Source organism: Actinoplanes sp. G11-F43, assembly GCF_050589265.1.
GTDB lineage: Bacteria > Actinomycetota > Actinomycetes > Mycobacteriales > Micromonosporaceae > Actinoplanes.
Genome location: NZ_JBNZCE010000052.1, coordinates 1 through 55,270, shown reverse-complemented (window position 1 = coordinate 55,270; position 55,270 = coordinate 1). Strand labels below are relative to the sequence as shown.

Below are 55,270 nucleotides of genomic sequence, written 5' to 3'. Positions count from 1 at the left end.
ACCAACTCCGGGACCTCGATCTCCGGACGCGGTTCCGCAGTCGAGGCGGGCGCCGGGGTGGGGTCGGCGGCGAGGGCTGGTGGGGCGTGGAGTCCGGCGCCGAGGACAGTAGCTGCCAGCACCGATATCAGGGCAGCACGAAGCCGCGTCTTGAGTGTCACGACCGGTATCCGTTCAGCAGGCGGAGGCGCTCCGGGGCCGCGGCGGCCCCGGAGCGTTGAAGTCGGGGTGGGTCAGGCGGGGGTCTTGGACCAGGCCTGCTCGGCGGCCACCGCCTTGGTGTACAGGTCCGCCCAGTAGGCGGCCTGCTTACCGGCGGTGGTGGTGTCAGTGGCCCACTGGCCGCCGATGTCACCGGAGGCGCCGAGGATGGGCTTCCAGTTGGCACTGTCGGCAGCGGCCGCGGCGGCGGCGACCTGGCGCCACACCTCGGCCTGCGCCAGGGCGGTCCGCTCGGCGTCCTGCCACGCCACCCGGGCCGGGCCGGCGTTCCGGGCGATGCCGCCCCACGCACGGGCGGCGGCGGCACGGGCCTGTGCCTGGGCTTCACCGGCGGTCTCCCGGGCCTTCCGCTCGGCCTCCTCGGCGGCGAGGGTCAGGCGCACGACCTCACGGCGCCAGGCCGCGTCCCGGACGGCGATCGCGGTGCGATGGGCCCGCACGTCGAGACCGGCCGAGTACGCCCAGCTGTGGCTGAAGAACTCCACCAGATCGCTGTCACTCGCGCCGTCGCGCAGCGCCCATGCCGCGGCGAGACGCACCTGGGCGCCGGGGTCGCCGTCACGCAAGCGGGTCACGTAGAGCCGGTCGGCCGCGACCAGTGCGGCGGCCTGTTCGCCGATCTCGTCACGGTCCCGCCGGTCGCGTTCCTTGGCCGCGGCGTACCCGGTGGCGACGAACTCCTCCTGCTCCTCGGGCGAGCCGTACAGCACGTTCACCGCCGCCGCGCAAACCTCGGGTGAATACTCCGGGACGCAGGTGTCGACCACGTACTTGACGAAGTCGTTATTACGTGCCGAACCATCCGCCGCCAGTAACTCTGCGTATTCCCATTCCGATTCGAAAAACCGCAGAATCCCCGCCGCCACATCCGTCTCGAGCAGGGCGGTCCATGCCGTGGAACGCACCATGGCGCGTTCGTCGTACTGGGCGAGCCAGAGCACGAAATCGTACTCAGCGTCATTGACGGCCGCGACGGAAACCCCGGGCGGGCTGGCTACCGCCGGTGCCGCCATCGATGTCACGGCCCCCAGAGCCAACATCGCCGCAGCTAGAGCGCGTGCGTACATGCAAGATCCCCCGTGGAACTCAAAATTCGACCATCACCGCAGGTGGTGCGCCATCCATTTGGACCAATGGGCTCGCACCGCCGACATTGAACCACATGATCGTCGAATCGAACGCCGAGGGTTTTCGCCGGGAAACCCTGAGTGACAATTGACCTTGCGGGTTCATCGATCGCATGGATAGCATCCGGCCGACCGCGACGCATCCGGCATACGGGGACGCCGGCCACGCCCAGGCGTGGACGCGACGCGCAGTGAATCACGGGGTTCCATTTGCGCACATCATCAGCTCCCACCCGCACGGCGCCGATACCGCCGGACCAACCACGCCGGTATCGCTGACCCCCCGGGGGATCCGACTTCTTCCCGCACCACACACAGCCATCCGGCACGCCCACCGCGGGCCCGCGACGGCTGTCGATCTCGCGTGCCCGGCAGACGACGTCTCGCTGCCGGCCGCACGACCGTTCCCAGAATCAGAAGGGCCTACGTGAACATCATCACGCGTACCAGGCTGACCGGCCTGGCCGGTGCCGCCACCGCGGTCGTGCTGGCCGCTACCTCGCTCCCGGCTCCGGCATACGCCGCCGAGACGCCCGCGACGCTGGCGGAGAAGGCCGCGGCGCTCCGGGCGCTCGGCCTCGAACCGACCCCGGTCATGACCGCGTACAAGGACTGCGATCTGACCATCGCCATCTGGAACGCGCTGGACGGCCAGGAGTTCCGCGGCGAGGTCCGTACCGCCGCGGTCACCGCCTACTCAGACCCGGTCTCGCTGGGCGGTGACGCCAGCAAGTGCACCCTGTTCATCCGCACCGACGTCTTCGCGGCCAAGCAGCGCGACGTCGCCATCCAGGTCGCGGCCGAGGAACAGGACCGGCTCGAACGTGAGCTGAAGCAGAAGGCGGCGCTCACCATCGGTCTCACCGTCGGCACCGACGACCTCGGTCTGACCGTACGCAACTTCGTGGATCTGATCCGCAAGAGCGACAAAGCCGGAACGCGGGTGAAGGCGGGCGCCCAGACCGCCTACGACGGTTCCGACGCCGACCAGCTCGCCTTCCTCGGTGACGGCATCGTGACCGCGCATGAGGCCGACCGGGAGGAGCAGATCCGGATCGAGACGGAGAACGACGAGGCGCTCCGGATCAAGCTGATCGAGGAGGCGGCCCGCAAGCGCGCGCTGGCCGTCCTGCTGATCGCGGCCACCGACGGCATGCTCGCCGCCAGCGACCGTGACTTCATCACGTACATCTGGGAGAACGCCGTGGTGGACAGCGAGGTCCGCGGCGCCGCGGAGAGCGCCGTCCTCAGCCGTGAGCCCGCCGTCTGGAACGCCTTCATCCACACCGGCATCCACGAGGCCCGCGAGACCGACCGGCAGATCGCCTTCCGCAAGAAGTACGAGGCGGACGTCGCCAAGGCCGAGAAGGTCCGCGCCGACGCCACCGCCGCCGGTCAGCACGTGCTCGCCGTCGCCGCCCGCAAGGCCCTCGCCGGCACCGCCACCGAGCTGGACAGGTTCGTCCGGGTCGGCCAGTTCGATCTCGACCTGGTCACCGGGTTCGAGAGCGGAGAGGTGCCGCTCTCCGCGAACCACACCGCGGCGTGGACCAACGCGATCCAGGGCGTCAACGCCTGCCCGATCGCCGAGACCAAGAGCCTGGCCACCCGGGTCACCGCCGCCACCACGGCGGCCACCACGGCCGCCGCCGCCGTGCGGGTCGCCGAGGCCCTGGTCGCCACCGCGACCACTCCCGCCGAGAAGGCCTCCGCAGCGGTACGGCTCGTCCAGGCCAAGGCCCGGCTCGCCACCGCCAACACCGAGAAGTCCGAGGCGACCGCGGCAGCCGCCGCCTGCGCCGCCAAGAAGCCGGAGCACTCGGTCGTCGCCAACGAGCGGGCGCACGCCGGGACCAGCGCGATCCGCTACTACGGCGTCGACCAGAACACCACCCGGTCGCACGCGTACTTCACCGGGATCAAGCTGACCCGGATCACGGTCAAGCCGACCACCAAGCTGACCTACTGGGTCTACCCCCAGTCGAACACCACGGTCAGCCACGTCGTCGCGGCCAACAGCACCTGTGTCGCGGTCGACCTGTCGTTCAGCAACGGTGCGACGCTGCGTGACTCCGGGGCGGTCGACCAGAAGGGCAACCGGGCGCACCCGGCCCACCAGTGCGGCAAGCTCACGCCGGAGACCTGGAACAAGGTCGAGGTGAACCTGGGCACCCGGTTCAACGGCCAGGCCATCACCGCGCTGCAGATCGGCTACGACCAGGCGGCCAACACCGGCTCGTACCGCGGCTACTTCGACGACATCTCCATCACCGACTGATGGCCCAGCACGGAGAGACGACGATGTTCACCCGCACCCTCATGGGCGCCGCGACCGTGGTCGCGCTGACCGTGTCGCCGGCGCCGGCCCCGGCCGTCGCCGCCGTCGCGACGGCGACTCTCGCGGAGAAGGCCGCGGCCCTCAACACCCTCGGCATCCCGCCGGAACCGAAGTACACCGGCCAGAAGGACTGCGACCTCACCATCTCCATCTGGGAGGCGCTCAAGGGCCAGACCAACCGCGCGGAGGTACGTGCCGCGGCGGTCAATGCCTTCGCCAGCCAGGTGGTCCTGCAGCAGGGTGACAGCACCCCGTGCACGCTGTTCATCCGCACCGAGGTGTTCGCGGCCAAGCAGCGCGACGTCGCCATCCAGGTCGCGGCCGAGGAACAGGACCGGCTCGACCGTGAGCTGAAGCAGAAGGCCGCCCTCACCATCGGTCTCACGGTCGGCACCGACCAACTCGGCATGGCCCTCAAGGAGTTCGTCACCGAGCTGCGCAACAGTGGCCGGGCCGGCAACCGGGTCAAGGCCGCCGCGGACACCGCCAACAACGGCACCGACGGCGACCGCCGCGCGTTCCTCGGCAACGGCATCGTGACCGCGCACGAGGCCGACCGGGAGGAGCAGATCCGGATCGAGACGGAGAACGACGAGGCGCTCCGGCTCAAGCTGATCGAGGAAGCCGCCCGGAAACGCGCGCTGGCCGTCCTGCTGGTCGCCGCCACCGACGGCATGCTCGCCGCCAGTGACCGCGACTTCATCACCTACCTGTGGGAGAACGCGCCGGCGGACAGCGCGGTCAAGACCGGTGCCGAGCGAGCCGTTCTCAGCCGTGAGCCCGCCGACTGGAACGCCTACATCCACACCGGCATCCACGAGGCGCGGGAGAACGACCGCCTGCTGGCGCTGCGCAAGAAGTTCGAAGCCGACGTAGCGACCGCCGAGCAGACCCTGCGCCAGGCGACCGCGGACAAGTTCCACCTGCTCGCGGTGGCGGCCCGGAAGGCTCTCGCCGGCACCCCCGAGCAGCTGGCCGAGTTCGTCCGGGTGGGCCGGTACGACCTCGACCTGGTCACCGGATTCGAGGACGGCGAGGTCCCCCTGGAGTGGACCGACAGCCCGGCGTGGACCGGCGCGTTCAGCAATGTCAACGACTGCGAGTCGAGCTACGAGAAGCAGGAGCTGGCCGCCCGGGACAAGGCGCTCACCACGGCCCGCACCCTCCTCGCCAACACGCAGGCGCAGCTCAAGGCGGAGCAGGCGAAGCCCCGGCCGAGCCCCGCCGTGATCGAGAAGCTGAAGCAGGGCATCGCCTCGGCCCAGGTCCAGATCAGCATGGCCACCGAGGAGAAGGCGTACTGGCAGGCCGAACTGAACAAGTGCATGGCGACCAAACCGGTGGCGCGGATCAACACCGACTGGGCGAACACCGGCAAGCGGACTGTCAGCATCCACGGCTACGACCACAGCGCCACCCAGTCGTACGCCTACTTCCGCGCGCTTCCGCTCAACCGGGTCACCGTGAAGCCGACCACGACGCTGAGCTACTGGGTATTCCCCGACAACGATGCGATGAGCACCTGCACCGCTGTCGACCTGGTCTTCAGCGACGGCCGTAACCTGCGGGACTCCGGTGCGGTCGACCAGAACGGCAACCGGGCCCACCCCGCGCACCAGTGCGGCAAGCTGAAGATCCACACCTGGAACAAGGTCACCGTCAACCTCGGCGGCCTGTTCGACGGCCGGGCGATCACCACCCTGGTGCTGGCGTACGACCAGCCCGCCAAGACCGGCTTCTTCCAGGCCCGCTTCGACGACATCAGCATCACCGACTGACAGCGGTACGCCGGTGGCGCGGCTGCGGCCGTGTCACCGGCGTAAACCGTGTCCGCGTGTCGGGAGGCCGGTTCACGACGCCGGAACCTGGTGATGGCACCATGCGCCGGTGAGTTTCGACCTTGTGGTGTGGGCCATGGCCCCCTCGGCCGAACCGGCGACGGTCCGGGCCGCCAACGAGCGCTGCGCCAACGGTGTGCACCCGCAGCAGCCCGCCGACCCCCGCGTCGTCGCCTTCTACGACGCCCTGACCAGTCACTACCCCGACCGTGGCCCACGGCTGGCGGAGGCCCCGTCGCCCTGGGCGAACGTGCCGCTGCACGCCGAGTCGGACCACATCCACATGAAACTCGACGAGAACTGTGCCGACGTGGTGCTGGAGCTCATCGAGAAGTATGCCGCCCAGTTCCACCTCGACCTGCTCGATCTGCAGGACGGCTCGGTGTACCGGGCCTTCTAGGTCCGCAGGTCGACCACCGCGGCGCGGGACGAGCCGATCTCGGCGGCCACCGTCGCCAGCAGGTCCGGCTCGACCGCCGAGTCCACGGTCAGAGTCATCAGCGCCTCTCCCCCGGCCGCCCGGCGCGCGACCTGCATGGCGGCGATGTTGACTCCGGCACGGCCCAGGGTGGTGCCGATCCGGCCGACCACTCCGGGACGGTCGGTGTAGCGGAGGAACAGCAGCACCCCGTCCGGTGTCAGGTCCAGGTCGAAGTCGTCCACCCCGACCAGTTTGGCCGGCCGTCCGGCCACGCTCACGGACCGCCCGTCCGGCAGCGCCCCACGGATCCGCAGGGTGTCGTCACCGGGCACGGTGTCCACGGTGACGCCCCGTTCGGCCGCCAGGCGGGGCGCGTTCACGAACGTCACCGGTTCGCTGACCACCGGGGTGAACAGCCCTTTCAGGACGGCCAGTTCGAGGATTCCGGTGTCTTCGCCGGCCACTTCCATGGTGACCCGTTCGGCCAGGTGCCCGGCGACGGCGGTGAGCACCCGGCCCAGTTTCTCGGCCACCGGCAGCAGGCGGCGGACGCCCTCGTCGAGTGGTCCACCGGCCCGGACGTTGACCGCGTCCGGCACGAACTCGCCGCGTAACGCCAGCCCGACACTGCGCGCCACGGCCAGGCCCGCCTTGTCCTGCGCCTCCACCGTCGAGGCGCCCAGATGCGGGGTGACCACCACGTTGTCCAGGGCGAACAGTGGCGATTCGGTGAGCGGTTCGGTCGCGAAGACGTCCAGTCCGGCGCCGGCCACCCGGCCCTCGGTCAGCGCGTCGGCGAGCGCCCGTTCGTCGATCAGCCCGCCCCGGGCGGCGTTGACGATGTGCACCGTGGGTCTGACCAGCCCGAGTTCCTTCTCCCCGATCAAACCCATGGTCTCGGCCGTACGCGGGAGGTGCACCGAGATGAAGTCGCTCTCCCGCAGCAGGTCGTCGAGGCTGGTCAGCCGGACCCCCAGCTGGGCCGCGCGGGCCGGCTGGACGTACGGGTCGTAGGCGATCAGATGTACGCCGAAGGCGGCCATCCGCTGGGCGAACAGCACACCGATCCGGCCCAGCCCGATCACGCCGACGGTCTTGCCCTGCACTTCGACGCCGGTGTACGCGGACCGTCGCCAGGCACCGCCTTTGAGTGCGGCGCTGGCCGACGCGGTGTGCCGGGCCACCGCCAGCAGCAGGGCCACCGCCTGTTCGGCCGCGGAGACGATGTTGCTGGTGGGCGCGTTGACGACCAGGACGCCGCGGGCGGTGGCGGCGGGGATGTCGACGTTGTCGAGGCCGACGCCGGCGCGGGCGACGACCCGGAGCCGGCCGGCGTGGGAGAGGGCCTCGGCGTCGATCCGGGTGGCGCTGCGAATGATCACCGCATGCGAATCGGGCAGCGCCCCGAGGAGCGCTGCCCGATTCGTACCGTCGATGACTCTTACCTCGAAGTCCTCAGCCAGCACTTCCAGCGCGGCTGCTGCCAGTTCCTCGGTGACGAGCACTACTGGACTCATAGACTTCGATATTAGAGACCTTCCCTATGAATCAGGCGGTCTCGGTGATGGGCCGGTCCACCCAGCTCATCATGCCGCGCAGCTTCGCACCGGTGATCTCGATCGGGTGCTTGGCGGCCTCCTCGCGGAACTTCTTGAGCTCCGGCGCGCCGGCGTCGTCGTCGGCGATCAGGTGGCGGGTGAACTCGCCGGACTGGATGTCGGCGAGGATCTTCTTCATCTCCTCCTTGACCGACGCGTTGATCACGCGCGGGCCGGAGACGTAGTCACCGAACTCGGCGGTGTCCGAGACGCTGTAGCGCTGGCGGGCGATGCCACCCTCGTACATCAGGTCGACGATCAGCTTGAGCTCGTGCAGGCACTCGAAGTAGGCGATCTCGGGGGCGTAGCCCGCCTCGGTCAGCACCTCGAAGCCGGTCTGCACAAGCGCGGACGCGCCACCGCAGAGGACGGCCTGCTCACCGAAGAGGTCGGTCTCGGTCTCCTCCTTGAAGGTGGTCTTGATGACACCGGCGCGGGTGCCACCGATCGCCTTCGCGTAGGAGAGCGCCAGCGCCTGGCCCTCGCCGGTCGGGTCCTGCTCGATCGCGATCAGGGCCGGGACGCCCTTGCCGTCCACGTACTGGCGGCGGACCAGGTGGCCCGGGCCCTTCGGGGCGACCATGGCGATGGTGACGTCGGCCGGCGGCTTGATCAGCTCGAAGCGGATGTTCAGGCCGTGGCCGAAGAAGAGCGCCTTGCCCGCGGACAGGTTCGGCTCGATCGACTCGGCGTAGATCTTGCGCTGTGCGGTGTCCGGCGCCAGCACCATGATCACGTCGGCCCAGGCGGACGCCTCGGCCGGGGTCTTCACGGTGAGGCCCTGCTCCTCGGCCTTCGGACGGCTCTTCGAGCCCTCCTGCAGGCCCACCACGACCTCGACACCCGAGTCACGCAGCGACAGCGAGTGCGCGTGGCCCTGGCTGCCGTAGCCGATCACGGCGACCTTCTTGCCCTGGATGATCGACAGGTCGGCGTCGCCGTCGTAGAAAACTTCCGCGGTCATTCTTTTTTCTTCTTTCTGTGGGAGAGCTCAGGCGGCGCGGAGCGCTGGGCCGGTGGTGATGGAACGGGACCCGCGGCCGATGGCCACGAGGCCCGACTGGACCATCTCCTTGATGCCGTACGGCTCCAGGTCGCGCAGCAACGCATCCAGTTTGTCGGGATTACCGGTGGCCTCGATCGTCAGGGTGTCCGGTGCGACGTCGATCACCCGCGCCCGGAACAGCTCGACGGTCTCGAGCACCTGGCCGCGCTGCGCCCGATCGGCACGCACCTTGACCAGCAGGAGCTCGCGCTGGACCGACTGGGCCGGGTCCAGCTCCACGATCTTCAGGACGTTGACCAGCTTGTTGAGCTGCTTGGTGACCTGTTCCAACGGGGACTTCTCCGCGTTGACGACGATCGTGATGCGGCTGACGTCCGGGTTCTCCGTCTCGCCGACCGCAAGGGAGTCGATGTTGAAACTGCGCCGGGAGAACAGTCCGCTGACCCGGGCGAGCACGCCGGGCTTGTTCTCGACCAGCACGGAAAGGGTGTGTTGGTGGGTCACAGGAGGCCGTCCTCGTCGAAGCTCGGGCGCACGTCCCGGGCGAACATGATCTCGTCGTTGCTGGTGCCGGCCGCGACCATGGGCCACACCATGGCGTCCTTGCCGACCGTGAAGTCGATGACCACCGGCGCGTCGTTGATCTCCATGGCCTGCTTGATGACCTTGTCGACGTCGTCCTTCGACTCGCAGCGCAGGCCGACGCAGCCGAGCGCCTCGGCCAGCTTCACGAAGTCCGGGATCCGGTGCTTGTGCGTGCCCAGCTCGGTGTTGGAGTACCGGCCGTCGTAGAACAGGGTCTGCCACTGCCGGACCATGCCCAGGTTGCCGTTGTTGATCACAGCCACCTTGATCGGGATGCCCTCCAGCGCACAGGTGGCCAGCTCCTGGTTGGTCATCTGGAAGCAGCCGTCGCCGTCGATCGCCCAGACCGTGGTGTCCGGCTGCGCGACCTTGGCGCCCATCGCGGCCGGGACCGCGTACCCCATGGTTCCGGCGCCACCGGAGTTGAGCCAGGTGCCCGGCTTCTCGTACTTGATGAACTGGGACGCCCACATCTGGTGCTGGCCGACCCCGGCGCAGTAGATCGCGTCCGGGCCGACGATCTCGCCGAGCCGCTCGATCACGTACTGCGGGGCCAGGGTGCCGTCGGTCGGCTCCTCGTAGCCCAGCGGGTACCGCTCCCGGATGTCGTTCAGCGTCGACCACCAGGCGGCGTACTGCTCGGTGCCGCCGGCGCCGGACGACACCGCCGCGATCAGCTCGTCGATCACGTGCCGGGCGTCGCCGACGATCGGGACGTCGGCGTGCCGGTTCTTGCCGATCTCGGCCGGGTCGATGTCGGCGTGCACCACCTTGGCGTCCGGCGCGAACGAGTCCAGCTTGCCGGTGACCCGGTCGTCGAACCGCGCGCCCAGGGTGACCAGCAGGTCCGCCTTCTGCAGGGCGTAGACCGCGGGGACCGTGCCGTGCATGCCGGGCATGCCCAGGTGCTGCGGGTGCGAGTCGGGGAACGCGCCGATGCCCATCAGGGTGGTGACCACCGGGATGCCGGTCAGCTCGGCCAGCTTGCGCAGCCCGTCGGTGGCGCCGGCCTTGTGCACGCCGCCGCCCACGTACAGCACCGGGCGCCTGGCCGCGGCGATCAGCCGGGCCGCCTCGCGGATCTGCTTGCCGTGCGGGTGCAGGGTCGGGCGGTACCCGGGCAGGTCCAGCGTCGGCGGCCACTGGAAGGTGGTCTGCGACTGCAGCACGTCCTTGGGGATGTCCACCAGGACCGGGCCGGGCCGGCCGGTGATCGACAGGTGGAACGCCTCGGCCAGGATCCGCGGCAGCTCCTCGGCGTTCTGCACCAGGAAGTTGTGCTTGGTGATCGGCAGGGTGATGCCCTGGATGTCCGCCTCCTGGAAGGCGTCCGTGCCGATGAACGAACGGCCGACCTGCCCGGTGATCGCGACGATCGGGACCGAGTCCATGTACGCGTCGGCGATCGGGGTGACCAGGTTGGTGGCGCCCGGTCCACTGGTCGCGATGCAGACGCCGACCCGGCCGGTGGCCTGCGCGTAGCCGGTCGCGGCGTGCCCGGCGCCCTGCTCGTGGCGGACCAGGATGTGCCGGACCTTGGAGTCGAACAGCGGGTCGTACGCCGGGAGGATCGCCCCGCCCGGGATGCCGAACGCGACCTCCACCCCGAGTGCCTCGAGCGACCGGACGAGCGCGCCGGCACCGGTGGTGGCTACCGGGGCCACGGTGGCGGGCGCGGAGTTCACGGCAGCCGCGACGGTGGCCGGAGTGGCTCGATGGGCGAGGGTTTCAGGAGTGGGTCTAGTCATGGCAAGTCAGACCTTTTCGGTAAGCGGTCCCGGCACTTGAGCAACAAAAAAGGCCCACGTGCGGAAGCACGGGACCTAGCGCACCCTCCCTCGGTCGGGGAGTGGTGCGCTCAGATAAGTACTCGGGACGCGAAGCACATGCGGCTAACCTTGCCCCATCTCACGGCCTGAGTCAACTGATCCCACATTTTGATCACGCGTTACCGCGGCGAAATCCGGATCGCTCGGCAACAACGCCCTGACCTGCCGCATTCCGGGTCCGAGGCGGACCACCTGACTGCGCGCCGGCGCGTCACTCCGTGGAGTGGTGCGCGGCTCCGGAGCCGGTCGCGGGGACGGCCGCGAGGACAGCAGCCGCGACTCGAAATGCTCGGCCGGCACCCCCCAGCCGAACAGCGAGCCCTGACCGAGGCGGCAGCCCGCCTCCTCGACCACCTCCCGCTGGGCCGGCGTGCCGATCCCCTCGGCCAGCACCTCCAGGCCGAGCCGGTGCCCCAGCCGGACCACCACGTCAACGAGCGGGGCGGCCGTCCCGGTCCGCGACTCCGGCTCGGCCACCAGCGCGTGATCGATCTTCAGGATGTCGACCGGCAGGGTCCGCAGCTGGGTCAGCGACGAATAGCCGGCGCCGAAGTCGTCCAGCGCGATCCGCACCCCGGTCGCGCGCACCTCGGCCAGCCGGCGGACCAGCTCCTCCATGTCCGTCGCCACCGCGTGCTCGGTCACTTCAAGGACCAGGCGTTGCGGTGGTACGCCGTACTCCTCCAGCACATCGGCGACCCGGCCGGCGTAATCCGCGTCGTGCAGCTCCTTGGGCGACAGGTTCACCGACAGCCAGACGTCGTGCCCCTTGGCCCGCCACTCGGCCAGCTGCCGGCAGGACTCCTCCAGCACCCAGGCGCCGATCCGGTTGATCAGCCCGGACTCCTCGGCCACCGGGATGAACTCCAGCGGCGCGACCTTGCCCAGCTCCGGATGTGTCCAGCGGAGCAGCGCCTCGGCGCCCACCGGCCGCATCGACGGCAGCGCCACCACCGGCTGGAACACCAGGTGCAGCTGGCCCCGGTCGATGGCGTGCCGCAGCTCGCCGGTCAGGATGCCGCGGCGGCGCAGCAGCTCGTCGTACTTCGCCTGGTACTTCTCCACCCGGTTCTTGCCGCGCTGCTTCGCGTACCGCAGGGCCAGGTCGGCGTCGTGCAGCAGGGCGCCGGTGGCGGCCACCCCGAGACTCGCGGAGAGGAAGATCGAACCACCATCGACCTCGTACGGCTCACCGAGCACCGCGAGCAGCCGGTGCGCCGCCAGCACGGCCTCGTCCGCGTCGCCGCGCATCAGCACCGCGAACTCGTCGCCACCCAGCCGGGCCGCCACGTCCCCGGCCAGCAGGTTGCGCCGCAGCCGGGCGCCCACCTCGGCCAGCACCGCGTCACCGACGTCGTGCCCGCGCAGGTCGTTGACGCTCTTGAAGCCGTCCAGGTCGATGCCGATCAGCGCGGTCCGCTCCACCGAGGAGCGCAGCGCCTCCTGCAGGCCCCGCCGGTTGGCCAGGCCGGTCAGCGGATCGGTGTGCGCCAGCTCCCGGAAGTGCGCCTCGCTCTCCCGCAGCCGCAGGGTGTAGCTGCGCACGTCCTCCAGCGCCAGGTACTGCCGGGCCACCACGGCCAGGCACTCCACCGCGGCGCCGAGATAGCCGAGCACGTCGAGCGACCCGCCCTGGACGATGTGGTAGCCCAGCGCGGCGATCACCGCCAGCATGGGGACCACCGAATACGCCGGGCCGCGCTCCAGGACGTCGCCGGAGACCATCACCGGCCGGTCGGCGGCCCGCACCGCCCAGGCCACCAGGACCAGCCCGCCGGTCAACAGCAGGCCGCTGACCAGGGTGAACCCGTCGTTGTCCCGGCAGATCCCGATGGCCAGCAGGTTCGCCGCGGCGGCCACCACGGTCACCCCGGCCGCCACCCGGACGGTGTGCCGCCGCGGCCGGTGGGCGTGCAGGCCCATCACCGCGGTCAGGCCCAGCGCGATCACCAGCAGCACGGCCGGCAGCAGGATGGCCAGGCAGCGGTCCGGGGTGGCGTCGCCGAGGATCCGGGTCGGCCGGCTGATCAGCACCCAGCCGACGAACCAGAGTGAGGCCGCGATCACCAGACCGTCCAGCACGTGCCGGACCGCGGCGCCGGGGCTGCGCGCCGAACCGGGCAGCGCCACCGTGCCGGCCAGCAGGATCAGCGTGCCCAGGCCGGTGCCGACGGCGACCGCGGTGGCCAGCGCCTTGTGGTGCCCCTCGGTCGCGGTGTGCCCGCTGATCAGGGCGGTGACCAGGCCGGCCAGCGCGGCGGCGGTGACGATCGCGCCGCCCAGGGCGAGCAGCAGGTGGGCCCGGCGGGCGGCGCCGGTGTGCCGGCGGCCGGACCGGCCCAGGTAGGCGACCGCCGGTACGGCCACGAACAGGCCCGCGAGGCCGGCCAGATCCATACCGGACGGTGAATGCACGAACACACTCTGCCGGATCTTCGGCATTTACGACACCCCATGTGTCCCGAGCTGTGGACGTCCGGGGCGGTGGACGGCCTGCGCAGTGGCACTATGGGTGACATGCCTGAGCTGCGCTCCCGGACCTCTACACACGGTCGGACGATGGCCGGCGCGCGCGCCCTATGGCGCGCCACCGGCATGACCGACTCCGACTTCGGCAAGCCGATCGTCGCCATCGCCAACAGCTACACCCAGTTCGTACCGGGGCATGTGCACCTCAAGGACCTCGGAGGCCTGGTCGCCGACTCGATCGCCGAGGCCGGTGGGGTCGGGCGCGAGTTCAACACGATCGCCGTCGACGACGGCATCGCGATGGGCCACGGCGGCATGCTCTACTCGCTGCCCAGCCGCGAGCTGATCGCCGACGCGGTGGAATACATGGTGAACGCGCACTGCGCCGACGCCCTGGTCTGTATCTCGAACTGCGACAAGATCACCCCCGGCATGCTGATCGCCGCGCTGCGGCTCAACATCCCGACCGTGTTCGTCTCCGGCGGCCCGATGGAGGCCGGCAAGACGATCGCCATCGAGGGCATCGTCCACGAGAAGCTGGACCTGGTCGACGCGATGAGCGCCGCCGCCAACGACAACGTCACCGACCAGCAGCTGGACACCATCGAGCGGTCCGCCTGCCCGACCTGCGGCTCCTGCTCCGGCATGTTCACCGCCAACTCGATGAACTGCCTGACCGAGGCGATCGGCCTGTCGCTGCCCGGCAACGGCTCGACCCTGGCCACCCACGCCTCCCGCAAGGACCTCTTCATCGAGGCCGGCCGGCTGATCGTGCAGATCGCCAAGGAGTACTACGACAACGACGACGAGTCGGTGCTGCCGCGCTCCATCGCCGGCCGGGACGCCTTCGAGAACGCGGTGGCCCTGGACGTGGCGATGGGCGGCTCGACCAACACGATCCTGCACCTGCTGGCCGCGGCCCGCGAGGCCGAGCTGGACTTCAGCGTCTCCGACATCGACGCCATCTCGCGGCGGGTGCCCTGCCTGTCGAAGGTCGCGCCGAACAGCCCGAAATACCACATGGAGGACGTGCACCGGGCCGGCGGCATCCCCGCCCTGCTCGGTGAGCTGCACCGCGGCGGTGTCCTGAAGACCGGCGTGCGGGCGATCCACTCCCCCGATCTGACCTCCTGGCTCGACAAGTGGGACATCCGGGCCGCGTCGCCGTCCGCCGAGGCGCTGGAGTTGTTCCACGCCGCGCCCGGCGGGGTGCGCACCACCGAGGCGTTCTCGACGCGGAACCGCTGGGCCACGCTCGACACCGACGCCGAGGGCGGCTGCATCCGGTCGGTGGAGCACGCGTACACCGTCGATGGTGGTCTGGCCATCCTCTTCGGCAACCTGGCCCCGGACGGCTGCGTGGTCAAGACCGCCGGTGTCGACGAGTCGATCTGGAAGTTCACCGGCCCGGCCCGGGTCTACGAGTCCCAGGACGACGCGGTCACCGGCATCCTCGGCAAGGAGGTCGTCGAGGGCGACGTGGTGATCATCCGGTACGAGGGGCCCCGTGGTGGCCCCGGCATGCAGGAGATGCTCTACCCGACGTCGTTCCTGAAGGGCCGCGGGCTGGGCAAGGCGTGCGCGCTGATCACCGACGGCCGGTTCTCCGGTGGCACGTCCGGCCTGTCCATCGGGCACGTCTCCCCGGAGGCGGCCGGCGGCGGCCTGATCGCGCTGGTGGAGACCGGTGACGAGATCACCATCGACATCCCCGGCCGGAGCATCACGCTCAACGTCCACGACGACGTGCTGGCCCAGCGCCGGCACGAGCAGGAGCGGCGGCCCAAGCCGTACACGCCGGTGGACCGTCAGCGCCCGGTGTCGGCCGCGCTGCGCGCCTACGCCTCGATGGCGACGGCCGCCAGCGACGGCGCGTACCGCCGCGTCCCCGAGTAACCGCCCACTTCGTGTGCCGCGTTGCGGTCCGACCCGCACCACAACGCGGCACACACCGGGAAACGCCCTCCCGCGTGCCGCACAACGGTCCGAATCGCGCCGTAGCTCGGCACGCGCGCGGCGCGGCGTACCGGCAAGCGGGTGTGGAAACGGCCCGCCTGCCGGGAGTGGCGGGCGGACCGTGACCGGAATCCATCTGCTATTTGAGCGCGCCCTCCATGATCCCGCGGACCAGCTGGCGACCGCCGAGCAGCAGCAGGATCACCAGCGGGACGGTGGCCACGAAGGCACCGGCCAGGACCCGGCGGTAGACCACGTAGTTGCCGCTGGCCAGGTCGGACAGGGCGACCATCGAGGTCGGGAAGTCGGTGCCGTTCAGCGTGATCAGCGGCCACTGGAAGTCGTTCCAGGTGGCCACGAAGGTGAGCAGGCCGAGGACGGCGAGGGCCGGGCGGATCGCCGGGACCACCACGGTCCAGTAGATCCGCAGGGTGAGGGCGCCGTCGATCCGGGCCGCCTCGATCAGCTCGTCGGGGATGGCGTGCGCGATGAACTGGCGCATGTAGAAGACGCCGAACGCGCTGACCAGGCCGGGGGCGATGACCGCGAGGAGCTGTCCGTTCCAGCCCAGCTTGCCCATCAGGATGTAGAGGGCGACGACGCCGAGCTGGTTGGGCACGGTCAACGTCAGGATGACGATGAACATCAGGACGTTGTTGCCCTTGAACCGCAGCTTGGCGAAGGCGAACCCGGCCAGCGAGCAGAAGAACAGTGTCGCCGCGGTGACCGTGACGGCCACGATCAGGCTGTTGATCAGCGACGCGGTGAAGTAGACGTCCTGCATGCCGAAGACCTCGGAGAGGTTCGTCATCAGGTTCGAGCCGGGGATCACCGACGGCGGCGAGCTCATCACGGCCTCGTCGGTGCTCGTCGCGATGACGAACATCCAGTAGACCGGGAACGCCGACACCAGCAGGATCGCGGTCAGCCCGAGGTACGACTTCCACGTGCCGGGAGTGTCCTGGGGCGCGCGGCTCAACAGGCGGGTGCTCACTTTCCGCCTCCCAGGCGCCGGGTGGCGAGCGCGTTGACGGCGGCCACGATCAGGATGATCAGGAACAGCGCCCAGCTCATGGCGGCCGCGTATCCGAGGTTGAGGTCACGCCAGCCGACCTTGTAGATGAGCTGCGCGATGGTGCGGTACTGGTGGTCGTATCCGCCGTTGGCCAGGGCCGGGTTCTCGTCGAACAGCATCGGCTCGCTGAACAGCTGGAGCCCGCCGATGGTGGAGAGGATGACGGTGAACAGCACCACCGGCTGGATCATCGGCACTGTGATCCGCCACAGCTGCTTCCACGGGCCGGCGCCGTCGACCGCGGCGGCCTCGTAGACGTCCTTCGGGATGGCCTGCATCGCGGACAGGTAGAGCAGCGCGTTGTAGCCGATCCACTTCCAGTTGACCATGGTGGCGATGGCGATCCAGCTGCTCCAGGTCGAGGCCCGCCAGTCCAGCGGCTGCTCCTGACCGAATCCGACCAGGGAGAGGAGCCAGTTGGCCATGCCGTAGTCGCGGCTGAAGAAGATCGCGAAGACCAGGGTGGAGGCGGCGACCGGGGTGACGTACGGCAGCAGGATGCCGATCCGCCAGAAGGTCGCGCCGCGCAGTTTGCGGTTCAGCAGGTTGGCGATGATCAGGGCGATCAGCAGCTGCGGCACGGTGGAGAGGATGAAGATGCCGAACGTGTTGATCAGAGCGTCCCAGAAGTCGGAGTCGCTCAGCAGCTTGGTGAAGTTGTCCGCCCCGGCCCAGCCGGTGAGCGTCGGTTCGTCTAGCCGCCAGTTACGCAGCGCCACGATGCCGTTGAAGATGATCGGAAACAGCCCGAAGATCGCGAAGAGCACGAAGAACGGCGCGATCAGCAGGTAGGGCACGGTCTTGGTGTCGAAACGGTAGAGCCAGAACTTCGCGCGGTTCGGCGGCGCGTGCTTCGGCTCCTCGGTGCGCGCGACGCGTACGTCGGTGAGGGCCACGGGACTAACTCCTAAGAAGGGCCGGACGGCGGGACGGCCAGAGTGCGCCGCCCCGCCGCTTTTTCGGGATGGGTCAGGAGCTCGCGGCCTTCTCGGCCTCCTTGACGGCCTCGGCCCAGGCCTCAGCGGACTTCAACTTGCCCTGGCCGACGCGGTTGATCACGTTCTCCACGGCGACGCGGGTCGGGCCGTTCTTCTTGCCGAGGTACTGCGGCTGCAGGTTGGCAGCGCCGGCGGCGAAGATCTGCCCGGTCGGGGCGTTGGTGAAGAAGTCCTTCTTGTAGTCCAGAACGGCCGGGTCCTTGTACAGGTCGGGCTGCGACGGCAGGTTGCCGACCGTCTTGAAGACCTCGATCTGCTGCTCGGGCTGGATCAGCCACTCGACGAACTTGTACGCGGCGTCCACGTTCTTGCCCTGGCTGGGGATGGTCCACCAGGAGCCGCCCCAGTTGCCGCCGCCGCCGGGCACCGCGGCGATGTCCCACTTGCCCTTCTGGTCGGGCGCGGTGGTCTGGATGTGGCCGAGCATCCACGCCGGGCAGGCGAGCACGGCGAACTGGTCCTTCTTGAAGCCCTGGTCCCAGTTCGGCTGGAAGCTGGCCAGGTTGGCGGAGATGCCGGCGTCGATCGCCTTCATCGCCACATCGAAGCCGGCCTTCGGGCCGCCGTCCATCTGGAGCTGTTCCTGCTCGTTGTAGAAGCCGACCGGGGCCTGCGAGAGGACCGGGTTGAACAGGTTGGTGGCCGAGTCGACGAACTTCTTGCCGGTCTTCGAGGTGTACGTCTTACCGGTCTCGATGAACTGGTCCCAGGTCGTCCAGAGCTTGGAGACCTCGTCGCGCTCGGTGGGCAGGCCGGCTTCCTTGAACAGGTCGGTGCGGTAGCACATGGCCAGACCGCCGACGTCGGTGCCGAGACCGATCTGCTTGCCGTCGGGGGACTGCGAGGCCTTCCACTTCCAGGGCAGGTACTTCGCCTCGAGCGAGGCGGCGCCCTTCTCGGACAGGTTCACGAACTGGTCGGCCTGGCTGCGGAACTGGACGATGAAGCCCTCGTCGACCGCCGAGATGTCCGGCGCGCCGGAGCCGGCGACCAGCTTCTTCTGCAGGTCCTCGTGCTGGGCGTTGTACTCGCCCGAGTTCAGGACGATCTTGACACCGGGGTTGGCCGCCTCGTACTTGGCCTTGAGCGCGTCCAGGCCCATGTCACCCCAGAAGTTGACCTTCAGGGTGACGTCGCCGGCGGCGCCGCCGGAGTCCTTGTTGCCCTCCAGGGCCTGGCCACTGCAACCGGTGATCGCCAGGGCGGCGACCAGCCCGGCGGCGCCCACGCGCAGGGCGCGACGTCGCGAGAAATCCATGTCATTTCCTCCGCAAGGAGATCCACATCACTGAACCGGGTAAGTTGGGGGAACCGTAAGCCTGGCTTTCAGCCATGTCAATAGGAGGTTACGGGCGCGCTCCCATCCCTACTCAAGGCGGATTAAACGGACAGTGGGTTTACATGTCTCGATGTGTGCCGTAACACTTAACCGATCAAGCTTTGTTAAGGCGCCCAGGGAGTGCGACCAGCCCGCACCCCGGGACCGATAAGCTCGGCGTCAGTGGGGACAGAGGAGATCGAGTGAAGCGGCCCACGATCGCCGACATCGCACGGCGGGCGGGCGTGTCCAAGGGCGCCGTGTCCTACGCGCTCAACGGCCAGCCAGGTGTCTCCGAGGCGACCCGGAAACGGATCCTGTCCATCGCCCAGGAGATCGGGTTCAACGCCAACAGCGCGGCCCGCGCGCTGTCCGGCGCCCGCGCCCGTGCCGTCGGCCTGACCCTCTGCCGGCCTGCCCGGATCCTCGGCATCGAGCCCTGGTTCATGGGCCTGATCAGCGGTTTCGAGGCCGAGCTGGGCGCCGAGTCGTATGCGCTGACCCTTCAGGTGGTGGCCACCCCCGAGCAGGAGGTGGAGGTCTACCGCCGCTGGTGGGGCGAGCGCCGGATCGACGGGGTGATCGTCACCGACATCCGTGAGGACGACATCCGGATCCCGGTCCTGCAGCAGCTCCAGCTGCCCGCCGTGGTGATCGGCGGCCCCGGTGACACCGGGCCGATCGCGCAGATCTGGTCCGACGACGCCGGCGCGATCACCGAGGCGGTGCGCTACCTGGTCGCCCTCGGCCACCACCGGATCGCCCGGGTCAGCGGCGTCGCCGACCTGCTGCACACGCAGAACCGGACGAAGGCCTTCGAGGCGGTCTGCGCCGCGCTCGGGCTGGACCACGCCCTCACCATCCCGGCCGACTACACCGGCGAGGAGGGCAGCCGGGCCACCCGGCGCCTGCTGATCGGCGGCGACCGGCCCACCGCGATCATCTACGACAACGACGTGATGGCGGTCGCCGGGCTGGCCGTGGCCCAGGAGATGGGGCTGTCCGTCCCCGGTGACCTGTCCATCGTGGCCTGGGACGACTCGCCACTGTGCAGCCTGGTGCACCCGCCGCTCACCGCCCTCAGCCGGGACATCTCCGCCTACGGCGCGCAGGCCGCCCGGGAGCTGCTGGCCGCCATCGACGGCAAGCGGGTGGGCAACGTGGAGGCCGGCCGGGCGCATCTCACCCCGCGCGGCAGCACCGCGCCACCCCGTCAGGACCTGTGACTCTCCAGGTACGCCTCGACCCGCTCGGCCGGCCCCGGACGGCCCAGCCCGAACCCCTGCCCGAACCGGCAGCCGGACCGCAGCGCCGCCTCGGCCTGCCCGGCCGTCTCCAGCCCCTTGGCCACCACGTCCAGGCCCAGCCGGCGGCCCAGACTGACCACCACCTCGACCACCGAGGTGTTCCCGGCCAGCGACGGGCTCAGCTTCAGCATGTCCACCGGCAGCCGGCGCAGATGCGACAGTGAGGTCTGCCCGGCGCCGAAGTCGTCCAGCGCCGCCCGCACCCCGAGCCGGCGCAGCCCGGCCAGCGCGGCCACGATGGCCGGCACGTCCTCGGCGATCCACGTCTCGGCCACCTCGACGACCAGCCGTTCCGGGTCCAGCCCGTGCTTGTCCAGGATGGCCGTGACCCGCTCCGGGAACCGGGCGGTGAGCAGCTCCCGCGGCCCCACGTTCACCGACAGCCAGACCTCCTCGCCGGCCCAGCCGGCCAGGGTGCGGCAGGCCTCGTCGAGCACCCACTCGTCCAGCGCGGCGGTGAGGCCGATCGCCGCCGCGATCGGCAGGATCTCGGCCGGCATGATCGTGCCCAGGCCCGGATGCCGCCAGCGCAGCAGCGCCTCCACCCCGGCCGGCCGGCCGTCGGCCAGCGCCGTCACCGGCTGGAAGACCAGGTCCAGCTCGCCCCGGTCGGCGGCGCCGAGCAGCTGCTGTTCCAGCTCCATCCGGCGGTGCAGCTGGATCTCGACGTCCGGGTCGTACCACTCGACCCGGTCCCGGCCCAGCTGACGGGCCCGCTGCCGGGCCAGGTCGGCGAACCGCAGCACCTCGTCGGAGTCGGCGGCCCCGGCCAGTTCCGCCAGACCCACGCTGGTGTGCAGGTCGACCGTCGCGCCGGGCAGTGAGTACGGCTCACCGAGGGCCGTCACGATCCGGCTGGCCAGGGCGTACGCCGGAACCGCCGACTCACCGGTGAGCACCGCGAACTCGTCGCCGCCGAGCCGGCCGGCCACATCCCGTTCGCCGACCAGGGTGCGCAGCCGCCGGGCCACCTCGATCAGCACCGCGTCGCCGACCTCCCGGCCCCGGCTGTCGTTGATCTCGGCCAGCCCGTGCAGGTCGATCACCAGCAGGGTGCCGCGCTGACCGGCCCGGCGGCGCCAGGAGAGCAGATCCCGCATCAGCGCCCGCCGGTTCGCCAGCCCGGTCAGCTGATCCAGGAAGGAGAGCCGGTGCAGCGTGCGCTCCAGGTGGCGCCGCTCGCCGACGTCCCGCACGTGCACCACGAGCGCCGCCACCTCGGGCACCCCACGCTGGTCCGCGATCGTCGACTCGGTCTCCCGCCAGAGCCGGGCACCGTCCCGCAACCGGGCGCTGAGCAGCACCGGCGGGCCACCCTCCGGCTCACCGGCCAGCACCGCGCCGATCACCGCCTGGGCGTCCGCGGCGTCCTCCGGATGGATCAGCTCCCGGAACTGGCGGCCCAGCACCTCCTCGTCCCGCAACCCGAACAGCCGGGCCGCCGCCGGGGACTGCCAGCGCACGGTGAGCCGCTCGTCCAGCACCAGGGTCAGATCGGTGGCGCCGGCCACCAGCGACCGGAAGTGCGCCTCGGCGACCCGCAGCCGGCCGGCGTACCGGCGGATGTCCCGGACCACCAGCAGCTCCCGGGTGACCAGCACACTGACCATCAGCAGACCGAAGATGACCGCCTCGGTGCCGAACTCCCGGACGGTCAGCAGATGCCACACCGCGGCGATCACCCCGACCGCGGCCGGAACCGCCAGCAGCGGATAGCTGGCCAGGTACTGATCCGGGTGGCGGGGCTCCGGCACCGGCGGCGGCAGATCCCGGCGGGAGCCGGCGGCGGCCGCGGCGGCCAGACCGGCCACCACACCGAGGCCGGCCGGCATCGTGAGCGGACCGGGCGGGGCCAGGACCAGGGCGGTCAGCGACAGCATGGTCAGCACCGTGCCCGCCCCGCACCACAGCGCGGCCGGCGGCCGGGGACGCGCCCGCAGCACCATCACGGTCACCACGGCCACCCCGCCGGCGGCGATCAGCAGGGCCGGCACCAGGCGCGGGCGGTCCGCCGCCGCGGGCATCAGATGGATCGCGAAACCGAGACTGACCCCCAGACCGACACCGTCGTACGCCCGGCGCAGCCGGACCACCCAGCCACGCGCCGCCCCCGGCAGCAACGACGTGCCCAGCACGAAACAGCACGCCACCACGCCCAGCCCGATGGTGAGCCCGGCGATCCGGTGCTCCGGCAGCAGCCACGGGACCAGCCCGGTCAGCCCGGTGGCCAGCGCGCCCAGGCCGATGAAGCCGGCGCCCCGGCAGGCGGCGAAGGAGTGCTCGGCCCGGTGGATCGCCAGCGCGGCCCGGATCAGGACGGCACCCGCGCACAGACCTGCGGTGCCGACCGTCCAGGCCAGCGCGGCCGGGGCGGGCGTCAGGCCCACGGCACCGGTCAACAGCAGCACGGCGATCATCGACGAGTCCTCATGCTTTCGGGATCTCCGGTCAGGGTCCGACGGCACTGGGGATTACTGCACCGGGTCAACGACGGTCCCCGGAACGGGTTACGGTGCGGCGTGTCGGCATCCACGATCTGTCATCGCACGGTGACGGTCAACCGAGGTTCGGGGTGGCACCTCGCTCCCCCCGCGATCAACCACACCGAACCTCGCCCCGCCGGCGTCCGGGGCAGGTGGGAGGATGGGCGGGTGAGCAGTCGTCCCGTCCTCCGCGTCCGCAAGTCCGGCGCCGTCCCGGTCGCCGCGTTGATCGCGCTGGTCGGCGGCGTCCCCCTCGTCGGCTCCGTCCCGGCGCTCAGCCCGATCCTGCTGATCCCGTTCGTCATCATGGTCTGGGCGTGGCGCTCCGGCACCGATGTGTACCGCGATCATCTGCACGTCCGCGCCCTGATCGGCGGCCCCCGGATCCCGTTCAGCCGGATCACCGAGATGGCTCCGGACGCGCGTGGCCGGGTCTCGGCGCTGCTCGACAACGGCAACGTCATCCGGCTCACCGGGGTGACCCGGGACAACCTGCCACTGGTGTTGTCGGCCACCGGCATCCTGGCCGAGGCGCCGGCCGACGGCGACGCCCCGGCGCCGGCCGCTGATCATTGAGCCGGTTCTGTCACAGCGCGCGGCTACCCTGGTCGGCATAGCCGAAGGAGGTGGTCTGGTCGTGCTCTCGCGCAGGAGCCGGTTGGGCGCTGTTCTCACCGTGGCCGCGCTCTCGCTGACCGCGGGGTGCAGCTTCGGTCCGCCCGGCCCCGATCAGGCCGGTTCCCCGCCCAACCTGCCACGGCCGTCCGCCGCGCCGACCGCCGGTGGTGACGACGGGGAGCGCCAGGTGGCGATCACCGTGCTGGCCAAGAATCTCGAGGTGCCGTGGGGGATGGCCTTCCTCCCGGATGGCGCCGCCGTGGTCACCGAGCGTGACACCGGCCGGATCCTGCGGGTCGGGCCCGAGTCGACCGCCAGCGGGCTCAAGGTCACCGAGATGCGGCGGCTCAACGAGGTCCGCGCGTCCGGTGACGGCGGTCTGCTCGGCGTCGCCGTCTCCCCGGACTACAAGACCGATCAAACTCTGTATGTGTATTACTCCACCGAGCGTGACAACCGCATCGGCAAGCTGGCCGGTGACGATCCGCTGGTGCCGATCCTGACCGGGATCCCGCGCTCGGGCCAGTCCAACGGCGGCGCGCTGGCCTTCGGCCCGGACGGTTTTCTGTATGCGGGCACCGGCGACGGCAGCCCGGAGGGCACCCTGGCCCCCGATCCGAAGAATCTGGGCGGCAAGATCCTGCGCCTGACCACGGCGGGCAAGCCGGCGCCGGGCAATCCGGCCAAGTCGGTGGTCTGGTCGTCCGGCCACCGCAACGTCCAGGGCCTGGCCTGGGACCAGTCGAAACGGATGTATGCCACCGACCGCGGCCAGCCACTGAACTCCGAGCTGAACGTGATTCAGAAGGGCAAGAACTACGGCTGGCCGAAAGCCGACGGCAAGGGCACCGACCCCAAGCTGGCCGACCCGATCGTCGCCTGGCCGTCGGACAGCTCCTCGTGCGCCGGGGTCGGCGTGCTGGAGACCATGGTGGCCACCGCGTGTGTGCTCGGCGAGAAACTGCAGCTGCTCAACGTCACCGCCGGTGGCACCGTGCTGGGCAGCCCGCAGGAGCTGCTGGCCGGCGAGTTCGGCCGGCTGCGGGCCCTGGCCACCGCCCCGGACGGCTCGTTCTGGGTGTCCACCTCCAACCAGGAGGATCCCGGCGAGCCCAGCCCGGAGGACGACCGCATCATCCGTCTGGTCTTCTCCGACGGTGGCGCCGGCCGGAGTTGACCGCGATGAGGAGCATCCCCCGGCGTGGCGGGGCCGGTTTTCGACGATCCGCCGTTTCGTTCCGGGCACGATCGGGCAGGTGAGGCCCCGATGATGCGAGAACGACCCCTGTGGCTGCGCCGTCTGAGTTCCGCTGCTGACCTGGCCGGCCGGGTGTTCCGGCACCGGTGGTCCCGCCGTGTCCGGGTGGCGGTCGCCGTCGGCCTGACCGGGATCACCGGCGCGATGATCGGGGTGATGCTGTTCGCCCGCGCCGATCTCAACGTCGGCCCGTTCAGCGCCGAGATGTCGGTGGCGCCGTCGACGGCCGGCGGCACCGAGATCGACATCCCACCGCTCGGGTCCCTGCACCTGGACAGCCATCGTGGGCCGGTCCACCTGCGGGTCGCGCTGGGTTCGCTGGACCAGAGCCGGACCGAGGCGCTGATCGACAACCCGACGGCGATCACCACCGCCGGGGACCGGGCCGCCGAGGAGGTGGTCTCCGGGGTCACCCAGCTGGCGCTGCGGGCGCTCGGCCTGGCCGTGGCCGGCGGGCTGCTGCTGGGCGCGCTGGCCTTCCGTGACATGCGGCGCACCGCGGCGGCCGGGCTCACCGCGCTGGTCGTCACCGGCGGCAGCCTGGGCCTGGCCGCGGGCACCCTGCGACCGGATTCGATCAGTGAGCCGCGATATGAGGGGCTGCTGATCAACGCGCCCGCCGTGGTCGGTGACGCCCGGCGGATCGCCGACAACTACGGCAAGTACGCCGAGCAGCTGCAGGCCATCCTCGGCAACGTGAGCCGGGTCTACTCGACCATCTCGGCCCTGCCCGTCTACGAGCCGGCCGGCAACACCACACGTCTGCTGCACGTCTCCGACCTGCATCTCAACCCGGCGTCCTGGGGCCTGATCCGGACCGTGGTGGAGACCTTCGAGATCGACGCGGTGATCGACACCGGTGACATCGTCGACTGGGGCAGCAGCGCCGAGACCTCCTACGTCGCGTCCATCCCGTCGATCCAGGTGCCGTACATCTACGTCCGCGGCAACCACGACTCGACGGCCATCCAGGCCGCCATCGGCCGGCAGAGCAACGCGATCGTCCTCGACGACGGGCTCACCGAGATCGACGGGCTGACCATCGCCGGGATCGGCGACCCGGCGTTCACCCCGGACAAGAGCGAGACCAACCAGGCCGGCGACAACGCCGGCCCCGAGCTGCACACCGCGGCCGGTGAGAAGCTCGCCCAGACCATCCGCGACGCCGGCAAGCCGGTCGACATCGCCCTGGTGCACGACCCGGCGATGGCGCAGCCGCTGTCCGGGCTGGTGCCGCTGGTCCTGGCCGGGCACCAGCACCGCCGGTCGGTGCAGATGCTGCCAGCGCCCACCCCGGTCGAACCCGGCCCGTCGGCGTCCGCCGCACTCCCGCCGTCCCCGTCGGCCGCCGCGGTGGCCACCCCGCCGATCGCCACCCGCCTGATGGTGGAGGGCTCCACCGGCGGCGCCGGGCTGCGCGGGCTGGAGAAGGAGGAGCCGACCCCGCTCAGCCTGTCGGTGCTCTACTTCGACGAGAACCGGGAACTGAAGGCGTACGACGACATCCGGCTCGGCGGCACCGGCCAGTCCAACGTCGAGATGCAGCGCAAGGTGGTCGGCCTGGAACCGGAGCCGGAACCCGAGCCCACCCCCACCCCGTCGGTCATCGGAGCCTCGTGAGCGTCAGTTCCACCGAACCGGTGTCCAGGCCCTCCGGGTCGACCTCCAGGGTGTAGGTTCCGGCCGACGAGCTGAACGGCAGCGTCACGCTCGGTTTCGCCGAGGTCAGGGCGCCGTCGGCCACCTCCAGGCCGGCCGGGGTGCGCAGCCGCAGGTGGGTCTGTTCGCCGCTGGTCAGGGTGTCCCGGCGTGCGGTCAGCTGGAACTGCTCCCCCTCGACCGCCGGGAACGTGACGTGGGCGCGCTCGCCCGGCCGGGTCAGGGTGAGCCGGACGGGCTCGGCCGGGGTCAGTTCGGCGGTGACCGTACCGACCAGCTGGACGGTCAGTGTGCCGGTGTGCGCGGTGTCCGGGTTGATCTCGACGGTGTGCCGGCCGGCCGCGGTGGTGACGAAGTCCAGGGTGCGGTAGCCGGCCTCGTACCCGACCGCGCCCGCCGTCTCCACCCGGCCGGCGGCGTCCCGGACCTCCAGGTGGGTGTACTCGTCCCGGGGCAGCGAGCCGCGCCGTGCCACCAGGGTCAGCTCCCGGCCGGCCGCGGCCTCGAAGGTCAGGAAGGCCCGCTCGCCCGGCTTGCCGATGGTGACCCGTTTCGACGCGCCGCCCGGTGCGAGCGTGCCGGTCGTCGCGCCGGCCAGGCTCACCAGCACGGTGCCGCGGTCGGCTGCGCGCGGGGTGACCTCGACCGTGTAGGTGCCGGCGGCCGGCGCGGTGAAGTCGACGGTGACGTCGGACCAGGTGGTGATCAGGGTGCCCTCGGCCACCGCCGCACCGTCCCGGCGGATCACCAGGTCGGTGTTGTCGGTCGCGGTCAGCGTCTTCCGGCGGGCCAGCACGGACAGTCGCTGGCCGGCGGCGGCCTCGAAGCGCGCGCTGCCCGGCCCGGCGAGATCGAGCAGGATCCCCGGGCCGCCGACGGTGAGCGGTTTGTCCTTACCGGCCGGCTCCGGATCGCCGGTCCCGGGACCGGCGACGGCTTCGGCCTCCCGCGATCCCGCCGCGGAGGCGGAGACCTCCCGCGATCCCGTCACGGAGGCGGAGACCTCCCGCGATCCCGTCACGGAGGCGGAGACCTCCCGCGATCCCGTCACGGAGGCGGAGGCTTGCGTCGCTCCCGTCGCGGGGTCGGCGGTGCCTCGCTCCGCTGCCGTCGCCGGGGCCGCCGGGGCCAGGAGTGATGCCGTGAACAGGGCGGCGGCTGCCCACCGCCGACTACCGGAATGAGCTGCCATCGTGGCAGGCTATGCCACCGCGCCGGGTAAATAGTGGCAAATCAGAAAATCCACCCACGCCCGCCGGGAGCAGACCGCCGGAAACAGAAGGAAACAGGACGCAGGACGGGCGCGGGGGCGCCGGAATGCCGCAACCGGTCCACGAAAACAGCGGCGCCCGGAGCCGCACGAGCGGGACCGGGCGCCTACCTCGTACCGAAAATGATCAGGCGGCGCCCAACCGGGAGAGGATCAGGTCGCGGACCGTCTTGGCGTCCGCCTGGCCCCGCGTGGTCTTCATGACCGCGCCCACCAGCGCACCCGCCGCCGCCACCTTGCCGTCCCGGATCTTCGCCGCGATGTCCGGGTTGGCCTCGATGGCCTCGTCCACCGCCTTCTGCAGGGCGCCGGTGTCCGAGACGACCTCCAGCCCGCGGGCGGACATCACCGCAGCCGGGTCACCCTCGCCGGCCACCACACCCTCCAGCACCTGACGGGCCAGCTTGTCGTTCAGCTTGCCGTCGTCGACCAGTTTCTGCAGGGCGGCGACCTGGGCCGGGGTGGCACCCACCTCAGTCAGCTCGATGCCCAGCTCATTGGACCGGCGGGCCAGCTCACCCAGCCACCACTTGCGGGCACCCGCCGGGGACGCGCCGGCCGCGATGGTCGCCTCGATCAGCTCGATCGCCCCGGCGTTCGACGCGGACTGCATCTCCACCTCGGAGATGCCCCACTCCTCACGCAGCCGGGCCCGCTTCACGCTCGGCTTCTCCGGCAGCTGCGTCTTCAGCTGCGCCACCCACGCGGTGTCCGGCGCGATCGGCACCAGATCGGGCTCCGGGAAGTAGCGGTAGTCGGTGGCGGTCTCCTTGGACCGGCCCGGCCGGGTGTCGCCGGTGGTCTCCTGGAAGTGCCGGGTCTCCTGGAAGATCCGGGTGCCCTGGTCGAGCAGGGCGGCCTGCCGGATGATCTCGGAGCGGACGGCGCGCTCCACCGACCGGAGCGAGTTCACGTTCTTCGTCTCGGTGCGGGTGCCCCACTCCTCGCCCGGCTTGTTCAGCGAGGTGTTGACGTCGCAGCGCATCGAACCCTGCTCCATCCGGACGTCCGAGACGTCCAGCGAGCGGATGATGTCACGCAGCTCGGCCACATAGGCCTTGGCGATCTCGGGCGCCTTGTCGCCGAGACCCGGCACCGGCTTGGTGACGATCTCGACCAGCGGGATGCCGGCCCGGTTGTAGTCGACCAGCGACTCGGTGGCGCCGTGGATGCGACCGGTGGCCCCGCCCACGTGCAGGGTCTTGCCGGTGTCCTCCTCGATGTGCACCCGCTCGATCTCGACCCGGTACTCCTTGCCGTCCACCACGACATCGACGTAACCGTCGACGCAGAGCGGCTCGTCGTACTGCGAAGTCTGGAAGTTCTTCGGCATGTCCGGATAGAAGTAGTTCTTCCGGGCCATCCGGCACCACTGCGCGATGTCACAGTTCAGCGCCAGGCCGATCCGGATCGTCGCCTCGATGGCCGCGCCGTTCATCACCGGCAGCGCGCCGGGCAGGGCCAGGCACACCGGGCAGACCTGCGTATTCGGCTCGGCGCCGAAATCGGTCTTGCAACCACAGAACATCTTCGTCCTGGTGCCCAGCTCGACGTGCGTCTCCAGGCCGATGACCGGCTCGTAACGGCTGGTGGCGTCTTCGTAGGACGGCAGCGCGATGGTCGTCATGTGCGTGCGGCTCCGGCTTTGGGACGTCGATGCGGACAGAGACCAAGCCTAGTCGCCCGGTCTGACGAAGCGCCGCCGGGTTTGCCCGTGCCGGGGAAGATCTAGGACATGCGCCGTACGACCGCCGTCGCCGCCGTCCTCCTGACCGCCGGATGTACGCCCTCCCCCACCCCGCCGGCCCCGGCACCGTCCGCCACCGTCGACTACGGCGTGTGGGCCGCCGGCCGGTCCACACCGGTCGCCGACCCGCTCTACCCGGAGAAGGGCAACCCCGGCCTGGACGTGCTGCACTACCGGCTCGAACTGGACTGGCAGCCCACCACCAGGGTGCTCACCGGCCTGGCCACCCTGCGGATCCGGCCGGTCACCGACGCCCCGGAGATCAAGCTGGACTTCACCGGGCTCACCGTCGACCGGGTGCTCCTCGACGGCGCCGCGGCCACCGGCGAGGTGACCGGCGGCAAACTGGTGGTGCCCGCCCCGGTCACCGCCGACCGGCCGGTCACCCTCGCGGTCGCCTACCACGGCACCCCGGAGCAGGTGGCGATGCCGTCCCACCGCGGCGACGCCTCCGAGGGCATCGGCATGCGGGCGGGCCGGGACGGCACGCTCTGGACCATGCAGGAGCCGTGGGGCGCGCTCACCTGGTACCCGGTGAACGAACACCCGTCCGACGAGGCGCTCTACGACCTGGCGGTCACCGTGCCACGCGGCTGGACGGCGGCCGCGAGCGGCACACCCGGCCCGGTGGAGGGCGGCACCTACCACTACAGCAGCGCCGATCCGGTGGCCGCCTACGTGACCACCCTCTCCGTCGACAGGTACCGGAGGATCGAGCTGAGCGGGCCGAACGGGCTGCCGATCACCAACTTCGTCCGGGACGAGACCGACGACCGGTACCTTCCGGTGCTCAAGCGCACCCCCGAGTTGCTGAGCTGGCTGGAGAAGCGGCTGGGCCGGTACCCGTACCCCACGGCCGGGGTCTTGATGAACGACTCGGTCTCGGCCATGGAGACCCAGCAGATGCTGAGCATGGGCCGGGGCGCGTTCCGCGAGGCCGACCTGGAGTACTTCGAGGCGGTCCTCATCCACGAGTACGCCCACCAGTGGTTCGGCAACGCGGTCACCCCGTCGACGTGGACCGATCTGTGGCTCAGCGAGGGCTGGGCGACCTACCTCCAATACCTGTACGAGCAGAAGCTGTACGGCTTCGACGACGACTACCTGGAGAGCTACCTGCGCCGCCGGGACGCCGAACTGCGCGAGTCGGTGGGCCCGCCCGGCAGGCCGAAGGCCGGCACCTTCGCCGAGAGCAACGTCTACCTGTGCCCGGCGGCGATGCTCCGCGAGATCCACGAGAGACTGGGCGACGAGAGGTTCTTCGCGCTGGCCACCGCGTGGGCCGCCGACAACCGCGACCGGAGCCAGGACCGGGCCGGTTTCATCTCCTTCGTCAACACCCACACCGGCGAGGACCACACCACCCTGATCAACACCTGGCTGGACTCGCCGACGACCCCGAAGTGACGGGGTCGTCGGCGAGGGTGTCTCAGAGAGCCGGCGGGGTGAAGGTGCCGACGGCGGACTCCAGGGCGGCGGCGACCCGGTACATCCGGTCGTCGGCCATCGTGGGGGCCATCACCTGGAAGCCGACCGGCAGGCCCTCGGAGAGACCGCACGGGACCGAGATGGCCGGGCCGCCGTACAGGTTCGTCGGGATGGTGAACAGGTCGGCCAGGTACATCTGGTACGGGTCCGAGGTGCGCGAACCGAACGGGAACGCGACGAACGGGGTGGTCGGCGAGACCAGCACGTCGACCTTCTCGAACGCGGCCTGGAAGTCCCGGGTGATCAGCGTGCGGACCTTCTGCGCCTGGCCGTAGTAGGCGTCGTAGTAACCCGACGACAGGGCGTAGGTGCCGAGGATGATCCGGCGCTTCACCTCGGGGCCGAAGCCGGCCTCGCGGGTCAGCGACATGACCTCCTCCAGGGAGCGGCTGCCGTCGTCGCCGGTGCGCAGGCCGTACCGGACGCCGTCGAAGCGGGCCAGGTTGGATGAGGCCTCGCTGGGGGCGATCAGGTAGTAGGCGGGCAGCGCGTACTGGAAGTTGGGGCAGGAGATCTCGACGATCTCGGCGCCCAGCTTGACCAGCGCCTCCAGCGACTCCCGGAACGAGGCCAGGACACCGGGCTCGGCGCCGTCGCCGGCGAACTCCTTGACCACGCCCAGCTTGACGCCGGTCAGGTCACCGGTGGCGCCCAGGCGGGCGGCGGCCACCACGTCCGGCACCGGCTGGTTGATCGAGGTGGAGTCGCGCGGGTCGTGGCCGGCGATCACCGCGTGCAGCAGGGCGGTGTCCTCGACGGTCCGGCCGCAGGGGCCGGGGGTGTCCAGCGAGGACGAGAAGGCGATCAGGCCGTACCGGGAGGTGCCGCCGTAGGTCGGCTTGGCGCCGACGGTGCCGGTGACCGCGCCGGGCTGGCGGATCGAACCGCCGGTGTCGGTGCCGATCGCGAGCGGGGCCTCGTAGGCCGCGATCGCCGCCGCCGAGCCACCGCCCGAGCCGCCGGGGATGCGGCCCAGATCCCACGGGTTGTTGGTGGGGCCGTACGCGCTGTACTCGGTGGAGGAGCCCATCGCGAACTCGTCCATGTTGGTCTTGCCGAGGATCGGCATGCCGGCCCGCTTGAGCCGCTCGACGATGGTCGCGTCGTACGGCGGCTTCCAGCCTTCGAGGATCTTCGAGGCGGCCGTGGTGGGCACACCCTTGGTGGTCACCACGTCCTTGACGGCGATCGGCACACCGGCCAGCGGGCCGGTGATCTCGCCCCGGTCGACGGCGGCCGCGGCGTCGAGCGCGCCCTCCCGGTCGACGTGCAGGAAGGCGTGGACGCGTTCGTCCACGGCGGCGATCCGGTCCAGGTGGGCGGTGGCCACCTCGACGGCGGACACCTCCTTCTTGGCGATCAGCCCGGCGAGTGAAGCGGCGGAGAGCCTGGTCAGGTCGCTCACGATCAGTCCTCCTCGTCCAGGATGCGCGGCACCCGGAAACGGCCCTCGTACGCGTCCGGCGCACCGGAGAGCGCGGCGTCCTGGGCCAGGCTCTCGGTGGGGACGTCCTCGCGGTAGACGTTGGTCAACGGCACCGAGTGCGAGGTCGGCGGAATGTCGTCCGCGGCCACCTCACCGACTCGGGCGACCGACTGCAGGATCACGTCGAGCTGACCCGCGAATCGGTCCAGCTCCTCGTCGGTCACGGCGAGCCGCGACAGGCGCGCCAGGTGCGCTACCTCTTCGCGGGAGATGGCGGCCATCCTGCCCCCTCATCACTTGACGTTTTGACTGTGCTTGCAGAGTCTATTTCGCCGCGATTCCCGGGTCGGACCGGGCGGTACCGTCCCAGCCAATCGGCGAGATCGGCGGCCGGCATCGGGCGGGCGTGGAACCATCCCTGCGCGGTGTGACAGCCGGCCGCGGCGAGCAACCGCCAGGTCACCTCGTCCTCCACACCTTCGGCGACGGCCCGCAGGCCGAGGGATTCGGCGAGACCGACCACCGATCGTACGATCGCGGCGTCACCGGCGTCGGTGGCCATGCCCAGCACGAACGACCTGTCGATCTTGACTTCGGTGAGCGGCAGCCGGCGCAGGTGCTGCAGCGACGAGTAGCCGGTGCCGAAGTCGTCGAGGGAGATGGCGACACCCATCCGGTTCAGCCGGGTGGTGGTCTCCAGGACCCGGTGCGGGTCGGCCATCAGCGCGCTCTCGGTGATTTCCAACTGCAACATCTCCGCCGGTACGGCGTACCTCCGCAGCAGTTCACCGACCCGGTCGGCGATGTCACCGGCGTGCAGGTCCCGGGCGCTGACGTTGACCGCGGCCCGCAACGGCCTGCGGTCGTCCCGCCAGCGGGCCAGCTGGGCCACCACCTCCTCCAGCACCCGGGCGGTGAGCAGCCGCATCACCGGGGTCGGCTCGGCGGCCCGGAGCAGTTCCGCCGGCCCGACCATGCCGCGGCGCGGGTGCCGCCAGCGCAGCAGCGCCTCGACACCGACCACCTCGCCGGTCGCGATGGCGATCTGCGGCTGGTAGTAGAGGACTATCCCGTCGCCGGGCGGGTCGTGGCGCAGCGCGTCCCGCAGGTCGGCCACCAGGGTCAGCCGGTCCGGGGTGTGCTCGGCGGCACCCGGCCCGTGCACCGCCATCTGGTCGCCGCGCTGTTTCGCCTCGTACATCGCCGACTCCGCCTCGCGCAGCAGGGTGCTGCCGTCGCGCCGGCCGGACTGGAGTGCTATCCCGATCGAGGCGCTCAGCTCGACCGGGGTGCCGTCCAGCGGGAACGGGCGGCTGAACGCCTCGGCCAGATGTTCGGCGATCCGGCGGGCCGACGCCGGATCCTCCACCCGGGTGGCGAGCACCGCGAACTCGTCACCGCCCAGCCGTACCACCAGGTCGTGGGCCGGCACCACGGCGGTCAGCCGGTCGGCGACCCGGGTCAGCAGCCGGTCGCCGGCCCCGTGCCCGAGGGCGTCGTTGACCGCGCGGAACCGGTCCAGGTCGAGCAGCAGCAGTGCCCGCCGCCGGTCCGGGGCCCGCTCGGCCATCACCGCCTGGAGGGTGCGCCGGTTCGGCAGGCCGGTCAGCGCGTCGAAGCGGGACGCCCGCTCGGACTCGCCCGCCCAGCGGACCATCCGGTGCACGGCGTGCAGGGCGAGCAGGGCCAGCGGCAGCAGGGCCGGGCTGGCTCCGGCGGCCACCAGCACCACCGGGCCGAGCAGCAGCAGGGCCGAGGTGGCCAGCAGGTCGGCGTGCCCGCGCCGGCGCCGGGCCGGGGGCCGGCCGTCGGTGGTCAGACCGCGGACCAGGCCGGCGATCGCGTACCGGGCGACGATCCAGGACACCGCGGCCGCGCAGATCAGGACGGTGTCCCACCAGCCGGGGCCGTCGTCGAGCCGCAGCGACGCGGCACCGGCGACGGCCGCGGCGGCGGCCAGCGCGGCGGTGTGCTGCAGTCCCAGATGGAGGGTACGGCGTAGCGAGTGCCGCAGCCGGACCCCGGCGACCGCCACCGCCACCAGCTGGACCGCGATGGCCGGGGCGGCGCCCCAGGCCAGCGCGATCGCGAAAGTGAAGCTGATCGAGGGCAGGACCACCGCGCTGGCCCGGCGCCCGGGGACCAGGTAGGGCCGGGCGTCGACCAGCACGGCGAGCAGTGCCGTCATCCAGAAGGCGGCGGGCAGGTCACCGCTCAGGGCGCCGCTCAGCCACAGCAGCACGACCGCGGTGACGGCGGCCGGCACGGTGGTGACGATGACGGTGCGCCGGTGACGCGAGCCGGCCGGACATGGGCGAACGGCATCCATGCGACCTCCACGATGGCCTCGATCACCGGTCGCATACACCATAGATCCATATGGGATCTTTTGCCCTAATCCACCTATACGTTGTTGTGAGGCATTGACCCGCTAGACGTGCGATCCGCGACGTTTCACCCGTTCGGGACGGTCTCCGCCACCGCGCGGGCCGCCTCCGGCCCCTCCGCGAGCAGCACCGCGAACCCGGCCTCGTCCAGCACCGGCACCTTCAGCGCCATCGCCTTGTCGTACTTGCTGCCCGGGTTCTCCCCGACCACCACGAAGCCGGTCTTCTTCGACACCGAGCCGCTCACCTTGCCACCCCGGGAGGTGATCTCGGCGGCCGCCCGATCCCGGGTGAACCCGGCCAGGGTGCCGGTCACCACCACGGTCAGGCCGTCCAGCGTGCGCGGGCCGGTCTCCACCCGCTCGTCGGCCATCCGCACCCCGGCCGCCCGCCACTTCGCGACGATCTCCCGGTGCCAGTCGACGGCGAACCACTCCCGCAGGCTCTCCGCGATGATTGGGCCGACCCCGTCCACCTCGGCCAGCGGGTCGATCACCTTGACCTTCCGCTTGACGACCGGAGCCGCCTCCTCCGGCGCCTTCTCTTCCGGCGCCTTTTCTTCCGGCGCCTTTTCTTCGGGCGCCTTTTCTTCCGGCGCCGCCACCTCCGCCGCCGTCGGCGCCTCCGCTTCGTCCGGTTCCTCGGTGACCGCCGGCACCAGCGCCTCGACCTCGGGCAGCGCCGCCGTCCGCGCGACGATCTCCTCGATCGCCTCCATCGTCAGGTACTCCAGGGCGAGCGCCTCCGCCGCCGTCGGCCCGACATGCCGGATCGACAGCGCCCGCAGGATCCGGGCCAGCGGCCGGCCCTTCGCCTCGGCCAGACTGGCCAGCATCTTCTCCGCATTCGCCCCGAGCGTCCCGTCCTTCTTCACGAAGAACGGCGCCCGCAGCAGGTCGTCGGCGGTCAGCGTGAACAGGTCACCCTCGTCGAACAGCACCCCCGAGTCGATCAGCGCACGCGCCGACTTCTCCCCCAGCACGCCGATGTCGAGAACGTTGCGCTGCCCGATGTAGGTCAGCCGCTCCCGCCGCTGCCCCACACAGAACTGCGAATTCGGGCACCGGATGTCGATGTCGCCCTCCTTCGCCGGCGCCAGCGTGGTGCCGCAGTCCGGGCACTCGGTCGGCATCACGAACGCCCGCGCGTCGGCCGGCCGCAGATCCAGCACCGGGCCGAGGATCTCCGGGATCACGTCACCGGCCTTGCGCAACACCACCGTGTCGCCGATCAGCACACCCTTGCGCACCACCTCCTGCGCGTTGTGCAGGGTGGCGAACTCGACCTCCGACCCGGCCACCGTCACCGGCTCCAGCACCGCGTACGGCGTGACCCGGCCGGTCCGCCCGGTGTTCACCGCGATGTCCAGCAGCTTGGTGGTGACCTCCTCCGGCGGGTACTTGAAAGCGATCGCCCAGCGCGGCGCCCGGCTCGTCGAACCCAGCCGCCCCTGAATGGCGACGTCGTCCACCTTCACCACCACACCGTCGATGTCGTGCTCGACGTCGTGCCGGTGCTTCCCGTAATACTCGATGAACTCGACCACCCCGGCCAGGTCGTCGACCAGCCGCCACCGCTCGCTGACCGGCAGCCCCCACGACCGCAACGCGGCATAGGCCTCCGCCTGCGACGCCGGGCTGAACCCCTCGCGCGCGCCCAGCCCGTGCACCACCATGCCCAGCCCGCGCGACGCGGTGACCTGCGCGTCCTTCTGCCGCAGACTGCCCGAGGCGGCGTTGCGGGGGTTCATATACGTCGGTTTGCCCTGCTCCACCAGCATCGCGTTGAGCGCGGCGAACGACTCCGCCGGGAAGTAGATCTCCCCCCGCACCTCGACCAGATCGGGCACGTCGTCACCGGCCAGCCGCTCCGGGATGCCGGCGATGGTCCGCACGTTGGGCGTCACGTCGTCACCGGTGCGCCCGGTGCCCCGGGTCGCGGCCCGGACCAGGACACCCTTCTCGTACGTCAGATTGATCGCCAGCCCGTCGATCTTCAGCTCGCAGAGGAACCGCACCGGACCGCCCGCGTCGCGCACCGCCCGCTCGGTCCAGGCGCCCAGCTCGTCCAGGTTGAACACGTTGTCCAGCGACATCATCCGCTCGAGATGATCGACCTTGGGGAAGTCACCGGAGACGTTGCCGCCCACCATCTGCGTCGGCGACTCGGCCGTCCGCAGCTCGGGGAACTCGGCCTCCAGCGCCTCCAGCTCCCGCAGCAGCAGATCGAACTCGGCGTCCGAGATGATCGGCGCCTCTTCGTCGTAATAGCGGTGCTGGTGCTCGCGGATCTCCTCGGCCAGCTCGGTGTGCCGGGCCGCGGCCCGCAACGCCGGGTCGTCACCCGCAACGGCAGCCCGCAACGCTGGGTCGTCGCCTGCAACAGCAGCCCGCGGCGCCGGGTCATCGCCCGCAACGGCAGCCCGCGGCGCCGGGTCATCGCCCGCGGCGGTGGTCGGGACGGCAGGGGAATTGTCGGGCACCGGAACCTCCGTGTCAGTGAATCCAACTGGCACGTTAGTCCCCACCACCGACAATTTCGGGGACCGGAGCCGCCCTCGGACCGCCGGGCCGGGGCGCCTCAGACCTCGCTGATCCGCCGGCCGGCCTCCGTGCATGCCTTGAGCAAGGCGCGAACGTAGCCGTACGGCGCGCCGGCCAGCCCACACGCCGGGGTGATCACCACCTGCTCGGGCAGCCGCGCGGCCGGGAAGCCGAGCCGCCGCCACAACGTCGACACCCGCTCGGCGATCTGCTTCGCCTCGGGCCGCCCATCGGCCGCCCGGCCCGGCCCGCCCGCGGCCGGGCGCACCGTGGCACCGGCGGCGAACCGGGCCGGTGAGGTCACCACCGGGCGGGTCGGCGCGGCACCCGCGAAGATCCCCAGCCCGGCCTCGATCGCCTCACCCAGCGGGTCCAGATCCTTGATCAGCGAAAGGTCGAAGGCCACCGCGGTCGCCCGCGCGTCCCGGATCACCTGCAACGGCACGCCGGGCGCACAGCAGTGCACGACGACGGGCGTGTCCACCGCCTCGACGATCGTCCGCAGATGGGTGGCGGCGTCCGGGCCGTCAACCTTCCGGTACGCCCCCAGCCCGCTCTCCGTCGGCACCCGCCCAGCCAGCACGGTCGGTAGCGACGGCTCGTCCAGTTGCAGCAGCACGGTCGCGCCGGGCACTCGTTTGCGCACGTCGGCCACGTGCCGCCGGAGTCCTTCGGCGAGCGAGTCGGTCAGGTCCCGGACGGCGCCCTGGTCCCGCAGCATCCGGCCGCCGATCGGCAGGTCCAGGCCGGCGGCCAGGGTCCACGGCCCGGCAGCCTGGATCTTGAGTGGCCCGGAGTAGCCGTCGGCCTGCTCGGTGAGCTGGTCCAGGTCACGTTCCAGCAGGTCGGCGGTGATCCGCATGTCCTTGCCGGGCCGGGAGGCGATCTGCCAGCGCCCGGCGTAGACCTGCACCGGCAGCTCGATCAGAAACCCCGCCGAGCGGCCGATGATGTCCGCGCCCGGCCCGCGTTCCGGCAGCTCGGCGAGGTGCGGCAGGGCCGGCAGCTCACCGACGACGATCCGCTGGGCCTCGGCGATGTCGGTGCCGGGCAGCGACCCGATCCCGCTGGCGGACCCGGCCGCCCAGGGAAAATCAGGCACGCGACGCCGCCGCGACAGCCGAGCCCGCCGGCGAAGCCACGGCCGACGAAGCACTCACCGACGAAGCCACAGCCGACGAAGCACTCACCGACGAGGCCACGGCCGACGAAGAGACGGAAGCCTCCGAAGAGACGGATGAAGGCGACGAAGCGGTCAGATCCACCGACCGCTCACCCGCCGTGATCGTCGCCGAGCCGAGGACGATGTCGCCGTCCGGGTCCGGCCGGTACGCCACGATCGCCTGCCCGGCGGCGACCCCCCGAGCCGTGCCCCGCAGCGTGGCGACCAGCGAGTCCCCGGTCACCGCGACCGAGGCGCCGACCACCTCACCGTGCGCCCGCAACTGCACCTGACAGTCCGACAAATCCGAAAAATCGTGCCAGATGGGCCGACTGGCGCGCACCACGTCGACTTCCAGATCCTCCCGCGGCCCCACCGTCACGGTGTTCGTCACGGGGGTGATCGACAGCACATAGCGCGGGCGGCCATCCGCGGCCGGCACCCGCAGGTCGAGACCCTTGCGCTGGCCGATCGTGTAGCCGTACGCCCCGTTGTGCGTCCCCAGCTTCTCCCCGGTCCGCCCGTCCACGATGTCACCGGGCGCCGAACCGAGCCGGCTCTCCAGGAAGCCCCGGGTGTCGCCGTCCGAGATGAAGCAGATGTCGTGCGAGTCCGGCTTGTCGGCGACGGCCAGCCCACGCGCGGCGGCCTCGGCCCGCACCTGCTCCTTGGTCGAGTCCCCGAGCGGGAAGATCGCCCGGTCGAGCTGCTCGCGGGTCAGGACGGCCAGCACGTACGACTGGTCCTTGGGCAGGTCGACGCTCCGCCGCAGCAGGCCGTCGGCGCCGAGACGCGCGTGGTGCCCGGTGACGACGGCGTCGAAGCCGAGCGCCACCGCCCGGTCCAGCACCGCCGCGAACTTGATCTTCTCGTTGCAGCGCAGGCACGGGTTGGGGGTGCGGCCCGCCGCATACTCACTCACGAAGTCGTCCACGACACTGTCGTGGAACTCCTCCGCCATGTCCCACACGTAGAACGGGATGCCGATCACATCGGCGGCCCGCCGGGCGTCCCGGGAGTCCTCCAGGGTGCAGCAGCCGCGCGCCCCGGTGCGGAAGGTCTGAGGGTTTCGGGCCAGCGCCAGGTGCACACCGGTGACATCGTGGCCGGCATCACGGGCGCGCGCGGCGGCGACCGCGGAATCGACACCGCCCGACATGGCCGCAAGAACACGCATGCACCCAGCCTAACGGGGCGTCTTCCACGCCCCCGCTCGGCGGGCCCGCTCGACCGCGCCCGGCAGCACCGCCAGCAGCGCGTCGACGTCGGCGGGCTCGCTGTCGTGCCCGAGACTGAAACGCAGCGACGACCGGGCCCGCGCATCGTCGGCACCCATCGCCAGCAGCACGTGACTGGGCTGGGCCACCCCCGCCGAGCAGGCCGAACCGGTCGAGCAGTAGACCCCCCGCGCGTCCAGGAGCAGCAGCAGCGCGTCGCCCTCGCAGCCGGGGAAGGAGAAGTGCGCGTTGCCGGGCAGCCGGTCCTCCGGGTCACCGTTGAGGATCGCCTCCGGAACCGCCGCCCGCACCCGCGCCACCAGGTCGTCCCGCAGCGCCGACACCCGGGCCGCGTTGTCCGCCCGGGACGCCACCGCGGCCTCCACGGCGGTCGCGAACGCCGCCACCCCGGGCGTGTCCAGTGTGCCGGAACGCACATCGCGCTCCTGGCCGCCACCGTGCAGCAGGGGCGTGCACGCGACGTCCCGGCCGAGCAGCAGCGCACCCACGCCGACCGGCCCGCCGACCTTGTGCCCGGTCAGGGTGAGCGCGGCGGCGCCGGAGGCGGCGAAGTCCACCGGCACCTGCCCGACCGCCTGCACCGCGTCGGTATGGAACGGGATGCCCGCGGCGGCCGCGATCGAGGCCAGCTCGGCGACCGGCTGCACCGTGCCGACCTCGTTGTTCGCCCACTGCACGCTGACCACCGCGATCTCGTCGCCGTGTGTGCGCACCAGCTCGGCGAACGCCTCCGGGTCGACCCGTCCGGCCTCGTCCACCGGCTGCAGTGTGACGTCCGCCGCTTCGTGCCGGCTGAGCCACTCCACGCCGTCCAGAACCGCGTGATGCTCCACCGCGGACGCGACCACCCGGCGCCGCCCACCGTCCCGGCGCGCCCAGAAGATCCCCTTGACCGCCAGGTTGTCCGCTTCGGTGCCACCGCCGGTGAACACCACCTCCGACGGTCTCGCCCCGAGCGCCGCGGCGATCCGCTCCCGCGACTCCTCCACCAGGCGCCGCGCCCCCCGGCCGGCCGCGTGCAGCGACGACGGGTTTCCAAGCTCACGCGCCGCCGCGACGTAGGCGTCCAGCGCGGCGGGCAGCATCGGCGTGGTCGCCGCATGATCGAGATAGGCCATCGCCCCCAGCTTAGGCCGTCCCTCCGCCGATCCCCGGCCGCGTCCTGCCCACAAAGATCAACCCCACACCCACACCGCGCCGGTACGCTCCACACCCCCACAACCGCACCACTGCGCCCCGCCTCGTCCCCGCGAGCCAGGCGCCCCACCGGACCGTCCGGCGCCCACCGGGCGATTCCGGTGGTCCCGCCAAACCTCCCGTGCCAACTTGCGGTGCGCCCCGCACCACACCGCACCACACAACCCGCCACCCCACCACACGTGCCAACTTGCGGTGCGCCCCGCACCACACCGCACCACACAACCCGCCAACCCAGCACGCGTGCCAACTTGCGGTCCGAAACGCACCACACCGCGCCACACAAACCGCCAACCCAGTTCGCGTGGCTACTTGCGGTCTGGAGCGCGCCGCACCGCGCCACACAACCCGCCAACCCAGTACGCGTGGCTACTTGCGGTCTGGGGCGCGCCGGAGGTCGGCACGCGAATTTTGGGGCCGCATTCGCCCGGCGGGCGCCGGGCGGTCCGGTGTGCCGCCTGGCTCGCGGGGACGAGGCGGGGCCCCGTGGTGCGGTTGTGGGGCTGTGGAACGTACCGGAAGACGGGGTTGATCGGGGGGTTCCGGATACGACGACGGCCCGGCGGAAGATCGCCGGGCCGTCACCTGATGCGGGGGTTACTTGCGCTTGCGGATCTCGTCCGCGGCCTGCGGGATCACCTTGAACAGGTCGCCGACGACGCCGAAGTCGGCAAGTTCGAAGATCGGGGCCTCGGCGTCCTTGTTGACGGCGACGATCGTCTTCGACGTCTGCATGCCGGCCCGGTGCTGGATCGCGCCGGAGATGCCGAGCGCCACGTAGAGCTGCGGCGACACCGTCTTGCCGGTCTGCCCGACCTGGAACTGGTGCGGGTAGTAGCCGCTGTCCACCGCCGCCCGGGAAGCGCCGACGGCACCGCCGAGCAGGTCGGCCAGCTCCTCGACCAGCTTGAAGTTGTCCGCGTTGCCGACGCCGCGACCGCCGGAGACGACCACGCCCGCCTCGGACAGCTCGGGACGCGAGCCCTTGGCCTCGGCGACCCGCTCGACGACCTTGGTCAGCTTGTCCTGGTCGGACACCGCGACGGTCAGCGCCTCGACCGCGGGGGTGGCGGCGGCCGGCTCGGGGGTGACCGAGTTGGGGCGGATGGTGACGATCGGCAGGCCCTTCGTCACCTTGGACTTGACGATCGTGGAGCCGGCGAAGACCACCTGAGTGGCGGTGCCGTCGGCGTCGACGCCGGACGCGTCGGTGAGCAGACCGTTGTCCAGCTTGATCGCCAGGCGGCCGGCGATCTCCTTGCCCTCCTGGGTGGAGGCGAGCAGGATCGCCGCCGGCTGCACCCGCTTGGCCAGCTCGGCGACCACGGTGGCCTTGGGGGCGACCAGGTAGCCCTCGACGTCCTCGCCGGACGCGGTGTAGATCTTCTCGGCGCCGAACTCGCCGAGCTTGGCGGTGTCCGCCTCACCGAACACCACAGCGGAGACCGACCCGAGTCCACGGGCGATCGTGAGCATCTCGAGGGTGACCTTCTTGACGCCGGCCTCGACGACGACCAGTACCTCAGCCATATCTACGTATCCCCTCGGGCTCAGACGAACTTCTCGGTGGCGAGGTACGCGACGAGCTGCTCGCCACCGTTGCCCTCGTCGACGACCTTGGCGCCGCCGGTACGGGCCGGGCGCTTGGTGAACTCGATCACCTGGCTGGTGGCGCCGGCGAACCCGACCTGGTCGTTGGCGACACCGAGCTCGCCGAGGCTCAGGCTCTGCACCGGCTTCTTCTTGGCGGCCATGATGCCCTTGAAGGACGGGTACCGCGGCTCGTTGATGGTGTCCCAGACACTGACGATCGCCGGCGTGGCGGCGGTGACCACCTCGTAGCCCTCGTCGGTCTGCCGCTCGACGGTCAGCTGCGAACCGTCCACGGTGAGCTTGCGGGCGCCGGTGAGGGCGGCCACGCCGAGCAGCTCGGCCAGCATGTGCGGGACGACCTGGACCCGGCCGTCGGTGGACTCGGCGCCGCTGAGGATCAGATCGGCGTTCAAGGTGCGCAGCGCGGCGGCCAGCACCTTGGAGGTGGCGACCGCGCAGGAGCCGTGCAGGGCGTCGTCCTGCACGTGGACGGCCTTGTCGGGACCCATCGACAGCGCCTTGCGGATCGAGTCGGTGGCGCCACCGGGACCGACGGTCAGGACGGTCACCTCGCCGCCGTGCGCCTCTTTGATCTTGAGGGCTTCCTCGATGGCGTACTCGTCCATCTCGTTGATGACGTTGCTCGCCGACGCGCGGTCGACCGAGTAGTCAGCGCTCAGGGTGCGCTCGGCACCGGAGTCGGGTACCTGCTTGACCAGTACGACGATATTCATCGCGCTACTACGACCCTCCTGTATTGAACGCACCGTTGCGGTCGACGGTGTCCTCGGCCGGAACGGTGCCGGTCGGCGAACATGTCAGCCAGGTTACCCGCCAGTAGCTTCACTGTTGCCGGCCACCCAGAGTGACACACCTCACCCGCATGACGATCTAGATCGCTACAGTGGGCAATGAGGAGGTGTCAGACATGTCCGGTCAGAACGTCTCACTCGTGGAGGGCGTACACCCATCCACGACCCATATTCCCTCACGTTCGGAACAGCCCGCCCCGCAGTCCCACGGTCGCGCAGGGCCCGACTCTCCCTGGTGCAAGTGTGGACGCCCGAGAGAGGCTTGTGTGAGTGATGAAGTACGCAGTCTCTGGCACCACCTTCTCGACCCGATAGGTCGATAATCGGCAGCGTGTCCGGTGACTTGAAGGAATGGTTCGACCCGTCGCGGGCCGGGACCACCCCGGACTACCGGTTCTCCCTGGCCAACGAGCGCACCTTCCTGGCCTGGATCCGCACCGGCCTGGCCCTGATCGCCGGAGGACTGGCCTGCGCCCAGTTCCTGCCGCCACTCCCGGTCGCCCACCTGCGCGAGATCATCGCGATCCTGCTGCTGGTGCTCGGCGCACTCGTCGCACTGCGCGCGGTCGACCACTGGGTGCGCACCGAACGGGCCATGCGCCTGGGCACCGACCTGCCACGCTCCCGGTTCCCGGCAGTCCTCGCCATCGCGGTGGCGGTCGGCGCGGTGGCGATCATCGTCGCGGTCCTGATCCAGATCTTCTGATGCCCGCTTCCCCGGAGCACACATCCGGCCGTCGCGATCCCGGTCACCCCGGTCCCGGCCGGCTCCACCCCGGCCGTCGCGATCCCGATCACCCCAATCCCGGCCAGCTCGACAACGGCCGGCGTGATCCCGGGTCGCACGACCCGCGTCGCGGCACTCCCGACTCCCATGATCAACGCCGCCGCGATCCTCATCCCTGCGATCAGCACCACCGGGATCCCGGGGCCTGTGCTCAGCTCGGCCGCGATCCCGGCGCCTCGCCGGAACGAACCCGGCTGGCCTGGCGCCGCACCGGCCTCTCCGCCGCCGCGGTGACACTGCTGATCGCCCGGCCGGCCTTCACGCCCGGTGCCGGCCCGGCGGAGTTCCTGGTGGCAGCCGCGGCGATGGTCGGCTGGGCCGGCATGGTGGGGCTCGCCTTCCACCGCGCCCGCGATCTCCGGTCCCGTTTTCCCGGGGCGTCCGCGCCGACGATCCGGGCCTACGCGCTCGCCCTCACGGCCCTCGCGTTCCTCGGTGGATGGGTTGTCATGCTCTGATCGTCGCCGTCTCCGCTCGAGGGAGGCATCATTGCGGCATGGTCCGGTTGTTCATCTTCTTGGCCGCGGTGGCCCTCGTGCTGCTGATCCTGGCCCTCATCAGCAGCCTCGCAGCCGAACGCGTGCGTAACATGCCCCGTTTCGCCTGGGTTCTGGTGATCCTGTTGATTCCGATCGCCGGCCCGATCGCCTGGTTCCTCTCGGGCCGGCCGGTCAGCCGCGCACACCGTCCGTCACGCCGCCCCGCGGCTCCCGACGACGATCCGGATTTCCTTCGTTCCATGGATTCCGAGCAGTCCCGCCGCGATCGGGAGTTGCTCAACCAGTGGGAGCGGGAGATGCGGCACTCCGAGGAGCCCGAACCCAGTCCGGAAACCCACGACGAACAACACGATCAGCAGGATCGCGATCGCCCCTAGATCCCGGTGACGAATCGGTCCGGCGAGGGATCGTTCCGGCAGCGGGTCACGCGGGCTGCGGTGCGGCCCAGGCGGCGTCTGAGGGCATCCGGGGAAAGGGCACCCACAACACCCCTTTCTCCGGCTGCCACCAGCCACCACCTGGACCTCGCCTCACTTCCACGCGACAGAACTCAGGCCCGCGCGGCGACCATCCAGCCCTCAGACGCGTCCCGGCCCGCGGCGCGTCCCAGCCTGAAACGCGTTCCGGCTTGAAACGCATCCCAGCTTGAAACGCGTTCCGGCGGAGGCGAGATCCGGCCTGAGACGCGATCCAGCCTGAGGCAGGCCCGCCCGGCACGCGCCAGCCGGGCTGATGGGTGGAGCCTGGACCAGAGCCGAGGCCGGTCAGCGCGGGCCGATCAGCTCAGGCCGGTCAGCGCGGGCCGATCAGCTCAGGCCGATCAGCTCCATGATGTCGCGGAAGACGTTTATCGCGTCCTGGTCGATGGGTTCGGCGTTGCCGTATCCGTAAGCCAGCACCAAGGCCACGATCGGCACGGTGATCATCACCACGATGCTCAGCATCACCTGGAAGGCCCGGCGCAGACGGCCTCGGCGGCGGGGGCGGCGGGTTCTGGCCTGGTCCGGGGCGGGCGGCGCCGACGGGACGACGACCGCGCGGGCCGCCGGTGAGACCGGGCGGGACGAGACCGGATGTGATGCGCCCTGACGAGACGCGGCCTGACGAGACGCGGCCTGACGAGACGCGGCCTGATGGGAGGCGGCCTGGCGGGGCCCGGCCGGGTGGGGTGCGGCCTGATGGGATGAGACCGGGTGGGACGCGGCCGGGCGGGACGCCATCGGACGGGCCGAACCCATCGCTGGTGAGACCGGGCGGGCGTGTGCGACCACCGGCTGTGTCGCCCGTTTCTGGTTGGGCGGTCGCGCCGGGCCTCGGGGGTCCGGCTCCGGCGGGCTGGTGGCGACGGTCGCCTCCGGGTCGGGACGCCAGTTGTCGACGGCGTCCGGCCAGGGGTCGACCGGCGGGCGCAGATGTGGCGGGGTGTCCGGGCCGGGCGGCTCCGGGTGGTCCATGACTCCCCGGGGCTGCCGTTGCGGTAGCGCGCCGCCGCCCATCTCGCCGGAGCCTGCCGCGGCACCGCCCTCACCGGAGCGAGCCTCAAGACGAGACCCGGACGAGCGGGCGTCGGCCGAGCGGGCTTCACGACGAGCCTCAGTCGAGCGGGCCTCAGGATGCGCCTCAGCCGAGCGGGCCATGCCACCAGAATCCGCGGAATGGGACATACCTCCCACTTCGGCCGAGCGGGGCACGCCGCCGGCCTCGGATGGAAGGACCGTTCCCCCGGCCTCAGGCGAGCGGGACATTCCACTGATCTCGGGCGAACGGACTGCCCCGCCGCCGTCCGCCGGACGCGTCATGTCGTCCGCCGCGTCCGAGTGGGGCATACCGCCGCCCTCAGCTGAGCGGGCCGCTGCGGAGCGGGCCACGGCCAGCACGTCGTCCGGCAGTTTCTCGGTGCCCACGTCGCCGTCCGGGTGACCGGACGCCGGGTCCTGCTCGGACGGGATCGCCGGGACCGGTGTGGTCACCGGACGGGCGGCGATCGCGGTGGGCCGGTCGTCGATCGGGCGCGGCACGATGACCGTCTGCCGGGACGCGACGGCGGTGGGCCGGTCGTCGGCGGGGCGCGCGACGCTGGTCGGCCGTTCCGCGGTGACAGCGGCCGAGACCGGCACCGTGCCAGGCTCGGGTTCGCCGTCGCGGACCGGAAGATGTTCGCCGTCGCGGACCGGAAGGTATTCGCCGTCGCGGACCGGAAGGTATTTGGACGGGAGCCGCAGTTCCTCGGTCGGCCCGGGGGCGGCCGGTTCGGTGGAGAGCAGGGCGGCGCCGGCCAGGATGCTGCCTTCGGCCACCACCAGTTCGGGTTGTTCGATGACGACGGGCGGGTCGCCGAGTGCCCGGTGCAGCAGGGTGGCCACCAGGGGGATCCGGCTGGCGCCGCCGACCAGGAAGACTCCGGCGAGCCGGCCGTCGGGCAGGTCGGCCCAGCGCAGGATGTTCCGGGTCACCTGGACGGTCTGTTCCAGCACCGGCCGGGCGACCGTCTCCAGCTCTTCCCGGGTGAGGTGTGCCTCGACGTCGAGCAGGGGGACCACGAAGTCCGCCGACTGGGCCCGGGAGAGGCGTTCCTTGGCGATCCGCACGTCGTCCCAGAGCTGGCGGCGGGCCCGGCGTTCCTCGACGGTGGCCGGTGCCATCAGGCGGGCCCAGTCGTCGGTGCGCAGGTGCTCGACGATGGCCGCGTCCACGTCGAGGCCGCCCAGGTCGTCGCGGCCGTCGACGGCGAGGACCTCGAAGCCGGTGGAGGTGCGGGCGACGACGCTGGTGTCGAAGGTGCCGGCGCCGAAGTCGTGCACCACGACGACCGAGCCGATCGGCACGTCCCGGCCGAGCACCTCGGCGAAGTAGGTGGCGGCCGCGACCGGCTCGGCGACCAGCCGGGCGCCTTCCAGTCCGGCGCGTGCGGCGGCTTCGGCGAGCAGGGTGCGCCGGGTGGCGCCCCAGGCGGCCGGGCAGGTGAGGGTGACTTCGGGACGGTACGGCCCGACGGCACGGTGCCACTCCTCGGCGACCCGGGCGAGCACCGCGGAGATCAGCTCGACGACCTCGAACTCGCGTTCACCGAGGAGCACCAGGCCGTCGTCGACGCGGCGTTTCGGGTTGGGTTCGAACCGGGCCGGTTCGAGGCGGGCGCTGTGCACCGCGTCCCGGCCGACGAGCAGGTTGCCCTCGGCGTCGGCGTAGACGGCGGACGGCAGCAGCGGGGAACCGTCGACCAGGATCGGCCGGGCGCGACCGTCCGGCCATCGCGCCACGGCGACGGTGTTGGAGGTGCCGAAGTCGACGCCTAGGGCGTATCGCTTCGGACCACCCTGGTCGATGGACATGACCGCAGTCTAGGCAATGACCGCCCGCAACCGGTCCATCCCGTCAGGCATATTCGCGACGATGATGATCACCCGCCGGTGAACTCGGGCTTCCTCTTCTCGACGAAGGCGGTGGTGCCCTCGATCCGGTCGGTGGTGGCGAACAGACCGGCGAACAGGTGTGATTCCAGGGCCAGACCGGCTGCCAGGTCGGCACTCAGGCCGCCGTCGATCGCCTGTTTCGCGGCCCGCAGCGCCAGGGCGGGGCCGGTGGTGAACTGGCGGACCAGCTCGACGGCCGTGTCGTACACCTCATCGGCCGGGACCACCCGGTCGGCCAGGCCGATCCGCAAGGCCTCGGCACTGTCGATCATCCGACCCGTGAAGATCAGATCCTTGGCCTTGGCCGGGCCGATCAGCCGGGCCAGTCGCTGGGTGCCGCCGGCGCCGGGGATGATGCCGAGCTTGATCTCCGGCTGGCCGAGCCGGGAGTCGTCGGCGACGACCCGCCAGTCGCAGGCGAGGGCGAGTTCGCAGCCGCCGCCCAGGGCGTACCCGGTGATCGCGGCGACCACCGGTTTGGGGATCCGGGCGACCGCGTCGAAGGCGCTGGAGAGGGCCCCGGCCCGGGCCACCATCTCCTGGTACGTCACACCGGTGAATTCGGTGATGTCGGCGCCCGCGGCGAAGTGCTTGCCAACTCCGTGCACGACCACCGCGCGGACCGTGGCGTCGTCGGCGGCGGCGTGCGCGGCGGTGCGCAGTTCTTCCTGAACCTGGGTATTGAGAGCGTTGACCGGCGGTCGCTCCAGCCGGATGGTACCGATACCGTCGGTGATCTCCAGCCGAACGAACTCGCCCACCGGTGCCTCCTCGCACTCCGCCGTTTGGCCGTCAGCGTACGACGACCGCGGGTTACATTTGAGGCTTGTTCGCGACCTGCCTCGCGTTGAACTCTCCGTGAGCCTTCGGAAATCCGCCACCACCGTCGCGGACAAGCCTCATCCTGGTCGCCTGGGGAGGAAGAAATGACCATGTACTACCGAGATCCGGAAGTGCTGATCACATCGTCCGGGGTCTGGATGAACGGCCGGGAGTTCCGGCTGCCCGAATTGATCCAGGTCTGGCACACGAAGGGCCACCGTTCCTGGGGAGTCATCGCCTGGCGGGGCGCTCTCGGCCTGACCATCCTGCTACCACTGCTCGTCGGCGCGCTGGCCGTGCTGCTGGCGGTGCTGCTCGACCTCTCGTTCGGCACCACGGCGGCCATGGTGGTCGGCGGCATCCTGATCGGGATCGCCGTCGTTCCGGTGGCCGACCTGCTGCTGGAGCGGATGGATCTGTCCTATGACCACGGCAGCCGCACCCTGGAGATCTGGGGGCGGGTCCGCGACGGCGACGTGCTGTTGATGCGGACGAACAACGCGCAGAAGTTCGGTCGGGTGTACCGCGCCCTGGAACGGGCACTGGAACCGGCGATCCACTGACCGGGGCGACCGCGGCGGCGTGTGCCGGCGCGGTCGCCTTCGCCAAAACTCCCCCCGGGAGCTGCGCAAACCCCCAAAATCAACATCACCATGAAGATCACTCAGGTACGCCCGACAGGTCAGGAACGCAAGTTCAGTGACGGCGAACTGATCGTCACGAAGACCGATCCGCGCGGCATCATCACCTACGCCAATGACGTCTTCCTGCGGATCTCCGCACTGGACGAGGACGACGCGATCGGGCGGCCGCACAATCTGATCCGGCACCCGGACATGCCTCGGGCCGTCTTCAAGCTGCTCTGGGACACCCTCAAGGAGAAACGCGAGATCTTCGCGTACGTGGTCAACCTGGCCGCCGACGGGGCGCACTACTGGGTCTTCGCCCATGTCACGCCGTCCTTCGACGACAGCGGCCGGGTGGTCGGCTACCACTCCAACCGCCGGGTGCCGTCCCGGTCGGCGATCGCCGCGGCCGAGGAGCTGTACGGGGTGCTGCGGTCCGCGGAGCGCCGCCACGACAGCGCCCAGGACGCCGTCGCCGCCGGGTACGCCGCGCTGCAGCGGGTGCTGTCCGAGCGCGGGCGCAGCTACGACGAGCTGGTCTGGGATCTGTCCACCAGCGCGCGGGCCGGGGGCCGTCGATGAGTCACGAGGACGACGCGCTCTACGCGATCGCGGACGTGTGCCGGCAGGCCGCCGCGGGTGACCTGGAGGCGCGGGTGCCGGTGCTCGGCGGGTCGGAGGCCGAGCAGGAGGCCCGGTCGGCGATCAACGAGCTGCTGGACCGTACCGACGCGTTCGTCCGGGAGGCCGGCGCGGCCTCGGCGGCCGGTGCGGCCGGGCATTTCTACCGGCGGTTCCTGGTCGGGGGCATGGGCGGCGCGTATCGGCGGGCGGCCGAGGAGATCAGCCGCTCCGGTGACGCGATGAGCAGCAACGCCGATCAGATCGCCACCGCCGCGCAGTCCCGGATCGCCTTCGCCGACCAGTTGGAGACCGCGGTGCTGGCCCTGTCCGAGCGGATCGCGGCGGCGGCCGGTGAGATGGGACGGTCGGCCAACGGCCTGGCCGGGTTCGCCCGGTCCGCGGTCGGGGACGCCGAACGGGGCCTGGACACCGTCACCGAGCTGCGCCGGTCGTCCGGCCAGATCCGGCACGCCGTCGACCTGATCAACCGGGTGGCGATGCAGACCCAGCTGCTCTCCCTGAACGCCTCCATCGAGGCGGCCCGGGCCGGGGCCGCCGGCCGTGGGTTCAGTGTGGTCGCCAACGAGGTGAAGACCCTGGCCAACGAGACCGGGGAGTCCAGCGGCGAGATCATCGACCAGGTGGACGCGGTGCAGCTGGCCTCCGAGGACGCGGTCCGGGTGCTGCGCGCGGTCACCGACCGGATCCGGGAGATGAGCAGCCTGATCGATGGCATCGCGGTCGCCGTCGACGGTGACGCCGAACACGAGACGACCGGCCTCTCCGAACTGGCCGAGGTGCTGCGTGTGGAGGTCCAGCGGTTCCTGGTGGCGGCCCGTTCCTGACCGGCCGCGGGCGGCCGGTCAGTGGGCGTACAGCGCCTCGATGTCGTTGCGTTCGGGCAGCGCGCTGCTGGCGCCGACCCGGCGCACACAGGCGGCTCCGGCGGCGTTCGCCCAGCGCACGGCGTCGACCAGGTCCCGGCCCTCGCCCCAGGCCACGGCCAGCGCGCCGGTGAAGGCGTCGCCGGCGGCCGTGGTGTCCGCGACGTCCACCGTGAACGCCGGCACGTGCACGTCCCGGCCGTCCCGCTCGGCGAACCGGGACCCGCCGCCACCGAGGGTGAGCACCACCCGGGACACCAGGGCCAGCAGCGACGCCATGTCCGGTTCGGATCTGCCGGTGATGCCGCGGGCCTCGGTCTCGTTCACCACCAGCAGATCCACCTCGCCGAGCAGCTCCGGCGGCAGCTCGCGGACCGGCGCCGCGTTCAGGATGGTCCGGGTCCCGCCGGCCCGGCCGGCCCGCAGCGCGGCCAGCACCGTCGACATCGGGATCTCCTGCTGGCAGAGCAGCACGTCGGCGGCGGCGATCGCGGCGGTCTCCGCCGCGGTCAGGTCGGTGAACGAGCGGTTCGCCCCCGGACTGACCAGGATCGAGTTCTCCCCGGCGCGATCCACCATGATCACGGCCACCCCGGAGGAGCCGTAGCTGGTGCGTACCAGATCGACGGAGACGCCCGAGGCCGCCAACCGCGCGTTGAGGGTCACCCCGAAGGAATCCGACCCGATGGCGCCGAGGAACGTCGTCTCGGCGCCCGCCAGGGCGGCGGCGATGGCCTGGTTGGAGCCCTTGCCGCCGGGCATCATCACGAAGTCGTCGCCGAGCACCGTCTCGCCCGGCCGGGGCAGGCTCGGCGCCAGCCCGACCAGGTCCATGTTGGCGCTCCCGGCGACGACGACCCGGGTCATCAGCCGGCCCGTGCGGTGTACCGGTCGCCGAACCGGTCGACGATCAGCGGCAGGCCGAAGGTCTTCGTCAGGTTCTCCGCGGTCAGCACCTCACCGAGCACACCGGACGCGACCACGTTGCCCTCGCGCAGCAGCAGCGCGTGGGTGAAGCCCGGCGGGATCTCCTCGACGTGGTGGGTGACCAGCACCATCGCCGGGGCGTCCGGGTCCAGTGCCAGCTCGGTCAGGTGCCCGATCAGGGTCTCCCGGCCGCCCAGGTCGAGACCGGCGGTGGGCTCGTCGAGCAGCATCAGCTCGGGGTCGGTCATCAGCGCGCGGGCGATCTGGGTGCGCTTGCGCTCGCCCTCGGACAGGGTGCCGAACTCGCGGTCCGCGAACCCGGCGATGCCCAACTGCTCCAGCAGCTCACGGGCCCGGGCCTCGTCCTGCGGGTCGTACGACTCACGCCACCGGCCGACCACCGACCACGCGGCGGTGACGACCACGTCGAGCACCCGCTCGGACGGTGGCACCTGGTCGGCGAACCGGCCGGTGGTGATGCCCACCCGGGTCCGCAGCTCGGTGACGTCGGTCCGGCCCAGTTTCTCCCCCAGCACCCAGGCGGTGCCCCGGGTCGGGTGCAGGCGCGCGGACGCCAGGTTGAGCAGGGTGGTCTTGCCGGCGCCGTTGGGGCCCAGCACCACCCACCGCTCGTCCAGCTCGACCTGCCAGGTCAGGTCACGGATCAGGAAGTTCCCGCCGCGCACCACGTTCACGCGGTCGAAGGCGATCACGGTGTCGTCGTCGGGCGGATTGGATACGGCAGCCTCCAGCACCCGTCCATCCAATCATGTCCGCGTACGCCGATCGGACGGCGTGCCGGTGCCCCGCTCCCCCGAGGGACAGACGGCCCCCGGACGGCCCCGGTCAGTCCGTCGTCGAGCCGAAGACCTCGTCACGCACCGCGTCCAGCGCGCTGCGCAGCGCGCCGTGCAGCACCGGCTCGGCCGGCACCTCGGTGACCACCACCTTGGGCGATCCCAGGGTGATCGCGGCCACCTCGCGTTCCACCCGGTCGGCGAGCGCGGCGCCACCGGCCCGGCTCACCTCGCCGGCCAGCACCACCAGCGGCGGGTCCAGCACCGCGCAGGTCGCCGCGACACCGAGGGCGAGCCGGCGGGCCAGCTCGTCCAGGACCGGCTCACCGGCGGGACCGGCGGCCACCGCGGCCCGGACCACGTCGGCCGCCTCGGCGCCGCGGAATCCGAACTGCTTGCCGATCGCCTTCACCGCGTCGGCGCCGGCGATGGCCTGGAACGCGCCCTTCACCCCGCGCCGGGAGGCGTTGTGCGGCACCTCGGCGCCGGCCACCGGCAGGTAGCCGATCTCACCGGCGGCGCCGGTGGCGCCCTGGTGCAGCCGGCCGGCGATCACTGTGGCCAGACCGACACCACGGCCGATCCAGACCAGCGCGAAGTCGGTGACCCCGGTGGCCGCGCCGCTGCTCGACTCGGCGACCGCCGCCATGTTCACGTCGTTGCCGAAGAAGACCGGGATGTTCAGGTCACGGCGCAGATCGGCGAGCAGGCCGCGGTGCCAGCGCGGCAGGTCGTGGGCGAAGGAGATCTCGCCGGACTGCGGGTCCACCAGGCCCGGGGTGCCGAGGACCACCCGGCGGACCGAGGACATGTCGGCGCCGGCCTCACCGGCGGCCTGGATCACCGCGTTGTGCACCACGCCGACCGGGTCGTCGGTGTCCTTGGTGCTCTGCTCGACCCGGCTGATCAGGGTGCCGGTGATGTCGGCGCACGCGGCGACCACACCCTCCGGGCCGACCTCGACGCCGATCACGTGGGCGCTGCCGGGGGTGACCGCGTACAGCTGGGCGTTCGGCCCCCGGCCGCCGGCCTGCTCGCCGACCCGGCGGACCAGGCCACGCTCCTCCAGCCGCTCCACCAGCTGGGACGCGGTGACCTTGCTCAGGCCGGTCATCTCGCCGAGTTGAGCCCGGGTCAGCGGGCCCCGGGTGAGCAGCAGGTCCAGCGCCGCGCGGTCGTTGAGAGCGCGCAGCAACCGGGGCGTGCCCGGGAGGCGGGTGGCGGCCATAGCGTAGTCCCCTAATATTAAAGGTTCTTTCCTGTTACTGTGTCGACGCACGACACGCAGCCGCAGCGTAACGGTAGGCAATGATGCCGGACCGGAAGGTGGCTATCGACTCCGAGCGATCATGGCAGCTCCCGGCCGTCATCGGCCATAGTTGCGCCATCGGAAGGAAACCATGTCGATCGACCCCGGGCTCCGGAGACTCGCTCTGCGCACCCTGCTGGCCGCGTTCCCCGGCACCACCGCGCCCGGCTGGGCCGGCGACCTGCTCGCCGACGGACTGGCCGGGCACACCCTCTTCGGTGGCAACGTCGCCGACGCCGCACAGGTCGCCGCGCTGACCGCCGGCCTGCGCGCGATCCGGCCCGACACGCTGATCGCGATCGACGAGGAGGGCGGGGACGTGACCCGGCTCGGGCACCGGACCGGTAGCCCGTACCCCGGAAACGCCGCCCTCGGCGCCGCCGGCGACCCGGATCTCACCCGCCGGGTGTACGCCGCGATCGGCGCCGACCTGGCCGCCACCGGTATCAATCTGGACCTCGCCCCGACCGTCGACGTGAACACCGCGGACGACAACCCGATCATCGGCACCCGGTCGTTCGGCGCCGACCCCGGCCCGGTGGCCCGGCACACCGCGGCGGCCGTTCAGGGCCTCCAGTCCAGCGGGGTGGCGGCCTGCGCCAAACACTTCCCCGGGCACGGCGCGACGGTCACCGACTCGCACCTGGAACTACCCACCGTCGACGTCCCGCTGGACCTGCTGCGCTCCCGCGACCTGCCACCGTTCGCCGCCGCCGTCGACGCCGGGGTCCGCGCGGTGATGAGCGCGCACATCCGCGTCCCGGCCCTGACCGGCGACGGGCCGGCCACCTTCAGCCGGGCCGCGCTGACCGATCTGCTCCGCACCGAGCTGGGCTTCCAGGGCGCGATCATCACCGACGCCCTGGAGATGCGCGGCGCGGCCGCCTCGGCCGGCGGCATCCCCCGGGCCGCGGTCGCCGCCCTGGCCGCCGGCGCCGACCTGCTCTGTATCGGCGCCGTGGTGGACCTCACCCTGGTCGAGTCGATCGCCGCCGAGATCGCCACCGCCACCGCCGACGGCCGCCTGGACCGGCACCGCCTGGAGGAGGCCGCCACCCGCACCGCGGACCTCGCCGCCTGGGCCACCCCGCCCACCGCCGCGACCGCCACTCACCGGTCCGGCCTGGCCGGCAGGCCCGGCCCCGCACCTCACCGGCCCGACCTCGCTCTCGGCGTGGCGGCCGCCCATCAGGGCATGACCGTCGAAGGGTCGGTGGAGAGGTTGCGGTCGCCGCTGGTGGTGCGGTTCGTGGCCGGCTGGTCGATCGCCGAGGGCAGGGTGCCGTGGGGGCTGAGACCGCACCTGGCCACGGCCGAGGAGATCGAGGTGGTGGCCGCCGAGGTCAGTGCCGAATCGCTCACCCGGCAGGCCGGTGAGCGGCCGATCGTGCTGACCGGGCGGCGGATCCACAACTCGGCGCCGGCCCGGGAGCTGATCGAGAAGCTGGCCGCGGACCGCCCGGTCGGTGTGGTCGAGATGGGCTGGCCGTCGGCGTGGCGGCCGGCCGGAGTCGAGGCCTTCGTGGTCACCCACGGCGCCAGCCTGGCGAACGGCCGCGCCGCCGCCGAGGCCCTGAACCTCACCTGACCGCTCCAAGCCCGTGTGGTGGCGT

Annotated in this window: 41 protein-coding genes and 1 pseudogene; 16 read left to right on the top strand and 26 right to left on the bottom strand. The window is 71.2% G+C overall.

Annotation, left to right across the window (positions count from 1 at the left end; genetic code table 11):
- Positions 1-233: 233 nt before the first annotated feature.
- The gene (locus ACQ0O7_RS41370; protein WP_430791269.1) at positions 234-1,163 is read right to left on the bottom strand and encodes a hypothetical protein; all 930 of its coding nucleotides are present in this window, start codon (positions 1,161-1,163) and stop codon (positions 234-236) included.
- Positions 1,164-1,776: 613 nt separating this feature from the next.
- Here ACQ0O7_RS41370 and ACQ0O7_RS41365 point away from each other — a divergent pair.
- The 3 genes from ACQ0O7_RS41365 (at position 1,777) to ACQ0O7_RS41355 (ending at position 5,925) form a co-directional block, all read left to right on the top strand.
- Positions 1,777-3,627 carry a hypothetical protein gene (locus ACQ0O7_RS41365; protein ID WP_430791267.1) on the top strand — a complete coding sequence of 617 codons (1,851 nt, stop codon included), beginning with the start codon at positions 1,777-1,779 and terminating at the stop codon, positions 3,625-3,627.
- Entirely contained in the window at positions 3,627-5,465 is a 1,839-nt protein-coding gene (locus ACQ0O7_RS41360; protein WP_430791265.1) for an ALF repeat-containing protein, read from the top strand. Before ACQ0O7_RS41365 ends, ACQ0O7_RS41360 begins: the two co-directional genes overlap by 1 nt.
- 109 nt (positions 5,466-5,574) lie before the next feature.
- Positions 5,575-5,925 (top strand): hypothetical protein, encoded by a 351-nt coding sequence (locus tag ACQ0O7_RS41355; RefSeq protein ID WP_430791263.1) that lies wholly within the window; start codon positions 5,575-5,577, stop codon positions 5,923-5,925.
- On the opposite strand, the gene serA is transcribed toward ACQ0O7_RS41355, so the two are convergent.
- The 5 genes from serA to ACQ0O7_RS41330 all read right to left on the bottom strand — a co-directional run bounded on the left by serA (position 5,922) and on the right by ACQ0O7_RS41330 (position 13,406).
- On the bottom strand, positions 5,922-7,463 hold the full coding sequence (serA, locus tag ACQ0O7_RS41350; RefSeq protein WP_430791261.1) for a phosphoglycerate dehydrogenase: 1,542 nt from the start codon (positions 7,461-7,463) through the stop codon (positions 5,922-5,924). The two genes, ACQ0O7_RS41355 and serA, sit on opposite strands and share 4 nt — an antisense overlap.
- Positions 7,464-7,494: 31 nt before the next feature.
- Positions 7,495-8,508: a ketol-acid reductoisomerase gene (ilvC, locus tag ACQ0O7_RS41345; protein WP_430791259.1), complete on the bottom strand. Its 1,014-nt coding sequence runs from the start codon at positions 8,506-8,508 to the stop codon at positions 7,495-7,497.
- 27 nt (positions 8,509-8,535) lie between these two features.
- Positions 8,536-9,054, bottom strand: a complete 519-nt coding sequence (gene ilvN, locus ACQ0O7_RS41340) for an acetolactate synthase small subunit (protein ID WP_430791257.1) — start codon at positions 9,052-9,054, stop codon at positions 8,536-8,538.
- Positions 9,051-10,883 (bottom strand): acetolactate synthase large subunit, encoded by a 1,833-nt coding sequence (locus ACQ0O7_RS41335; RefSeq protein WP_430791255.1) that lies wholly within the window; start codon positions 10,881-10,883, stop codon positions 9,051-9,053. The genes ilvN and ACQ0O7_RS41335 overlap by 4 nt, the downstream gene beginning before the upstream one ends.
- A gap of 144 nt (positions 10,884-11,027) precedes the next feature.
- Positions 11,028-13,406, bottom strand: a complete 2,379-nt coding sequence (locus ACQ0O7_RS41330) for a putative bifunctional diguanylate cyclase/phosphodiesterase (protein WP_430791253.1) — start codon at positions 13,404-13,406, stop codon at positions 11,028-11,030.
- Between the two features lie 75 nt (positions 13,407-13,481).
- Here ACQ0O7_RS41330 and ilvD point away from each other — a divergent pair, with 75 nt between their 5' ends.
- Positions 13,482-15,329, top strand: coding sequence for a dihydroxy-acid dehydratase (ilvD, locus tag ACQ0O7_RS41325; RefSeq protein ID WP_430791251.1), 1,848 nt, complete (start codon positions 13,482-13,484; stop codon positions 15,327-15,329).
- A 199-nt stretch (positions 15,330-15,528) separates the two neighbouring features.
- On the opposite strand, the gene ACQ0O7_RS41320 is transcribed toward ilvD, so the two are convergent.
- The 3 genes from ACQ0O7_RS41320 to ACQ0O7_RS41310 form a co-directional block, all read right to left on the bottom strand.
- Positions 15,529-16,368 (bottom strand): carbohydrate ABC transporter permease, encoded by an 840-nt coding sequence (locus ACQ0O7_RS41320; RefSeq protein WP_430791271.1) that lies wholly within the window; start codon positions 16,366-16,368, stop codon positions 15,529-15,531.
- Between the two features lie 11 nt (positions 16,369-16,379).
- A complete protein-coding gene (locus tag ACQ0O7_RS41315) occupies positions 16,380-17,360 on the bottom strand; it encodes a carbohydrate ABC transporter permease (RefSeq protein WP_430791249.1) in 981 nt (326 codons plus the stop codon).
- A gap of 73 nt (positions 17,361-17,433) precedes the next feature.
- A complete protein-coding gene (locus ACQ0O7_RS41310) occupies positions 17,434-18,720 on the bottom strand; it encodes an extracellular solute-binding protein (RefSeq protein ID WP_430791247.1) in 1,287 nt (428 codons plus the stop codon).
- A 263-nt stretch (positions 18,721-18,983) separates the two neighbouring features.
- Here ACQ0O7_RS41310 and ACQ0O7_RS41305 point away from each other — a divergent pair, with 263 nt between their 5' ends.
- The gene (locus ACQ0O7_RS41305; RefSeq protein WP_430791245.1) at positions 18,984-20,006 is read left to right on the top strand and encodes a LacI family DNA-binding transcriptional regulator; all 1,023 of its coding nucleotides are present in this window, start codon (positions 18,984-18,986) and stop codon (positions 20,004-20,006) included.
- Here the strand turns inward: ACQ0O7_RS41305 and ACQ0O7_RS41300 are convergent.
- Positions 19,994-22,504 (bottom strand): EAL domain-containing protein, encoded by a 2,511-nt coding sequence (locus ACQ0O7_RS41300; RefSeq protein ID WP_430791243.1) that lies wholly within the window; start codon positions 22,502-22,504, stop codon positions 19,994-19,996. The genes ACQ0O7_RS41305 and ACQ0O7_RS41300 overlap by 13 nt on opposite strands.
- A 234-nt stretch (positions 22,505-22,738) precedes the next feature.
- Here ACQ0O7_RS41300 and ACQ0O7_RS41295 point away from each other — a divergent pair, with 234 nt between their 5' ends.
- The 3 genes from ACQ0O7_RS41295 to ACQ0O7_RS41285 all read left to right on the top strand — a co-directional run bounded on the left by ACQ0O7_RS41295 (position 22,739) and on the right by ACQ0O7_RS41285 (position 26,066).
- A complete protein-coding gene (locus ACQ0O7_RS41295) occupies positions 22,739-23,146 on the top strand; it encodes a PH domain-containing protein (protein WP_430791241.1) in 408 nt (135 codons plus the stop codon).
- Positions 23,147-23,228: 82 nt separating this feature from the next.
- Complete coding sequence (locus ACQ0O7_RS41290; RefSeq protein ID WP_430791239.1) at positions 23,229-24,365, top strand: PQQ-dependent sugar dehydrogenase; 1,137 nt, start codon at positions 23,229-23,231, stop codon at positions 24,363-24,365.
- Positions 24,366-24,458: 93 nt separating this feature from the next.
- Positions 24,459-26,066 carry a metallophosphoesterase family protein gene (locus tag ACQ0O7_RS41285; protein ID WP_430791237.1) on the top strand — a complete coding sequence of 536 codons (1,608 nt, stop codon included), beginning with the start codon at positions 24,459-24,461 and terminating at the stop codon, positions 26,064-26,066.
- Here ACQ0O7_RS41285 and ACQ0O7_RS41280 read toward each other — a convergent pair.
- Complete coding sequence (locus ACQ0O7_RS41280) at positions 26,050-27,096, bottom strand: PPC domain-containing protein (protein WP_430791235.1); 1,047 nt, start codon at positions 27,094-27,096, stop codon at positions 26,050-26,052. The genes ACQ0O7_RS41285 and ACQ0O7_RS41280 overlap by 17 nt on opposite strands.
- A gap of 406 nt (positions 27,097-27,502) precedes the next feature.
- Positions 27,503-29,002: an Asp-tRNA(Asn)/Glu-tRNA(Gln) amidotransferase subunit GatB gene (gene gatB / locus ACQ0O7_RS41275; protein WP_430791233.1), complete on the bottom strand. Its 1,500-nt coding sequence runs from the start codon at positions 29,000-29,002 to the stop codon at positions 27,503-27,505.
- A gap of 108 nt (positions 29,003-29,110) precedes the next feature.
- Between gatB and ACQ0O7_RS41270 the strand changes: the two genes are divergently transcribed.
- Positions 29,111-30,529 (top strand): M1 family metallopeptidase, encoded by a 1,419-nt coding sequence (locus ACQ0O7_RS41270; RefSeq protein ID WP_430791231.1) that lies wholly within the window; start codon positions 29,111-29,113, stop codon positions 30,527-30,529.
- A 22-nt stretch (positions 30,530-30,551) separates the two neighbouring features.
- Here the strand turns inward: ACQ0O7_RS41270 and gatA are convergent, their stop codons facing one another.
- From gatA to ACQ0O7_RS41225, 9 genes and pseudogenes are all read right to left on the bottom strand, one after another.
- The gene (gatA, locus tag ACQ0O7_RS41265; RefSeq protein WP_430791229.1) at positions 30,552-32,015 is read right to left on the bottom strand and encodes an Asp-tRNA(Asn)/Glu-tRNA(Gln) amidotransferase subunit GatA; all 1,464 of its coding nucleotides are present in this window, start codon (positions 32,013-32,015) and stop codon (positions 30,552-30,554) included.
- Between the two features lie 2 nt (positions 32,016-32,017).
- A complete protein-coding gene (gene gatC, locus ACQ0O7_RS41260) occupies positions 32,018-32,317 on the bottom strand; it encodes an Asp-tRNA(Asn)/Glu-tRNA(Gln) amidotransferase subunit GatC (RefSeq protein WP_430791227.1) in 300 nt (99 codons plus the stop codon).
- The gene (locus tag ACQ0O7_RS41255; protein ID WP_430791225.1) at positions 32,290-34,365 is read right to left on the bottom strand and encodes a putative bifunctional diguanylate cyclase/phosphodiesterase; all 2,076 of its coding nucleotides are present in this window, start codon (positions 34,363-34,365) and stop codon (positions 32,290-32,292) included. Before ACQ0O7_RS41255 ends, gatC begins: the two co-directional genes overlap by 28 nt.
- A gap of 125 nt (positions 34,366-34,490) precedes the next feature.
- Entirely contained in the window at positions 34,491-36,785 is a 2,295-nt protein-coding gene (gene ligA / locus ACQ0O7_RS41250; RefSeq protein ID WP_430791223.1) for an NAD-dependent DNA ligase LigA, read from the bottom strand.
- A gap of 218 nt (positions 36,786-37,003) precedes the next feature.
- A complete protein-coding gene (locus ACQ0O7_RS41245; protein ID WP_430791221.1) occupies positions 37,004-38,068 on the bottom strand; it encodes a methionine synthase in 1,065 nt (354 codons plus the stop codon).
- A 175-nt stretch (positions 38,069-38,243) separates the two neighbouring features.
- A pseudogene (gene mnmA / locus ACQ0O7_RS41240) lies at positions 38,244-39,305 on the bottom strand (tRNA 2-thiouridine(34) synthase MnmA); the annotation flags it as partial.
- A 9-nt stretch (positions 39,306-39,314) separates the two neighbouring features.
- Positions 39,315-40,484, bottom strand: a complete 1,170-nt coding sequence (locus tag ACQ0O7_RS41235) for a cysteine desulfurase family protein (RefSeq protein ID WP_430791219.1) — start codon at positions 40,482-40,484, stop codon at positions 39,315-39,317.
- A gap of 676 nt (positions 40,485-41,160) precedes the next feature.
- Positions 41,161-42,093 (bottom strand): electron transfer flavoprotein subunit alpha/FixB family protein, encoded by a 933-nt coding sequence (locus tag ACQ0O7_RS41230; protein WP_430791217.1) that lies wholly within the window; start codon positions 42,091-42,093, stop codon positions 41,161-41,163.
- 20 nt (positions 42,094-42,113) lie between these two features.
- On the bottom strand, positions 42,114-42,890 hold the full coding sequence (locus ACQ0O7_RS41225) for an electron transfer flavoprotein subunit beta/FixA family protein (protein ID WP_430791215.1): 777 nt from the start codon (positions 42,888-42,890) through the stop codon (positions 42,114-42,116).
- Positions 42,891-43,299: 409 nt separating this feature from the next.
- Here ACQ0O7_RS41225 and ACQ0O7_RS41220 point away from each other — a divergent pair, with 409 nt between their 5' ends.
- The 3 genes from ACQ0O7_RS41220 to ACQ0O7_RS41210 are packed head-to-tail and all read left to right on the top strand — an operon-like array spanning position 43,300 to position 44,632.
- Positions 43,300-43,674 (top strand): YidH family protein, encoded by a 375-nt coding sequence (locus tag ACQ0O7_RS41220; protein ID WP_430791213.1) that lies wholly within the window; start codon positions 43,300-43,302, stop codon positions 43,672-43,674.
- On the top strand, positions 43,674-44,213 hold the full coding sequence (locus tag ACQ0O7_RS41215) for a DUF202 domain-containing protein (protein ID WP_430791211.1): 540 nt from the start codon (positions 43,674-43,676) through the stop codon (positions 44,211-44,213). Before ACQ0O7_RS41220 ends, ACQ0O7_RS41215 begins: the two co-directional genes overlap by 1 nt.
- Positions 44,214-44,251: 38 nt before the next feature.
- Complete coding sequence (locus tag ACQ0O7_RS41210) at positions 44,252-44,632, top strand: PLD nuclease N-terminal domain-containing protein (RefSeq protein WP_430791209.1); 381 nt, start codon at positions 44,252-44,254, stop codon at positions 44,630-44,632.
- Positions 44,633-45,061: 429 nt separating this feature from the next.
- Here ACQ0O7_RS41210 and ACQ0O7_RS41205 read toward each other — a convergent pair whose 3' ends face one another.
- Positions 45,062-47,587, bottom strand: coding sequence for an Hsp70 family protein (locus ACQ0O7_RS41205; protein ID WP_430791207.1), 2,526 nt, complete (start codon positions 47,585-47,587; stop codon positions 45,062-45,064).
- 68 nt (positions 47,588-47,655) lie between these two features.
- A complete protein-coding gene (locus ACQ0O7_RS41200; protein ID WP_430791205.1) occupies positions 47,656-48,429 on the bottom strand; it encodes an enoyl-CoA hydratase/isomerase family protein in 774 nt (257 codons plus the stop codon).
- A 165-nt stretch (positions 48,430-48,594) separates the two neighbouring features.
- On the opposite strand from ACQ0O7_RS41200, the gene ACQ0O7_RS41195 reads away from it, so the two are divergent.
- The 3 genes from ACQ0O7_RS41195 to ACQ0O7_RS41185 all read left to right on the top strand — a co-directional run bounded on the left by ACQ0O7_RS41195 (position 48,595) and on the right by ACQ0O7_RS41185 (position 50,585).
- Positions 48,595-49,053 carry a DUF6232 family protein gene (locus ACQ0O7_RS41195; RefSeq protein ID WP_430791203.1) on the top strand — a complete coding sequence of 153 codons (459 nt, stop codon included), beginning with the start codon at positions 48,595-48,597 and terminating at the stop codon, positions 49,051-49,053.
- A gap of 90 nt (positions 49,054-49,143) precedes the next feature.
- On the top strand, positions 49,144-49,698 hold the full coding sequence (locus ACQ0O7_RS41190) for a PAS domain-containing protein (RefSeq protein WP_430791201.1): 555 nt from the start codon (positions 49,144-49,146) through the stop codon (positions 49,696-49,698).
- Entirely contained in the window at positions 49,695-50,585 is an 891-nt protein-coding gene (locus ACQ0O7_RS41185; protein WP_430791199.1) for a methyl-accepting chemotaxis protein, read from the top strand. Before ACQ0O7_RS41190 ends, ACQ0O7_RS41185 begins: the two co-directional genes overlap by 4 nt.
- 18 nt (positions 50,586-50,603) lie before the next feature.
- Here the strand turns inward: ACQ0O7_RS41185 and ACQ0O7_RS41180 are convergent, their stop codons facing one another.
- From ACQ0O7_RS41180 to ACQ0O7_RS41170, 3 genes are all read right to left on the bottom strand, one after another.
- A complete protein-coding gene (locus tag ACQ0O7_RS41180; RefSeq protein WP_430791197.1) occupies positions 50,604-51,491 on the bottom strand; it encodes a ribokinase in 888 nt (295 codons plus the stop codon).
- Positions 51,491-52,318, bottom strand: coding sequence for an ABC transporter ATP-binding protein (locus ACQ0O7_RS41175; RefSeq protein ID WP_430791195.1), 828 nt, complete (start codon positions 52,316-52,318; stop codon positions 51,491-51,493). The genes ACQ0O7_RS41180 and ACQ0O7_RS41175 overlap by 1 nt, the downstream gene beginning before the upstream one ends.
- Positions 52,319-52,397: 79 nt before the next feature.
- Positions 52,398-53,576, bottom strand: coding sequence for an ROK family transcriptional regulator (locus tag ACQ0O7_RS41170; protein ID WP_430791193.1), 1,179 nt, complete (start codon positions 53,574-53,576; stop codon positions 52,398-52,400).
- Between the two features lie 172 nt (positions 53,577-53,748).
- Here ACQ0O7_RS41170 and ACQ0O7_RS41165 point away from each other — a divergent pair, with 172 nt between their 5' ends.
- Entirely contained in the window at positions 53,749-55,245 is a 1,497-nt protein-coding gene (locus ACQ0O7_RS41165) for a glycoside hydrolase family 3 N-terminal domain-containing protein (RefSeq protein WP_430791191.1), read from the top strand.
- Positions 55,246-55,270: the final 25 nt, after the last annotated feature.

Bases quoted from the DNA above. Each gene is read 5' to 3' on its own strand.
- ACQ0O7_RS41360 (WP_430791265.1), top strand. From the start codon at position 3,627: ATGGCCCAGCACGGAGAGACGACGATGTTCACCCGCACCCTCATGGGC.
- serA (WP_430791261.1), bottom strand. From the start codon at position 7,463: ATGAGTCCAGTAGTGCTCGTCACCGAGGAACTGGCAGCAGCCGCGCTG.
- ilvC (WP_430791259.1), bottom strand. From the start codon at position 8,508: ATGACCGCGGAAGTTTTCTACGACGGCGACGCCGACCTGTCGATCATC.
- ACQ0O7_RS41335 (WP_430791255.1), bottom strand. From the start codon at position 10,883: ATGACTAGACCCACTCCTGAAACCCTCGCCCATCGAGCCACTCCGGCC.
- ACQ0O7_RS41330 (WP_430791253.1), bottom strand. From the start codon at position 13,406: ATGCCGAAGATCCGGCAGAGTGTGTTCGTGCATTCACCGTCCGGTATG.
- ilvD (WP_430791251.1), top strand. From the start codon at position 13,482: ATGCCTGAGCTGCGCTCCCGGACCTCTACACACGGTCGGACGATGGCC.
- ACQ0O7_RS41310 (WP_430791247.1), bottom strand. From the start codon at position 18,720: ATGGATTTCTCGCGACGTCGCGCCCTGCGCGTGGGCGCCGCCGGGCTG.
- ACQ0O7_RS41300 (WP_430791243.1), bottom strand. From the start codon at position 22,504: ATGATCGCCGTGCTGCTGTTGACCGGTGCCGTGGGCCTGACGCCCGCC.
- ACQ0O7_RS41285 (WP_430791237.1), top strand. From the start codon at position 24,459: ATGCGAGAACGACCCCTGTGGCTGCGCCGTCTGAGTTCCGCTGCTGAC.
- gatB (WP_430791233.1), bottom strand. From the start codon at position 29,002: ATGACGACCATCGCGCTGCCGTCCTACGAAGACGCCACCAGCCGTTAC.
- ACQ0O7_RS41270 (WP_430791231.1), top strand. From the start codon at position 29,111: ATGCGCCGTACGACCGCCGTCGCCGCCGTCCTCCTGACCGCCGGATGT.
- gatC (WP_430791227.1), bottom strand. From the start codon at position 32,317: ATGGCCGCCATCTCCCGCGAAGAGGTAGCGCACCTGGCGCGCCTGTCG.
- ACQ0O7_RS41255 (WP_430791225.1), bottom strand. From the start codon at position 34,365: ATGGATGCCGTTCGCCCATGTCCGGCCGGCTCGCGTCACCGGCGCACC.
- ACQ0O7_RS41235 (WP_430791219.1), bottom strand. From the start codon at position 40,484: ATGGCCTATCTCGATCATGCGGCGACCACGCCGATGCTGCCCGCCGCG.
- ACQ0O7_RS41230 (WP_430791217.1), bottom strand. From the start codon at position 42,093: ATGGCTGAGGTACTGGTCGTCGTCGAGGCCGGCGTCAAGAAGGTCACC.
- ACQ0O7_RS41225 (WP_430791215.1), bottom strand. From the start codon at position 42,890: ATGAATATCGTCGTACTGGTCAAGCAGGTACCCGACTCCGGTGCCGAG.
- ACQ0O7_RS41215 (WP_430791211.1), top strand. From the start codon at position 43,674: ATGCCCGCTTCCCCGGAGCACACATCCGGCCGTCGCGATCCCGGTCAC.
- ACQ0O7_RS41210 (WP_430791209.1), top strand. From the start codon at position 44,252: ATGGTCCGGTTGTTCATCTTCTTGGCCGCGGTGGCCCTCGTGCTGCTG.
- ACQ0O7_RS41205 (WP_430791207.1), bottom strand. From the start codon at position 47,587: ATGTCCATCGACCAGGGTGGTCCGAAGCGATACGCCCTAGGCGTCGAC.
- ACQ0O7_RS41195 (WP_430791203.1), top strand. From the start codon at position 48,595: ATGACCATGTACTACCGAGATCCGGAAGTGCTGATCACATCGTCCGGG.
- ACQ0O7_RS41190 (WP_430791201.1), top strand. From the start codon at position 49,144: ATGAAGATCACTCAGGTACGCCCGACAGGTCAGGAACGCAAGTTCAGT.
- ACQ0O7_RS41185 (WP_430791199.1), top strand. From the start codon at position 49,695: ATGAGTCACGAGGACGACGCGCTCTACGCGATCGCGGACGTGTGCCGG.
- ACQ0O7_RS41180 (WP_430791197.1), bottom strand. From the start codon at position 51,491: ATGACCCGGGTCGTCGTCGCCGGGAGCGCCAACATGGACCTGGTCGGG.
- ACQ0O7_RS41170 (WP_430791193.1), bottom strand. From the start codon at position 53,576: ATGGCCGCCACCCGCCTCCCGGGCACGCCCCGGTTGCTGCGCGCTCTC.
- ACQ0O7_RS41165 (WP_430791191.1), top strand. From the start codon at position 53,749: ATGTCGATCGACCCCGGGCTCCGGAGACTCGCTCTGCGCACCCTGCTG.